This window comes from Burkholderia sp. 28_3 (genome assembly GCF_003253915.1).
GTDB lineage: Bacteria > Pseudomonadota > Gammaproteobacteria > Burkholderiales > Burkholderiaceae > Burkholderia > Burkholderia cenocepacia.
Genome location: NZ_QKZF01000007.1, coordinates 112,896 through 168,888, shown reverse-complemented (window position 1 = coordinate 168,888; position 55,993 = coordinate 112,896). Strand labels below are relative to the sequence as shown.

The 55,993-nt window shown below is 67.5% G+C and carries 53 protein-coding genes (2 of these 53 only partly in view); 31 read left to right on the top strand and 22 right to left on the bottom strand.

Translation table 11 applies throughout. The features are described from left to right. The 3 genes from DFS13_RS17585 to DFS13_RS17575 form a co-directional block, all read left to right on the top strand. On the top strand, nt 1-552 hold the 3' portion of the coding sequence (locus tag DFS13_RS17585) for a LysR family transcriptional regulator (RefSeq protein WP_006482291.1). The gene continues 375 nt to the left of window position 1, outside the view; 552 of the gene's 927 nt are visible here — the last part of the coding sequence; its start codon lies off the left edge, out of view; it ends in the stop codon at nt 550-552. A gap of 95 nt (nt 553-647) precedes the next feature. Beyond that, a complete protein-coding gene (gene folE / locus DFS13_RS17580; RefSeq protein WP_006482320.1) occupies nt 648-1,283 on the top strand; it encodes a GTP cyclohydrolase I FolE in 636 nt (211 codons plus the stop codon). Beyond that, entirely contained in the window at nt 1,283-2,086 is an 804-nt protein-coding gene (locus DFS13_RS17575) for an SDR family oxidoreductase (RefSeq protein WP_034203083.1), read from the top strand. The genes folE and DFS13_RS17575 overlap by 1 nt, the downstream gene beginning before the upstream one ends. 161 nt (nt 2,087-2,247) lie before the next feature. Here DFS13_RS17575 and epsC read toward each other — a convergent pair whose 3' ends face one another. After that, entirely contained in the window at nt 2,248-3,168 is a 921-nt protein-coding gene (gene epsC, locus DFS13_RS17565; RefSeq protein WP_006482285.1) for a serine O-acetyltransferase EpsC, read from the bottom strand. A gap of 137 nt (nt 3,169-3,305) precedes the next feature. Next, complete coding sequence (locus tag DFS13_RS17560) at nt 3,306-3,539, bottom strand: hypothetical protein (protein WP_006480138.1); 234 nt, start codon at nt 3,537-3,539, stop codon at nt 3,306-3,308. 278 nt (nt 3,540-3,817) lie between these two features. On the opposite strand from DFS13_RS17560, the gene DFS13_RS17555 reads away from it, so the two are divergent. From DFS13_RS17555 to fnr, 3 genes are all read left to right on the top strand, one after another. Further along, on the top strand, nt 3,818-4,225 hold the full coding sequence (locus DFS13_RS17555; RefSeq protein WP_034203084.1) for a DUF3005 domain-containing protein: 408 nt from the start codon (nt 3,818-3,820) through the stop codon (nt 4,223-4,225). Between the two features lie 508 nt (nt 4,226-4,733). Further along, nucleotides 4,734-5,201 carry a universal stress protein gene (locus DFS13_RS17540; protein ID WP_006482283.1) on the top strand — a complete coding sequence of 156 codons (468 nt, stop codon included), beginning with the start codon at nt 4,734-4,736 and terminating at the stop codon, nt 5,199-5,201. A 103-nt stretch (nt 5,202-5,304) separates the two neighbouring features. Then, nucleotides 5,305-6,051 carry a fumarate/nitrate reduction transcriptional regulator Fnr gene (gene fnr / locus DFS13_RS17535; protein WP_006482294.1) on the top strand — a complete coding sequence of 249 codons (747 nt, stop codon included), beginning with the start codon at nt 5,305-5,307 and terminating at the stop codon, nt 6,049-6,051. 48 nt (nt 6,052-6,099) lie between these two features. On the opposite strand, the gene DFS13_RS17530 is transcribed toward fnr, so the two are convergent. After that, complete coding sequence (locus DFS13_RS17530; RefSeq protein ID WP_006480142.1) at nt 6,100-6,993, bottom strand: LysR family transcriptional regulator ArgP; 894 nt, start codon at nt 6,991-6,993, stop codon at nt 6,100-6,102. A gap of 110 nt (nt 6,994-7,103) precedes the next feature. Here DFS13_RS17530 and DFS13_RS17525 point away from each other — a divergent pair, with 110 nt between their 5' ends. Continuing rightward, nucleotides 7,104-7,724, top strand: a complete 621-nt coding sequence (locus DFS13_RS17525; protein ID WP_006482350.1) for a LysE/ArgO family amino acid transporter — start codon at nt 7,104-7,106, stop codon at nt 7,722-7,724. An 80-nt stretch (nt 7,725-7,804) separates the two neighbouring features. On the opposite strand, the gene DFS13_RS17520 is transcribed toward DFS13_RS17525, so the two are convergent. The 4 genes from DFS13_RS17520 to DFS13_RS17505 all read right to left on the bottom strand — a co-directional run bounded on the left by DFS13_RS17520 (nt 7,805) and on the right by DFS13_RS17505 (nt 13,734). Further along, complete coding sequence (locus DFS13_RS17520) at nt 7,805-9,538, bottom strand: DUF2235 domain-containing protein (protein ID WP_006482310.1); 1,734 nt, start codon at nt 9,536-9,538, stop codon at nt 7,805-7,807. A gap of 36 nt (nt 9,539-9,574) precedes the next feature. Further along, nucleotides 9,575-10,252, bottom strand: coding sequence for a DUF3304 domain-containing protein (locus tag DFS13_RS17515; protein WP_006494589.1), 678 nt, complete (start codon nt 10,250-10,252; stop codon nt 9,575-9,577). Between the two features lie 61 nt (nt 10,253-10,313). After that, nucleotides 10,314-11,216, bottom strand: a complete 903-nt coding sequence (locus tag DFS13_RS17510) for a DUF4123 domain-containing protein (RefSeq protein WP_111441923.1) — start codon at nt 11,214-11,216, stop codon at nt 10,314-10,316. Nucleotides 11,217-11,229: 13 nt separating this feature from the next. After that, nucleotides 11,230-13,734 (bottom strand): type VI secretion system Vgr family protein, encoded by a 2,505-nt coding sequence (locus DFS13_RS17505; protein WP_111441922.1) that lies wholly within the window; start codon nt 13,732-13,734, stop codon nt 11,230-11,232. 355 nt (nt 13,735-14,089) lie between these two features. Here DFS13_RS17505 and DFS13_RS17500 point away from each other — a divergent pair, with 355 nt between their 5' ends. The 4 genes from DFS13_RS17500 to DFS13_RS17485 all read left to right on the top strand — a co-directional run bounded on the left by DFS13_RS17500 (nt 14,090) and on the right by DFS13_RS17485 (nt 18,900). Continuing rightward, complete coding sequence (locus tag DFS13_RS17500; RefSeq protein ID WP_111441921.1) at nt 14,090-15,037, top strand: aldo/keto reductase; 948 nt, start codon at nt 14,090-14,092, stop codon at nt 15,035-15,037. Between the two features lie 100 nt (nt 15,038-15,137). Beyond that, on the top strand, nt 15,138-16,004 hold the full coding sequence (locus DFS13_RS17495; protein ID WP_080330646.1) for a hypothetical protein: 867 nt from the start codon (nt 15,138-15,140) through the stop codon (nt 16,002-16,004). Nucleotides 16,005-16,207: 203 nt separating this feature from the next. Then, nucleotides 16,208-17,176 (top strand): helix-turn-helix domain-containing protein, encoded by a 969-nt coding sequence (locus DFS13_RS17490; RefSeq protein WP_006494595.1) that lies wholly within the window; start codon nt 16,208-16,210, stop codon nt 17,174-17,176. Between the two features lie 158 nt (nt 17,177-17,334). Next, nucleotides 17,335-18,900, top strand: a complete 1,566-nt coding sequence (locus tag DFS13_RS17485; protein WP_111441920.1) for a GMC family oxidoreductase — start codon at nt 17,335-17,337, stop codon at nt 18,898-18,900. A 95-nt stretch (nt 18,901-18,995) separates the two neighbouring features. Here the strand turns inward: DFS13_RS17485 and DFS13_RS17480 are convergent, their stop codons facing one another. Beyond that, nucleotides 18,996-19,976 carry a helix-turn-helix domain-containing protein gene (locus DFS13_RS17480; RefSeq protein ID WP_006488519.1) on the bottom strand — a complete coding sequence of 327 codons (981 nt, stop codon included), beginning with the start codon at nt 19,974-19,976 and terminating at the stop codon, nt 18,996-18,998. Nucleotides 19,977-20,155: 179 nt separating this feature from the next. Between DFS13_RS17480 and DFS13_RS17475 the strand changes: the two genes are divergently transcribed. From DFS13_RS17475 to DFS13_RS17455, 5 genes are all read left to right on the top strand, one after another. Further along, nucleotides 20,156-20,689: a 2,4'-dihydroxyacetophenone dioxygenase family protein gene (locus DFS13_RS17475; protein ID WP_006488523.1), complete on the top strand. Its 534-nt coding sequence runs from the start codon at nt 20,156-20,158 to the stop codon at nt 20,687-20,689. Between the two features lie 18 nt (nt 20,690-20,707). Further along, nucleotides 20,708-22,012 (top strand): MFS transporter, encoded by a 1,305-nt coding sequence (locus DFS13_RS17470; protein WP_006488522.1) that lies wholly within the window; start codon nt 20,708-20,710, stop codon nt 22,010-22,012. Between the two features lies 1 nt (nt 22,013). After that, nucleotides 22,014-23,135, top strand: a complete 1,122-nt coding sequence (locus DFS13_RS17465; protein WP_111441919.1) for a 2,3-butanediol dehydrogenase — start codon at nt 22,014-22,016, stop codon at nt 23,133-23,135. Then, entirely contained in the window at nt 23,113-23,835 is a 723-nt protein-coding gene (locus DFS13_RS17460; RefSeq protein WP_059720968.1) for an SDR family NAD(P)-dependent oxidoreductase, read from the top strand. The genes DFS13_RS17465 and DFS13_RS17460 overlap by 23 nt, the downstream gene beginning before the upstream one ends. A gap of 177 nt (nt 23,836-24,012) precedes the next feature. Further along, entirely contained in the window at nt 24,013-25,104 is a 1,092-nt protein-coding gene (locus DFS13_RS17455) for a porin (protein ID WP_111441918.1), read from the top strand. Between the two features lie 67 nt (nt 25,105-25,171). On the opposite strand, the gene DFS13_RS17450 is transcribed toward DFS13_RS17455, so the two are convergent. From DFS13_RS17450 to DFS13_RS39915, 6 genes are all read right to left on the bottom strand, one after another. Beyond that, entirely contained in the window at nt 25,172-27,412 is a 2,241-nt protein-coding gene (locus DFS13_RS17450; protein ID WP_111441917.1) for a TOMM precursor leader peptide-binding protein, read from the bottom strand. A gap of 93 nt (nt 27,413-27,505) precedes the next feature. Then, nucleotides 27,506-27,868: a BMA_0021/BMA_0022 family TOMM bacteriocin gene (locus DFS13_RS17445; protein ID WP_006488518.1), complete on the bottom strand. Its 363-nt coding sequence runs from the start codon at nt 27,866-27,868 to the stop codon at nt 27,506-27,508. A 16-nt stretch (nt 27,869-27,884) separates the two neighbouring features. Further along, on the bottom strand, nt 27,885-28,229 hold the full coding sequence (locus tag DFS13_RS17440; protein WP_006488524.1) for a BMA_0021/BMA_0022 family TOMM bacteriocin: 345 nt from the start codon (nt 28,227-28,229) through the stop codon (nt 27,885-27,887). Nucleotides 28,230-28,262: 33 nt separating this feature from the next. After that, a complete protein-coding gene (locus DFS13_RS17435; RefSeq protein ID WP_111441957.1) occupies nt 28,263-32,315 on the bottom strand; it encodes a TOMM system kinase/cyclase fusion protein in 4,053 nt (1,350 codons plus the stop codon). Next, nucleotides 32,312-33,313 (bottom strand): FHA domain-containing protein, encoded by a 1,002-nt coding sequence (locus DFS13_RS17430; RefSeq protein ID WP_060212224.1) that lies wholly within the window; start codon nt 33,311-33,313, stop codon nt 32,312-32,314. The genes DFS13_RS17435 and DFS13_RS17430 overlap by 4 nt, the downstream gene beginning before the upstream one ends. A 123-nt stretch (nt 33,314-33,436) precedes the next feature. Beyond that, nucleotides 33,437-33,838 carry a hypothetical protein gene (locus DFS13_RS39915; RefSeq protein WP_134163154.1) on the bottom strand — a complete coding sequence of 134 codons (402 nt, stop codon included), beginning with the start codon at nt 33,836-33,838 and terminating at the stop codon, nt 33,437-33,439. Nucleotides 33,839-34,122: 284 nt separating this feature from the next. Between DFS13_RS39915 and DFS13_RS17425 the strand changes: the two genes are divergently transcribed. The 3 genes from DFS13_RS17425 (at nt 34,123) to DFS13_RS17415 (ending at nt 36,075) form a co-directional block, all read left to right on the top strand. Next, nucleotides 34,123-34,830 (top strand): PadR family transcriptional regulator, encoded by a 708-nt coding sequence (locus DFS13_RS17425; protein WP_012492994.1) that lies wholly within the window; start codon nt 34,123-34,125, stop codon nt 34,828-34,830. A 38-nt stretch (nt 34,831-34,868) separates the two neighbouring features. Then, nucleotides 34,869-35,690 carry a siderophore-interacting protein gene (locus DFS13_RS17420; protein ID WP_006494605.1) on the top strand — a complete coding sequence of 274 codons (822 nt, stop codon included), beginning with the start codon at nt 34,869-34,871 and terminating at the stop codon, nt 35,688-35,690. Nucleotides 35,691-35,841: 151 nt separating this feature from the next. After that, entirely contained in the window at nt 35,842-36,075 is a 234-nt protein-coding gene (locus DFS13_RS17415; protein ID WP_006485180.1) for a hypothetical protein, read from the top strand. A 24-nt stretch (nt 36,076-36,099) separates the two neighbouring features. Here DFS13_RS17415 and DFS13_RS17410 read toward each other — a convergent pair whose 3' ends face one another. Beyond that, complete coding sequence (locus DFS13_RS17410) at nt 36,100-36,681, bottom strand: undecaprenyl-diphosphatase (RefSeq protein ID WP_111441916.1); 582 nt, start codon at nt 36,679-36,681, stop codon at nt 36,100-36,102. 434 nt (nt 36,682-37,115) lie between these two features. Between DFS13_RS17410 and DFS13_RS17400 the strand changes: the two genes are divergently transcribed. Genes DFS13_RS17400 through DFS13_RS17385 form a run of 4 tightly spaced genes read left to right on the top strand, consistent with a single transcriptional unit; the run spans nt 37,116 to nt 40,433 of the window. Continuing rightward, nucleotides 37,116-37,856, top strand: a complete 741-nt coding sequence (locus tag DFS13_RS17400) for an acetoacetate decarboxylase (protein WP_006485181.1) — start codon at nt 37,116-37,118, stop codon at nt 37,854-37,856. Nucleotides 37,857-37,908: 52 nt separating this feature from the next. Beyond that, entirely contained in the window at nt 37,909-38,694 is a 786-nt protein-coding gene (locus DFS13_RS17395; protein WP_006485158.1) for a 3-hydroxybutyrate dehydrogenase, read from the top strand. After that, nucleotides 38,691-39,908: a patatin-like phospholipase family protein gene (locus DFS13_RS17390; RefSeq protein WP_006496219.1), complete on the top strand. Its 1,218-nt coding sequence runs from the start codon at nt 38,691-38,693 to the stop codon at nt 39,906-39,908. The genes DFS13_RS17395 and DFS13_RS17390 overlap by 4 nt, the downstream gene beginning before the upstream one ends. Nucleotides 39,909-39,968: 60 nt before the next feature. Then, nucleotides 39,969-40,433, top strand: coding sequence for a hypothetical protein (locus tag DFS13_RS17385; protein ID WP_034203099.1), 465 nt, complete (start codon nt 39,969-39,971; stop codon nt 40,431-40,433). Between the two features lie 56 nt (nt 40,434-40,489). Here DFS13_RS17385 and DFS13_RS17380 read toward each other — a convergent pair whose 3' ends face one another. Further along, nucleotides 40,490-41,374, bottom strand: a complete 885-nt coding sequence (locus DFS13_RS17380) for a LysR family transcriptional regulator (RefSeq protein ID WP_069352715.1) — start codon at nt 41,372-41,374, stop codon at nt 40,490-40,492. A gap of 121 nt (nt 41,375-41,495) precedes the next feature. Here DFS13_RS17380 and argC point away from each other — a divergent pair, with 121 nt between their 5' ends. Beyond that, nucleotides 41,496-42,437, top strand: coding sequence for an N-acetyl-gamma-glutamyl-phosphate reductase (gene argC, locus DFS13_RS17375; RefSeq protein ID WP_069352716.1), 942 nt, complete (start codon nt 41,496-41,498; stop codon nt 42,435-42,437). A gap of 65 nt (nt 42,438-42,502) precedes the next feature. Here argC and DFS13_RS17370 read toward each other — a convergent pair whose 3' ends face one another. Further along, nucleotides 42,503-43,426, bottom strand: a complete 924-nt coding sequence (locus DFS13_RS17370) for a LysR substrate-binding domain-containing protein (protein WP_006485150.1) — start codon at nt 43,424-43,426, stop codon at nt 42,503-42,505. A 115-nt stretch (nt 43,427-43,541) separates the two neighbouring features. Between DFS13_RS17370 and DFS13_RS17365 the strand changes: the two genes are divergently transcribed. Beyond that, nucleotides 43,542-44,627, top strand: a complete 1,086-nt coding sequence (locus DFS13_RS17365) for a tartrate dehydrogenase (RefSeq protein WP_006496223.1) — start codon at nt 43,542-43,544, stop codon at nt 44,625-44,627. Between the two features lie 463 nt (nt 44,628-45,090). On the opposite strand, the gene DFS13_RS17355 is transcribed toward DFS13_RS17365, so the two are convergent. Both DFS13_RS17355 and DFS13_RS17350 read right to left on the bottom strand, forming a co-directional pair. After that, entirely contained in the window at nt 45,091-45,570 is a 480-nt protein-coding gene (locus tag DFS13_RS17355) for a nuclear transport factor 2 family protein (protein WP_006485164.1), read from the bottom strand. A 64-nt stretch (nt 45,571-45,634) separates the two neighbouring features. Next, nucleotides 45,635-46,240: a TetR/AcrR family transcriptional regulator gene (locus DFS13_RS17350; protein ID WP_043205268.1), complete on the bottom strand. Its 606-nt coding sequence runs from the start codon at nt 46,238-46,240 to the stop codon at nt 45,635-45,637. 182 nt (nt 46,241-46,422) lie between these two features. Here DFS13_RS17350 and DFS13_RS17345 point away from each other — a divergent pair, with 182 nt between their 5' ends. Together DFS13_RS17345 and DFS13_RS17340 are read left to right on the top strand one after the other, a co-directional pair. After that, a complete protein-coding gene (locus DFS13_RS17345; RefSeq protein ID WP_006485174.1) occupies nt 46,423-47,061 on the top strand; it encodes a GNAT family N-acetyltransferase in 639 nt (212 codons plus the stop codon). Then, a complete protein-coding gene (locus DFS13_RS17340; RefSeq protein WP_058902459.1) occupies nt 47,058-47,474 on the top strand; it encodes a hypothetical protein in 417 nt (138 codons plus the stop codon). The genes DFS13_RS17345 and DFS13_RS17340 overlap by 4 nt, the downstream gene beginning before the upstream one ends. 412 nt (nt 47,475-47,886) lie before the next feature. Here DFS13_RS17340 and tdh read toward each other — a convergent pair whose 3' ends face one another. Together tdh and DFS13_RS17330 are read right to left on the bottom strand one after the other, a co-directional pair. Beyond that, nucleotides 47,887-48,915, bottom strand: a complete 1,029-nt coding sequence (tdh, locus tag DFS13_RS17335) for an L-threonine 3-dehydrogenase (RefSeq protein WP_006480187.1) — start codon at nt 48,913-48,915, stop codon at nt 47,887-47,889. A gap of 13 nt (nt 48,916-48,928) precedes the next feature. Beyond that, nucleotides 48,929-50,128 carry a glycine C-acetyltransferase gene (locus tag DFS13_RS17330; RefSeq protein ID WP_006496225.1) on the bottom strand — a complete coding sequence of 400 codons (1,200 nt, stop codon included), beginning with the start codon at nt 50,126-50,128 and terminating at the stop codon, nt 48,929-48,931. Between the two features lie 158 nt (nt 50,129-50,286). On the opposite strand from DFS13_RS17330, the gene DFS13_RS17325 reads away from it, so the two are divergent. From DFS13_RS17325 to DFS13_RS17315, 3 genes are all read left to right on the top strand, one after another. Further along, a complete protein-coding gene (locus tag DFS13_RS17325; RefSeq protein WP_006496226.1) occupies nt 50,287-50,898 on the top strand; it encodes a helix-turn-helix domain-containing protein in 612 nt (203 codons plus the stop codon). Between the two features lie 141 nt (nt 50,899-51,039). Continuing rightward, nucleotides 51,040-51,417, top strand: a complete 378-nt coding sequence (locus tag DFS13_RS17320) for a DUF2471 family protein (RefSeq protein ID WP_111441915.1) — start codon at nt 51,040-51,042, stop codon at nt 51,415-51,417. A 102-nt stretch (nt 51,418-51,519) separates the two neighbouring features. Continuing rightward, complete coding sequence (locus DFS13_RS17315) at nt 51,520-52,539, top strand: tyrosine-type recombinase/integrase (RefSeq protein WP_006485171.1); 1,020 nt, start codon at nt 51,520-51,522, stop codon at nt 52,537-52,539. A gap of 135 nt (nt 52,540-52,674) precedes the next feature. On the opposite strand, the gene DFS13_RS17310 is transcribed toward DFS13_RS17315, so the two are convergent. After that, a complete protein-coding gene (locus tag DFS13_RS17310; protein ID WP_111441914.1) occupies nt 52,675-53,856 on the bottom strand; it encodes a DNA-binding protein in 1,182 nt (393 codons plus the stop codon). A 1,823-nt stretch (nt 53,857-55,679) separates the two neighbouring features. On the opposite strand from DFS13_RS17310, the gene DFS13_RS17305 reads away from it, so the two are divergent. Further along, on the top strand, nt 55,680-55,993 hold the 5' portion of the coding sequence (locus DFS13_RS17305) for a replication initiation protein (protein WP_006480193.1). 1,054 nt of this gene lie beyond the right edge of the window; the window shows 314 of its 1,368 coding nt (coding positions 1-314); the start codon lies at nt 55,680-55,682; its stop codon lies off the right edge, out of view.

Genomic DNA, 55,993 nt, shown 5'->3' with positions numbered 1-55,993 from the left:
CTGCGTTCGGTCTCGCTCGCGCACGACGAAGTCGGACGCGGCCTCGAAGCCGGGTCGATCGATCTCGCGGTCGGCTACTTCCCCGACCTCGACGGCAACAACTTCTTCCAGCAGCGGCTGTTCACGCACCGGTTCGTCTGCCTGATGCGGCGCGGCCATCCGTTCGAGCAGACGCCGCCGTTCACGGTCGAGCAGTTCCTCGCGTGCGGGCACGCGGTGGTGCGCGCCGAAGGCCGCAGCCAGGAGGTGCTCGAGAAATATCTGGCGAAGCAGCGCATGCAGCGCCGCGCGGTGCTCGAAACGCCGCACTTCATGAGCCTGCCGTTCATCCTGAGCCGCACCGACCTGATCGCGACGGTGCCGCACGCGATCGGCTACGCCTATGCGGCAGAGCACGCGTTCATCGTGCCCGTCGAGCCGCCGCTCGCGTTGCCGCGCTTCGACCTGAAGCAGCATTGGCATCGCAAGTATCACAACGACCCGCGCACCGCGTGGCTGCGCGGCGTCGTCGCGTCGCTGTTCAACGACGAGCAGGACGAATGGCCGAAGTGACGAAGGGGCGCGGCGGCCCGCACGCACGACCGGCGAAAGCATGAAACAATGGCCGGATATCGGCCGCCGCAGGCGGCCTTCGATGGAGCCACTACATGGGTAAGGGAAAGAAATCCGCGCGGCCCGAGGCGGTCGCCTCCCGGCCGAGCCGTGAAGAAGCCGAAGACGCCGTCCGCGTGCTGTTGCGCTGGGCCGGCGACGATCCCGCGCGCGAAGGCCTGCTGGACACACCCGCACGCGTCGTGCGCGCGTACGAGCAGTTCTTCGCCGGCTATGCGCTCGACCCGCGCGACATCCTCGCGCGCACGTTCAGCGAAGTCGACGGCTACGACGAGATGATCGTGCTGAAGGACATCCGCTTCGAGAGCTACTGCGAGCACCACATGGTGCCGATCATCGGCCGCGCGCACGTCGCGTATCTGCCGAACCATCGCGTCGTCGGCATCTCGAAGCTCGCGCGCCTCGTCGATGCGTTCGCGAAGCGCCTGCAGATCCAGGAAAAGATGACCGTGCAGATCGCCGACACGCTGTTCGACGTGCTGCAGCCGAAGGGCGTCGGCGTGATCCTCGAAGCCGCGCACCAGTGCATCTCCACGCGCGGCGTGCACAAGCCGGGCGTGGAGATGGTCACGTCGCGCATGCTCGGCACGTTTCGCACCGATCCGTCGACGCGTCGCGAATTCCTGTCGATCGTTGCGAATCCTTCCTCGGTCAACCTGACGAATACCTGATGGAGCAGACGAAGCAAACGGCGCACGCGCCCGTCGTGCTCGTGACCGGCGCCGCGCGCCGGGCCGGGCGCGCGTTCGCCGAGTATTTCGCCGCGCACGGCTATCGCACCGCGGTGCACTACGACCGTTCGGCCGATGCCGCACAGGCCGCCGCCCGCGCGATCGCCGAACGCGGGCACGATTCGGCGGCGCTGCAGGCCGACCTGTCCGATGCCGCGCAGATCACCGCGCTGATCGACCAGGTGTATGCGCGCTTCGGGCGCCTCGACGTGCTGGTCAACAACGCGTCGGTGTTCTGGCAGGACCATTTCCCGAGCTTCGATCTCGCGGCGTTCGATCAGGCGTGGGCCGTCAACTGCCGCGCGCCGATCCTGCTCACGCGCGCGTTCTACGAACGGGCTCGCGCGGCCGGCACGCAGGGCGTGGTCGTGAACGTGGTCGACCAGAAGATCAAGGAAAACTTCCACCGCGACCATTTCAGCTACACGGTCGCGAAGGCCGCGCTCGGCAACCTGACGCAGATGCTCGCGCTGTCGTCCGCGCCGGTGCTGCGCGTGAATGCGGTGTTCCCGGGGCTGATGCTGCCGAGCGACGACCAGACGCAGGCCGACTTCGAACACGCGAGCCGCGCCTCGACGCCGCTCGCGCGCATCGCCGGCCCCGACGACGTCGCCAGCGCGATCCTGCTGCTGACGGGCAATGCGTACAACGGCGTGGATTTCGTCGTCGATGCGGGCCAGAACCTGATCCGCGTGGACCAGGACGTGCTGTACAAGCACCGCTCGCCGGACGGCAAGCACTGACGCTTCGATGAACGAAGGCGGCTGCACGCCGCCTTCGTGCGCCGGGCCGAGCGGGCTTCGCGCCGCTCACGCCCGCGAACGCCGGACGGCGGTCCGGCCGCCGATCCATTCCGCGTCATCCGCCGCGTTGCGCGGAACGGCGCCCGCGCATTCGCTGCGCGTTACGGCTTCTCGGCGCTGCCGCCTTCGCGAACCTTGCCCTGCGCGACGCTCGTGCCGGGCGGCACGCTGTGCGTGAGCCACACGTTGCCGCCGATCACCGAGCCGCGCCCGATCGTCACGCGGCCGAGAATCGTCGCGCCCGCGTAGATCACCACGTCGTCCTCGACGATCGGGTGCCGTGCATTGCCCTTCACCAGCGCGCCGTCGCCATCGGCCGGGAAACTCTTCGCGCCGAGCGTGACGGCCTGGTACACGCGCACGCGCTCGCCGATGATCGCGGTCTCGCCGATCACGACACCAGTGCCGTGGTCGATGAAGAAGCTCGGGCCGATCTGCGCGCCGGGGTGGATGTCGATGCCGGTTGCCGAGTGGGCGATTTCATTGATGAACCGCGCGAGCAGCGGCACGCCGAGCTGGTGCAGCGCATGCGCGAGCCGATGGTGCATCATCGCCAGCACGCCGGGATAGCACAGCAGGATCTCGGTGATGTGCTGCGCGGCAGGGTCGCCCGCGTACGCGGCCTGGATGTCGCTGACGAGCAGCGCGCGGATCGCCGGCAACTGCCGGCCGAATTCGCGTGCGATCTCGAACGCGCGTTCGTCGAGTTCGGCGAACGGCGTATCGACGTGCTCGGGCAGGAACGGCAACGCGCGGCGGATCTGCTCGGACAGGATGCGCAGCGTGCTTTCGAGCGTGTGGCCGACGTAGTAGTCGACGCTTTCGTCGGTCAGGTCGGGCGCGCCGTAGTGCGTCGGAAACATCGACGCGCGCAGGCCGGTCACAATCTTGCAGATTGCATCGCGCGACGGCAGTTCGCGGATGCCGCGCGGATGGCGCGTGCGATGGAGTTCCTCGCGCGACTCGCGCAAGCCGGCGACGATTTCTTCGAGGCCCCACTGACGGGCGGGTGATGTCGACATATGCCAATGCGGGCAGCCGCGCGCGGATGCGCGGCCGCTAATAAAGTGACGGGTTCCGCAAGATTACCGCGTTTTTTGTCCGGGAGCGGCACCCCGGGGATCGGCCGGACGGCCGGCGCTGCTCGACCGCGACGGCGTCACATCGAGATGCTGCTCGCGTCGATCCAGCGCACGGCCCAGTCGCGCGCGTGCGCGATCGCGTCGCCTTCGTCGTTGAACTGGAGCTCGATCGGAAAAAAACGGTTCGCAACCAGCTCCCCGTCGCTCGATCGGGAGATCACGACGTAGGGCTTGAATGAACCGTCACTGGCGCGTGCGGGCGCGCAATTCAACAGATAACCGCGGTGCGTGAAGGCAGTAGTCGCTTGCATGAATCCGCCACCTCTAGTCCCTTGCTTTGTTGTTCACTACCCGTCTTTAAGGGTGCTGCGGCGCCCCGGCGCGGGCAGAGGCGGCGAGACTTCATCCCCTGTCGCCGCTTCGCAGGAAAAGAATCATACTCTGTAGAAAACGCGTCTTCTAGCTGAAATAAATCATGACAAATCAGTGCGCGTCGCGCGACCGCGGCGATCGCCCGCGCGCCTTTTCCCGTCGTGCCCGGAACGGGATTTGCTTCGATCCGGAGCGTGTCGCCGCCAGGAGAGCCGCGATGGAATCATCCGCTCAAACAGGTCGTGCGCATCCGCGCAGCGTCGAACTCGACAACGACGACACGCACGACAGCACGGTCGATACCGACGGCAAGCACCGCGAAGCGTCGCGCCTCGCCGGGGTCGGGCCGATCTCGCCCGACCAGATCACGCGCAGCAACGCGTCGCTCGTCAATGCGATGCCGGAAGCCGGCGACGGCTTCGCCGGTTTCGACAGCCGCCCCGACGGCAATCATCCGGCGTTCGCGCTGCGTGCCGGCTACCGGGTGATCGAGAAAGGCTTCGACACGCCGCCCGCGGGCGACGCGCCGTTCGGTCCCGTTCACCGGATGTACGGCAGCGCGTACTGGCCCGGCCACGGCCGCCGCCCCGAGCGCGTCATCGAGTTGACCGCCGTGCCGGGATAGCCCGCGGCGTTTGAATCGATCGTTCGATTCGGAATCGCCGTCGAACGATGGCGGTGGATCGGCGCGTACGATTCGCGCTACGCGCCGATACTCGTTCGCGCGATGCCGAAGCGAACGGTTCCGCGCACGGGCCTCGGCGTTCACGGTCATGCCTGCCGCGCATCGCATCGACGCACATGCATTGACCGAAGTCATGGCGGCGCGGCGCGATTGCGATTGAATGGCGATGCGTGCCGCGCATCGGCGTGACTGCCGTGTCGGGTCGATGCGCGCGCATGCGGTTTCGCCGACGATGCGGCCACACCACGCGACACGCATCGCGCGGTGCAGCATGCGTCGCATGCATGGCCCTGCCCGGCCGCGACCGGAACCGCGCGACCGTGCGGCAGCGCGGGCATCTCGCTGCACGATCCTGCCCGTTGGTTTACTCTGCCTCGCAGCATCGCGCATTGCCCAGCCCGCTCGGCCATCCGGCCGACTTCGTTTCAACCCGCCACTCGGAGACACTATGTACAAGCGTATTCTGGTTGCCGTCGACGGCAGCGACACGTCCCGCCATGCGTTCGACGCCGCGCTGGCGCTCGCGAAAGCGCACGGCGCCGAGCTGCAGCCGTTCTACGTCGTCGAAAACGCCGCGATCTACTACAACGTGCCCGGCTACGATCCGTCCGTGCTGCGCGATCAGCTCGTCGCGCAGGGCAACACGCTCGCGCAGGATTTCGCGAAGCGGATGCAGGCCGCCGGCGTGAAAGGCGAAACGCGGCTGAACGAAGCGACGTCGCTCAACGACGTATCGTCGCTGATCCTCGACGGCGCGAAAGCGTTCGGCGCCGATCTGCTCGTGCTCGGCACGCACGGCCGTCGCGGCTTCCGCCGCCTCGTGCTCGGCAGCATCGCCGAACAGTGCGTGCGCCACGCGACGCTGCCCGTGCTGCTGATCCCGGCGGCCGCCAACGCGGACGAGCCGGCCGCCTGAGCGGCGCTCGGCAGGCGCGGCCGGTCGCGACGTTTTGTCACCCGACAGCGGCAACTTGCGGTGGGACAATGATTTCGTCGATTCAACGCCGGAGTAAACGATCATGCTGACGCCCGTCGCCACCCGCCCCGCCGCCACGCCCCATGCCGGTAGCTGGGCCCCTCGCCAGGCCGCGCACTGCTCGTCGTGCGCGATGCGGCACCTGTGCATGCCGCAGGGCCTGGCGCCCGAAGCGCTCAGTCGCCTCGAGTCGGTCATCTGCGCGGCACGCCCGGTCAAGCGCGGCGAAGCGCTGTTCCGCGAAGGCGACGCATTCGACAACCTGTACGCTGTGCGCTCGGGTTCGCTGAAAACCGTCGCGACGCGTCACGACGGCCGCGAACAGGTCACGGGCCTGCACCTTGCCGGCGAAGCGCTCGGCCTCGACGGCATCTGCGACGATACGCACCCGCGCACCGCGGTCGCGCTGGAAGACAGCTCGGTCTGCGTGATTCCGTACAGCGCGCTCAAGACGCTGTGCTCGGAAGCCGGCTCGATGCAGTTGCGCATGCACAAGCTGATGAGCGAACAGATCGTGCGCGAAACGTCGCAAACGATGCTGCTCGGTTCGCTGAATGCCGAAGAGCGCGTCGCCGCGTTCCTGCTCGACGTGTCGTCGCGCTACCTGAAGCGCGGCTACTCGCCGTCGGAATTCAACCTGCGGATGACGCGCGAGGACATCGGCAGCTATCTCGGCATGACGCTCGAAACGGTCAGCCGCACGCTGTCGAAATTCCAGAAGCGCGGCCTGATCGAAATGCAGGGCCGCCACGTGCAGATCATCGACTTCGACGGCCTGCAACACCTCTGATACCGCACGGCGCGCGCCCGTCGCGCGCCGCCTGCCCAACCTCGCCGGTCAATCGAGAAACAGCGCGGCACGCGCTTTCAGCGCCGCGCTGAAATCGTCGAGCCAGCCGATCGACAGACGCCAGCTCTGCCAGTACAGATCGATGTCGATGGTTCGCCCGCGCGACATGTCGATCAACTCGCCCGCCGCCAGCTGGCGGTCGACCATCCGGTCCGGGCACATCCCCCATCCCAATCCCGTTTCGCACGCGCGCAGGTAGCCGGCGACGTGCGGTATCCAGTGCTGCGGCGGATCGAGATCCGCGCGCGTCACGCGCCGGATGAAGCGCGCCTGCAACCCGTCCTTCGGATTAAACATCACGCACGGCGCGCGGCGCAGCGCATCGCGCGTGATCCCCGCGTCGAAATAACGTGCGTAAAACGCCGGCGAACACACCGCGCGATAGCGGATCCGCCCGAGCCGCTCCGACCGGCAGCCCTGGATGGGCTCGGCCTGCGCGGTCACGGCGCCCTGCACGCTGCCGTCGCGGATGCGCGAGGCCGTGTAATCCTGATCGTCGATCACGAGGTCGAGCAGCGTCTCGCGCTCGGTGCAGAACGGCCCGACCGCGTCGATGAACCACGTCGCGACGCTGTCGTCGTTGACGGCCACGCGCAGCGTCGGCCACGCGCTCGCGATCTGGCCCGGCAACGCGGGCATCCGGCCGCCCAGTTCGGCTTCCAGCAACTGCACGCGTTCGGTATGCCGGCACAGCAGCGCGCCCGACGTGGTCGCGACGCACGGCTGCCCGCGCTTGACGAGCACGCTGCCGACCCGCTCCTCCAGCAGCTTCACGCGCTGCGACACCGCCGACGGCGTGACATTCAGCTCCTTGGCCGCCCGCTCGAACGAACCGTGCCGGATCACGGCGGCGAGGGCATCGAGCAACGCGTAGTCGAGCATTAGATTTCCTTAATCTGCATTAGGTGATTTAGCTTCTCTTATTCCCGCGCTGCTCGCAGACTAGCGCTACCCGATTCGTTCGTCTACTGCTTCCACGGCTGTCCCCCATCATGAACTGGCTCGCTTTTTCTCACGGCGCCGCCCTGTGCGCGTCGCTCATCGTCACCATCGGCGCGCAGAACGCATTCGTCCTGCGCCAGGGCATCATGCGCTCGCATGTCGGCAAGATCGTGCTGCTGTGCGCGGTTTCCGACATGATCCTGATCGGCGCGGGCGTCGGCGGCGCGTCGGTGCTCGTCGAGCGCTATCCGACCTTCGTCCACGCGGTGCTGTACGTCGGCCTCGCATATCTCGCGTGGTTCGGCATCAATGCGCTGCGCCGTGCGTTCAAGCCCGGCCACGACACGCTCGACGTGCGCGGCGACGCGGTCGCGCCGCCGCCGCAGAGCGCGCTCGCGATCGTGCTGATGACGCTCGCGTTCACGTGGCTCAACCCGCACGTGTATCTCGATACGTTCCTGCTGATCGGCACGGCCGGCGCGCGCGAGCCGGAAGGCGGGCGGCTCGCGTTCGCGATCGGCGCGATGACGGCCAGCGTCGTGTGGTTCCTCGGGCTCGGCTATGGCGCGCGCTTGCTGGCGCCGTGGTTCCGCAAGGCGGTCGCGTGGCGCGTGCTGGATGGCGCGATCGGCAGCATGGTGCTGTTTCTCGCGGCCGTGCAGTTGCGGTAGGGAGGGAGCGTCGCGGCAGACGCAGTCTGCCGCGACGTGAGGTCAGCCGGTCGCGGTCGCGACCGGTATCGCGTTCGGCGTCAGGCCGTCGAAGTCGCGTCGGGCAGCGTGCCGCCAACCGCCGCGGGCTGGTTGCTGGCGAGCTGCGGCTCGTTGGCTGCCATCGGGTCCTGCTGCTTCGCCGGATCGGCCTTGGCGAGTTGCGTGGCGGCCTGCTCGGCCTTGTCGCCCTCGTAACGCCAGTACAGGAACTTCTTGCCGCGCTTGCCCATGAAGTACTGGCGGTTGACCGACCAGCGGCTCGCTTCGGCGAAGCCGGCGTAACCGTCTTCCATCTGCTTCTTGAAGCCCGCAATCGAGTCGTGCACGTAGTGATCGAAGAACCGGTCGAACGTCGCGCGCGCCGCCGGATCGATGCCGCCCAGCCAGTTGCCGGTGACCCGCGTCGCCGCGTCGATCGCCTTGTACTGCTCCGAGATGGTCCGCGTCAGGATGCCCCCGTTGGCCCGACGCACTGCATCCGCATCTTCGTTCCATTCGCCGTCGGTGATGGCCATGTGGGGGTCCACGCCGCCCGGCGGCTTCAGCCGGCCGTCGTGCAGGCGCCGGCTGCGGCTGGCGCGCCACTGGTAGTAGCGGTTCATGTGCCAGATGATCTGCGACTCGAGCCGGTCGCTGTTCGACGCCACGCCCGCGCGACGCTCGTTGCCCTGCCCCATGTACACGTTCCAGGCCGCCTCCAGCTCGCGGGAAATCGCGAACAGCCCGCCGGCCGTTTCCATGACATCCTTCGGCTCGCGGAACGGCACGCCGGCCTTCCAGGCCTCGATGAAGAGATTGTTCAGCGCGACGTTGGCCAGTTCGTTGGTTCGCCCTTCCTGGTAATTGCGCTCGTAGCCGCCGCCCACGTCCGAGTGCATGCCGGGGTAATACACCTCGCGGCAGTTCGCGGGAAGCTTCTGATCCTCGCGCACCGAGTCGCCGGGGAATTTCTCCCGGACCTCATGCGACGCGACATAGTGCACGCATTGCCGGACGTAGTCCGGAATGCGGATGTCGTTCGCCCATTCCGCATGGCCGCCCTTGTCGATGCCGTGCAGCACGCCGCCATAGACCGGCCCGAGGATCGCGCCCACGATGTAGGGCGCCGCCTTCTCCAGGCGGCTGCCGCCGAAGCCCGTCGACGCCACCGTATCGAGGATGCCCATGAAGTAGACGACCACTTCGGGACGCATCCCCTTCATGTTCTTCTTGTTCCACCAGAGCCGGCCGCCGATGTTCTCGGCCAGCTGCTCGGTCAGCATGCGGACGAACGCGCGCGCCTCGGTGGCGCCGCGCGAGAAACCGAACGCGGCCACGTTGATCTGGCTCACGGCCGGCATGTGGTTCGTCACGTGTTTTTCGAGCTCGCGGAGCATCCAGCGGATGCGCGCCTCGCCCTTGCTCGCGGCCGCCATGCCCAACACGCCGTCGAGACCCTTGCCCGAATCGCCGACCTTGCTGCAGGGGGTGCCGACGCCCTCGACGTACCGGCCCATCGTGCGCGGATTGGCCTTGTTGAACGGGACATGGGCGAACATCGCGAGCTTGGCGATGTTGCTGTACTTGGTTCTCGCGACGTCCGTCGAGCCGTTGCCGTCCTCGCCGTAGTTGTTGCCCGTGCCATCGAAGAAGGCCGTGAACCACACGGGCTTCGGACACTCCTTGCATTGCTCGACCCGCAGCGGATCGAGCGCCTCGCGGTGCGCGTGGCGGATCGAATCCTCGACCGGCGTGATATCGGTGATGCGTCGAATGAGGGGAGGATTGCTCATGGCGGTTACGCTCCTGTTCCGATCAGGTGTCCGGCGTCAATTCCACTGGGCCGGCTTCTTGCGCCCATAGAACGGATTGGGAATTTCCTTCAGGCACGCGCGGTCGGCCAGCTTGCGCTGCGCGTCACGCTTGGACAGGGCCACCTTCGGGTCCGGGCCGTCGACTTCGAAATCCATGTCGCCTTCCACCCGGCCATCGGGGAAGAAGTGCAGCACGATGCCGCCGCTCTTGTCCTTGACGGGCGGCCGCGTGACCGTGATCTCGCCTTCGCACCACGCCATCCCCGGCTGGGTTTCCCGGTGCGTGTACGGGTCGTAGTTCGCGGACGACGCTTCCATCGCGCGCTTGTCGACCACGCGCTCCCACCACACCTTGAACGTCTTCGGGGTCTTCCAGCGGAAATCCCACGCGAGACTCGGGCGCGAGCCGCCCCCGCCGGACCAGTACTTCGCATTCCGGGGCGTGGCGTGCGCGCCGTCGGCGCTCGCCGCGTCGTCGAGGCTGTTCTTGTCGGGCGGCAGCAGATAGACGCCGTAGATGTCGTAATCCGTATAGTTGAAGGACCCGGCGGTAATGATGTCGTAGTTCGGGTCGTTCCATTTATTCACTTCGCCCGGCGCCAAGCTGTCCTTTTCGGCATCGTTCACGCTCTTGCTGCAGGCAGCCGTGGAGAAAACCATCACGGACAGCAAGGTGATCCAGCAGCGGTTCATATTGAACTTCCTTCTCTTTCAGTCGATTTCATTCGCGTCGCGTCGCGTCGCGCACGCGCCATCACGCGGCCGCTTCCTGCATCCGCCGCCAGTCTTCCGCCGGCACCCGCGCCAGCGCCTCCGGAAACGCCTGCCCCTGCGCCACCGCGTCGAACACGGCGGCCATCGCCGGATCCTCGTCGAAGCGCGCGCCGTACCGCAACGCCAGTTCGCAATAGATCAGCAGCGACGCCGCGCTGTCGGCGCCGTGCGCACGGCAGCGCGCCAGTTGGTCGCGTACGAAGTCGTAGTGCCGCGCGGCCGGCAACGACGCCAGCAGCGCGGGCTTTTCGACGCGCAGCCGCTCGAGCATCGTGTACGGATAGCACGCGGCGAGCAGTTCGTCCTCCTGCGCCTGGGTCAACTGCAGCGGAAACTCGGCGGCCTGCCTGACGTCGGCGGGCGCGGCGATGTCCGCCGTGCGAAGCTGCAGCGCGGTATCGCGGTGAATCCAGTGCCGCACACCCTGCGCCAGATACGCGCGATGCGCGGCGGGCAGCATGTCGAGCCAGAACGGCAGCACGCGCGGATCGAAGAAGCGCATCAGCATCACGCTCTCCATCTGCTCGAGCTGGACGTCCACCATCGGCGCCAGGTGCGCGGCCAGTCGCGCGAGCGACAGCGGCGACACGAGCACGCTCGCCGCCGGCCATGGAATGCTGCGCGCCTCGATCGCGTTCGCGGCATCGGCGCCGTCGGCGCCCGGCTGCCATTCGAACAGCAGCGGCCCGACGATTCTCGCCTCGTCGTCGGCGTCGTCGAGCAGCGAAGCCGCGACGAACGCGGGCCACGACGCCTTCTCATCGTCCGGCAAGGTATCGAGCAAGGCACCGTCGATCAGGACGTAAGCGCGCAGCCCGTCCTGCGACGACAGCGCCGCCTGCAGCGCGTCGGCCGCCTGCGCGGCGATCGGGTCATTCGTCATGCGCTGCCCTGCCTCACGCCTTGGCCGCGAACGGTGACGCCATCGACGCCGCGTTGACCATGCACGGCGCGCACGCCGTGCCCGGGAACGCGCGCGCGGGCACCGGCAGGCTGTCCGGCCCGATGAACGTATGCGACGCGGCATGCGCGGTGAATTCGCCCTTGGTCCCGTGCACGATGCCGCTGCCGTTCCAGCGCGTATAGCTGGTGCCGCCGTTGATCAGGACTTCTTCCTTCGCGGTGATGGTGATGCGGTTCGCATCGACCTTCACGTCCAGCTTGGCCAGCACGTTGATGCTGTCCTTCAGCGCCTGGATGTCGATGTCGGCGGCGGCGGCCACGAGCCGGATGCCCTTCTCGAACGCGGCGACGCGCACCGCCTGCTGCGCGCTGACCAGCATGCTCTTGCCCGCACCGATGCTCGTATGGGCGCCGCTCGTCAACGCGACGTGCTGATCGCTCGCGACATGGGTCGACCCCGTCGTCGTGGCCAGGATCCCGGCCGGGCTGGCGAGCGCGAGAAACGGCTGCGCGAACTCCGGAAACTCGCCTTGCTGCGGATTGCCGCCGCTGCCTCTCAGGCCGTCGTTCTGCGTGCGAAGCGCCTGGTGGACGGCATCCTGGTCGCCGGACTCCTGCGCCTTCACGTCGTGCGCGGAACCCGACAGCGACTCGTGCAGGTCGTGCGCCTTGTCGAGACGCGCGACGGTCTCGCCGATGTCGGTCGCGTGGGCACGCGCGTCGTAGCGCGCCTCGCTGGTGACGAGCAGGCCCTTGGCCGCCCGTACCGCGCCATGCGCGTCGGTCCGCAATTCGAAGCCGCGGGCGCGCTGATCGGTGCGCCCCTGGGTTGCATCGATGCGGACGTTGTGCCCGAGCGTCAGCTCGCTCGCGTCGGTATCGCTGCGCAGCTTCAGCTGGAGCTGCTGCGGCGTGTCGTCGAGCAGCACGTGGTTCGAACGCCCGCCCGCCGCGTTGCCGCTGTCGCCCGACAGCTCGCGGCTGCGCAGGCCCGTCAGCACGTGCTGGTCGGGCAGCGCCCACGGCGGCATCCGTTCCGCGTTGTACGTGGTGCCCGACACGACGGGGCGATCGAGATTGCCGTCGAGGCACATCACGAGCACCTCGCTGCCCACGCGCGGATGCGCGATCATGCCCTTCTCGCCGCCCGCCCAGCCGGCGGCCACGCGGATCCGCGCGCTGATCTGCGCCGCACGATCCCAGTGATAGACGATGCAGACGCGGCCATATTCGTCGACGTCGACGCTGCCGGCCCCTTTCGCGCCGGCGACGGTCGCGGTTTGCGGCGCCAGCACGCGCACCGGTTCGCTGTTGAACCCGCGGCCCGGGCGCCACGGCGTACGTCGATGGCCCGCGACGAAGCGGTTGCGATACTCGGGCTTGCCGTCGGCCTGCAGGTAATTGTTCGCCGCTTCGTGACGGGCTTCGAGAATCAGGTACTCGTGATCCTGCGGGCTACCCGACGCCGCGCTGAAGTGATCGGACAGCTGGAACCAGCGGCCGGGCAGGATGCCGTGATGGTTGCCGGCCGCGTCGAAACGCGTCGCGGCCGCCTCGATCTCTTCCATCCGCACGCGCGCCAGCGCATCGCCGGCGCGCGTCTGCTTCGCGAACCCGTAGTGCCCCACGTACTCGTGATGCTCGACCTGCGGCGCGACGCCCGGCGGATGCAGCGTCGGAATCTGCGCATGGGCCGCATGCGGCGCCTTGAAATCGAACGCGGTCGCGCTGTAGCTGCCGGCGGACAACGACCGCACCGCGGACCATTGGGAAATGGCGTCGGCGGCCATCGGGCCGTCGTGGGTCTGGAAACGGATCACCGGCGAGCGGCCGTCGACGGCCGGGCACTGCACCGTGCTGTCGTCGCCGACGATCAGCTTCAGGCCTTTCTCGTCGTGCTCCCACCAGTACAGGAACCCGACGGCTTCCAGATGGCGGACGATGTAGTTCCAGTCGCTTTCGCCGAGCCCGCCGCCCTGGACGTTCATCGTGCGCGCCGGATCGTCGCCGCGCACGCGCCACTCCCACGACGGCGCGAGCCCCTGGTAATCGGCGAGCAGCGTGCCGATCTGCTGCTGAAGCGATTGGCCGAGGAACAGGCGGTTGTTCACGCGAGTCCGCAGGAAATGGCTCCACGGGCGCAGCACCGCGCGGTATTCCGCAATCGAATCGTCGTTGCGGACCAGCGAAAACGCGGTGCAATAGCCGGTGAAATAACGCAGGCCGCCGTCGGGGCGCACCATCGACACCGCGAGCAGCTTGCCCAGCATGTCGGCCAGCGTGATGCCCGCCTCGCTGGACAGCAGCGTCACGTCGAACGTGAAATCGATCCCCAGCCCTTCGTGCGCGACGAGACGCTCGGCCACCAGCCGCGCCGGACGTTGCCGCCCGTACGCGTCGGTCACCGACGGTGCGTCGTCGTGCGGAAAAGACAGCGCGAGCAGGCGTTTGTCTTGCAGGAAAAACGGGGTTCGAATGAATGCCGCCAGGTCAGCCATGACCGCCTCAGAATGATTTTTCGTTCGTATGGAAACGGCCCGCTGCCATCCCTAATTTTGGGATGAAAGGATATCGTAGACAACGCAGCGCGACAACGTTGACGCCCTACGTCACTTCCCTGTCCCGGCACGGAAAATCGGTAATAAATACAGCACGTTGCGCGCGTGGGAGCCGGTGCTCGAACGGACGTCGCCGCCATGATGACGTCGCCTCGTCCGGCATCCCGACGCACGCGCGCGAAACCCGCCGGTTGCTGCGCCGGCGGCGGAACCTCGCCATGCGCTTCGCCGTCTCAACGCGACCGGCTTCACGTCCCGCAGTCCCTCCCGTCACCCGCAGCTTACGGAGCAGAACATGGCACATCGCACCCTCGGTACATCCGGCATCCAGGTTTCGCCGCTCGCGTTCGGCGGCAACGTCTTCGGCTGGACCGTCGACGAAAACGCATCGTTCGCGTTGCTCGACGCGCTCGCCGACACCGGCATCAACTTCATCGACACGGCCGACGTCTATTCGGCCTGGGTTCCCGGCAATCACGGCGGCGAATCGGAAACGATCATCGGCAAGTGGCTGAAGCGCTCCGGCAAGCGCGAGCAGGTCGTGATCGCGACCAAGGTCGGCCTGCTCGGCGCGCGCGCGGGGCTGTCGAAAGACAACATCCTGAAGGCCGTCGACGATTCGCTGCGCCGCCTGCAGACCGACTACATCGACCTGTATTTCTCGCACCGCGATCTCGCCGACACGGCCCCGCTCGAAGAAACGCTCGGCGCGTATCAGACGCTGATCGACGCGGGCAAGGTGCGCATCATCGGCGCGTCGAACTACAGCGGCGCACGCCTGCGCGAGGCCGCCGCGATCAGCGCGCGCGACGGGCTGCCCACCTACCAGGTCATCCAGCCCGAATACAACCTGCTCGACCGCGCCGACTACGAACGCGATCTCGAGCCGGTCGTGCGCGACCTGAAGCTCGGCGTCGTTAACTACTACGCGCTCGCGAGCGGGTTCCTGTCGGGCAAGTACCGCAGCGAAGCCGACCTGAAGAAGAGCGTGCGCGGCGATCGCGTCGCCGGCTATCTGAACGCGCGCGGCCTGCGCATCCTCGCCGCGCTCGACGCGGTGTCGGCGAAGCACAATACGCAGCCGGCCGCGATCGCGCTCGCGTGGCAGATCGCGCGGCCGACGATCACCGCGCCGATCGCGAGCGCGACGTCGCTCGCGCAGCTCGCGCTGCTCGGCGAGGCGATCCGCGTCACGCTCGATCAGGACGACATCCGCCGGATCGACGAAGCCAGCGCGCCCTGAAGTCCGCGACGGCGGCAAGCCGATGGAATCGCACGGGCAGGCGGCTCCACGGCTTGCCCGCGATTCACGCAGGGCGGATGGATACAATGGCGAGCATCCGATGGCCGCGGGGCTCGACCGGGCTTCTTCGCGCCGAATCAAAACCACGCATAAGAAACCGCCGATGATCCACCTTGCCCGCCGCTCCCGTGCTGCCCGTCATGTCCGTCCGCTCGCCACGACGATCGCCGCGCTGCTCGCCTGCGCACCGGCCGTATCGTTCGCGGGCTGGTACGAAATCGCGAACTACACCGGCACGATCGGCAACGCGCCGGTGCACGTGTCGCTGCAGACCTACGACGCGATCAACCACAACGACGCGGGCCGCTGGCGCGTCGACGGCAGCTACTACTACGACGCGCATCGCAAGCCGATCCCGTTGCGCGGCCAGCGCGAGCCTGACGGCCGCCTGACGCTGTGCGAAGCGTCGTCGCCCGCATCGAACGCCGACGCGCCGGTCGTGCCGGCCGCCTCGCCGTCACGACCGAAGCCCTGCCCGATCGCGCTGACCGTCAGCGGCAAAGCGGCGACCGGCACGTGGGACGACGGCCGCAAGACGCTGCCGATCACGCTGAACGAAGTCGGGCGGCTGAACGACACCGACGACCCGCATCCGCAACTCGACGGCAGCGTCGATATCCCGATGTGGTATCGCACCAAGACGCACATGCTGGTCGGCGTCTACGCGCGGTCCGACAAGTGCGGCGTGGCGATGCAGTCGCTGCGGGCCGTGAACATCGCGACGGGGCGCGTCGATCGCACCATCGCGCTCGACTGCGACGCGGGGATGGTGATGACGTCGATCTACGCGAACGTCACCGGCGCGCACTGGGCGGACCACGTGAGCGTCGAATTCCGCGACGGCAAGATGGGCTACGCGGAGGACGTGTCGCTCGGGCTGCCGTCGTCCTCGTCGAAGCCGAAGTAAGCCGGCCACGCCTACCCCAAAGCCGCATACGTGTCTTGACTCGCACGGCCGCTTTCGTTGACCCGGACGGCCATCGATCGCGCAATCGCGCGCCGCGCCCCGCTGCAAGCGCGTCACGCGCACGTCCCGGGTCTTTCACGGATTGACCGCGACGTTCGGCGTGCCCGAGACTGCGCCGCTCGGGCCGTCATCGGGAGAACGTCATGCCGGACACCAGCACGGAGATCGCCACGATCTCGACGCGCGCCGTACGCGGCGCCGAGCGCGTCGACTTCTGGGTCGACCACGTCGCACGCACGCTCGTGCGGATCGAATGCAGCGGAAAGTCGTCCGAAGGGATCGATGCGTCGCTGCGCAAACGCGATCTCGGGCTGTTCCGCGCGTGCGACATCGTCGCGAACCGGCACGCGGTCGTGCGCACGTCGCACAACATCCACGCCGACCAGCGCGACGCCGTGTTCATCTGCCTGATGCACGAAGGGCACGGCTATACGTTCCAGGACGTCGACTGCATGCAGCACGGGCCCGGCGACCTCGTGCTGTACGACACGTCGATGCCGTACGGTCACGGCTTTCCCGCCGACATGGCGATGACCGTGCTCGACGTGCCGCGCGACGTGTTCGAAGCCCGCGTCGCCCCGTGGCGCTACCGCAGCCTCGTCAAGATCGATCGCGACGACGGGGTCGCGTCGTGGGCCGTGCGGCAGGTGGTTGCGCTGCTCGCCGCGCCGCAGGAGCCGACGCCCGACGCGCGCGAACGGCGCGCCGCCGCGATCCTCGAGCTCGTGCAGTCGATGCTGCGGCTGCGCGACGGCGACGCGTCGCCGACGAAGTCGACGGTCCACACGCTGTCGCGCGCGAAGGCGTTCATCGACAGCCATCTCGCCGACGACGATCTCGACAGCCGGTCGGTCAGCCGCGCGATCAACCTGTCGCCGCGCCAGCTCGCCCGCGTGTTCGAGATCGAAGGCACGCCGCTCACGCGCTACATCCTCGCGCGGCGGCTCGAACGCTGCCGCGCCGACCTGCGCGACCGGTCGCTGAAGCACCTGACGGTCAGCGAAATTGCGTTCCGCTGGGGCTTCAACAACAGCGCGCACTTCAGCCGCAGCTATCGCGCGCGGTTCGGCGAAACGCCGAGCGACACGCGCGCGCCGGCCGACACGCGCTAACCGCTGCCACCCGCTCCTCGCACCGCCGCTCGCCGCATGTCCCGCCGAGGCAAGCACGGCGTCCGCGTCGGTCAAATCGGGCCGCAACCCGCTCGCTAAGCTGGCTTCCTGCGCGGCGGCATTCGTTCCGCCGCCCGACAGCAAGGAGAAGAAGCGGGATGGAGACGTACGACCACATCGTCGTCGGCGGCGGTTCGGCCGGCTGCACGGTTGCGCACCGGCTGGTGAAGGCCGGCCGGCGCGTGTTGCTGCTCGAGGACGGCCCGAAGGACGACAGCCTGTTCATCCGGATTCCGGCGACGTTCATCCGCGTGCTCGGCACGCAACGGACGGTGACGTTCGAGAGCGAGCCGCAGCCGGGCGCCGCGGGACGCAAGACCTACGTGCCGCAGGGCCGCACGCTCGGCGGCGGCAGCTCGGTCAACGCGATGCTGTACGTGCGCGGCACGCGCGACGACTACGACGACTGGGCCGCGCTCGGCTGCACCGGCTGGGGCTGGGACGACGTGCTGCCGGTGTTCAAGCGCGCCGAATCGCATCTGCGGCTGTCCGAGCCGTTCCACGGCACCGACGGGCCGTTGAAGGTCGGCGACACGCGCTTCCGGCATCCGCTGAGCCTCGCGTTCGTGAAGGCCGCGCAGGAAGCCGGCATCGCGTACAACGACGACTTCAACGGCGCCGCGCAGCATGGCGTCGGCTTCTATCACACGACGATCTTCGACGGCCAGCGCGGCAGCACCGCGGCCACCTATCTGGCCGACGCGATCGCCGATCCGAACCTGCGCGTGCTGACCGGCTGCCGCGTGACGCGCATCCGGTTCGACGGGCGCCGCGCGAGCGGCGTCGAATGGCGCACCGCGAGCGGCGCGACGGGAGCGGCCGCCGCGCGCGCCGACGTCGTGCTCGCGGCCGGCGCGCTGAGCACGCCGAAGCTGCTGATGCTGTCGGGCATCGGCCCCGGCGCGCACCTGCACGCGCACGGCATCGACGTGCTGCACGACAGCCGCGACGTCGGCGCGCACTACCAGGATCACCTCGAGGTATCGATCTACGGCCGCACCCAGGCGCCGGTCAGCCTGCTCGGCGAGGATCGCGGGTGGCGGGCATTGCGGCACGGGCTGCAATGGATGCTATGCCGCTCCGGCCTGCTGACGTCGAACGTCGTCGAATCGGGCGCGTTCGTCGATACGACCGGTGGCGGCCGCCCGGACATCCAGTTCCACGTGCTGCCGACGCTCGTCGGCGACGTCGACCGCGCCCCGCTGCCCGGCCACGGCCTGTCGATCAACCCGTGCCTGCTCCGGCCGCGCTCGCGCGGCGCCGTGCAACTGCGCGGCAACGATCCGGCCGCGCCGATCCTGTTCGACAGCGGCGCGCTGTCGGACCCGGCCGACGTCGAGGGCCTCGTGCGCGGCGTCAGGCTCGCGCGGCAGATTCTCCGCGCGCCGTCGCTTGCCCGCCTCGTGCGCGAAGCCGAGACGCTGACCGACGCCGCGCTCGCCGACTACGTGCGGCGTCGCGCGAAAACCGTCTATCACCCGGCCGGTACGTGCCGCATGGGCAGCGACGCGCACGCGGTCGTCACGCCGCGTCTCGCCGTGCAAGGCGTCGACGGGTTGCGGATCTGCGATGCATCGGTGATGCCGCGCATCGTGTCCGGCAACACGAACGCGCCGACGATCATGATCGCGGAGCGCTGCGCGGCGTTCATGTTGACGGCGTGACGCAATGCACGTGCGTGTGCGCTGCAGCACGCCGTGCCGAAAACGCAGACGGCGCGTGATGCGCGCGCCGCCGTCGACCTGTCGGAAAACCGGCGTCAGCCCGCGGCGTCACGCGCCGCGTCGCGCAGCGCCATCGGCGACGCGCCGTAGCGCTCGCGGATCGCGCGGCTGAAGTGCGCCTGGCTCGAAAACCCCCAGCGAAACGCGATCTCGCCGATGCTCGTCTTGCGCAGCCGCGCGTCGGTCAGTTCGCGATGCGCGTGCGACAACCGCTCCGACCAGATGTGCTGCGTGATCGACTCGCCTTCGGCCGCGAAGAGGCGCCCCAGATGCCGCAGCGACAGCCCGACCGCATCGGCGACGGCCTGCGGCCCGAGTTCCGGTTCGCCGAGATGCGTCGCGATGTATTGCTTCGCGGTCAGCAGGTACGACAGCGACGCGCGCGATGCGCCCACGCCGTTCACCTCCGCATCGACGAGCGCCGCGATCAGCGTGCGCGTGTGCTCGGCGAACCGCGCGGCGTCGCGCTCGACCGGCGCCTTCATGAACCGCTCGACGCTCGCGCGCAAGGTCGCGCCGAGCATCGCGCCCGCACCCGGCTTCGGCGCGATCCGCAGCGGCAGCGCGGCCAGCTCCGCATCGAGGCGGTCGTCGAGCGTCGTGATCGGGATATCGATCAGCAACTGCCGCATCGGCGTCAGGAATCCGAACAGATACGGCACGCGCGTGTCGTAGACGACGACATCGCCGGCTTCCGCGAGCAGGCACCGGTCGCGCTGGATGAAATACGCGCGCCCGCTCAGGATCTGGCACGCGAACAGCGATTCCTTCGGCAACTGGCGCACCAGCGCTGGGCTGCGCTCGATCACGTGATCCTGCCCGCTGATGTCGGCGATGCCGAGGCCCGGCAGCGCGATGTCGGTCTTCTCCACTTCGAGCCCGGCCGGCGACAGCGACGAGCAGCGCAGGCCGACCAGCGTCGCCGCGTTGAACGCATCCCAGTACGCCATCCTGTCGCGCGCCGGCACGTCGGCCGTCGAACCTCGCGTGCGTGAAAAAACGGTCGAATTCGTCACGTCGCCTCCTGCTGGCGCCTGTCGTGCGGAGCGGCACGGATTGGGGGATGGTTCGTCTGGATCCTGGTGCGATGCAATGTCCGGCGCGGTCAAGCAATTCGTCCAGCCCAGTCAAGAGCGGCGCGCACCGGCTGGCTAAAGTCGAGCCCACGACACCCCTACATACAAGGAGACACACCGTGGTCGACAAAGCCGTATCCGAATTCTGGCAAAACATCCCGGCGATTGCCAATCCGTTCAAGCCCGATGCGCTGCCCGAAGCCTACATCCCGAACGCGGCCACCGACGACGAGCGCTATTACGTTCCGTTCACCGAAACGGTTTCATCGCGGCCGCTGTGGATCTCGCCGTCGCAGAACAAATGGTGCGACATCCTGATGGCGAAGGAAGCCGGGCTTGTGAACCGGCACTATCACCCGCACGAGGTGTTCGCGTACACGCTGTCCGGGAAATGGGGCTACCTGGAACACGAATGGACCGCGACGCGCGGCGATTTCGTGTACGAGACGCCGGGCGAAGGCCACACGCTCGTCGCGTTCGATCACCCCGAGCCGATGCGCGCGTTCTTCATCGTCAAGGGCCCGCTGATCTGGCTCGACGACGAAGGCAATCCCGACGGCTACTTCGACGTGCACTCGTACATCGCGATGTGCAAGGCGCATTACGAGAAGGTCGGCCTCGGCGCGCAAGCGATCGAGAAGCTGTTCCGCTGACGCGCGGCGAGGCTCACGATGACTTCCCCGTCCTCCTCCCGGCCCGCCTGGACGTACGAGAACAGGCTGCTGCTGATCCTGTTCATGACGTTCGGCTTCGTGTTCTTCGACCGCCTCGCGCTGTCGTTCCTGTTTCCGTTCATGTCGGCCGAGCTGCACCTGACGAACACGCAGCTCGGCATGGTGTCGTCCGCGCTCGCACTCACATGGGCGCTGTCGGGCGCCGCCACGGGTGCATGGTCCGACGCGCGCGGCACCCGCAAGCCGCTGCTGATCGCGGCCGTGCTCGGCTTTTCCGTGTGCTCGGCGCTGTCGGGCCTCGTCGGCGGCTTCGCGAGCCTGATCGCGTTTCGCGCGCTGATGGGCATCGCCGAAGGGCCGGTGCTGCCGCTGTCGCAATCGCTGATGGTCGAAAGTTCGACGCCGAGCCGCCGCGGGCTGAACATGGGCCTGCTGCAGGGCTCGGCCGCCGGCCTGCTCGGCGCGATGATCGGCCCGCCGGTCGTGATCGGCATCGCCACCGCGTACGGCTGGCGCGAGGCGTTCTACGTGTCGTGCATTCCGGGCTTCCTGATCGCGTTCTGCATCTGGCGCTGGGTGCGCGAAGTGCCGCCCGGCGGCGTGCGCCACGCGCAGGCCGACACCACCGCGGCACCGGCCGCCGGCGGTGCGACGGTCAGCCGCTGGGCGCTGCTGAAGGAGCGCAACATCCTGCTCTGCGTGCTGATCAGCTGCTTCTTCCTCACGTGGTTCGTCGTGATCATCTCGTTCGCGCCGGTATTCCTCGTGGAAAGCCGCCACCTGTCGCCGGCCGACATGGGCGTCGTGATGACCTGCCTCGGCGCCGCGTGGGTGTTCTGGGGCTTCGCGGTGCCGGCGATCTCCGACCGGATCGGCCGCAAGCCGACGATGATCGCGTTCGCGCTGATCGCGGCCGTGTGCCCGGTCGTGCTGATCCACGTCGGCTCCGTCTGGGCGCTCGGCGCGCTGGTGTTCGTCACGTACACGGGCCTCGGCTGCTTCACGCTGTTCATGGCGACGATCCCGGCCGAGACGGTGCCGCCGCGCGCGATCGCGAGCGCGCTCGGGCTGATCATGGGCGCCGGCGAGCTGATCGGCGGCTTCGTCGCACCGACCGTCGCCGGCTTCGCCGCGGACAAGTATGGCCTGCAGTTCGCGATGTGGACGTCGACCACCGGCGCGATCCTCGCGTGCGTGCTGTCGTTCGGCCTCGTCGAAACCGCGCCGGCCGTGCTGCGCAAGCGCGCGCTCGCCGGCGCCGCGGCCGGCCGCCTCGATACGCAAAACCTCGGAGGACGCTGACATGCGCGCACTTCAATGGCATGGCCCGCGCGACGTCCGTCTCGTGGAAATCGACACGCCGCACGTCGGCCCCGGCGACGTGCGCATCGCGGTCGCGTATTGCGGCATCTGCGGCAGCGACCTGCACGAATATGCGGACGGCCCGCACGCGATTCCGGTCGACGCGCCGCATCCGCTGTCGCGCCGCACCGCGCCGCTGACGCTCGGCCACGAGTTCTGCGGCACCGTCGTCGAAGTCGGCGCAGGCGTGACGACGCTGCGCGCGGGCGACCGCGTCGCGGTCGAGCCCGAGTATCGCTGCAGCCAGTGCGCGTACTGCCGCGCGGGGTCGTACAACCTGTGCGTGTCGATGGGCTTCGCCGGGCTGATGGGCGACGGCGGGATGGCCGACTTCGCGGTCGTGCCCGCCTACATGCTGCATCGCCTGCCCGACGGCGTGAGCCTCGAACAGGCCGCGGTGATGGAGCCGGCCGCCGTTGCGCTGCACGCGCTGCGACGCAGCGAGCTGCGGCTCGGCGAGACCTGCGCGGTGTTCGGGCTCGGCCCGATCGGCCTGCTGCTGATCATGCTCGCGAAGCGGCAGGGTGCGACGACGATCGTCGCCGTCGACGTGTCGCCCGAACGGCTCACGGCCGCCACGCGCTTCGGCGCGACGCATGCGTTCGATGCGCGCGGGCTCGATGCGTCCGCGCTGCAGGACGCGATTCGCGCGGCCACGGGCGGGCTCGGCGTCGATGCGAGCTTCGAGGCGGCCGGATTGCAGGCCACGTTCGAATCAGCGATGCGGGCACTGCGCAAGGGCGGCCGCGTCGTGATGGTGGGCCTGATGCCGCACGCGGGTTTCGACGCGTTCCGCGCGGTCAACGACGAACTGACCTTCACCGCGAGCGTCGGCTATCGGCATGCGTACGAAGACCTGCTGCGCATCGTCGCGTCTGGCGCGCTCGACCTCACGTCGATCGTCACGCGCACCGTGTCGCTCGAAGACGCCGTCGCCGACGGCTTCGACGCGCTGCTCGCCGATCGCACGCAGATCAAGATCCTCGTTTCACCCGCGCAGCGGCCAGCCCGTCGCGCCACCACCATCGGGAGTGCCGAACATGAATCGTCAGTGGGCGTTTGACGGGCAGTCCGTCGTGGTGACGGGCGGCACGTCGGGCATCGGCGCGCGCACCGCGCTGCGGTTCGCGCAGGCCGGCGCGTCGGTCGTCGCGCTCGGGCTCGACGCCGCCGGTCCGCACGCGCCGGTGCATGACCGCATCCGGTGCGTGGAACTCGACGTGGCCGACGGCGCGGCACTGACGCGCACGATCGCCGGGCTGCCGCGGCTCGGCGCGCTCGTCAACGGCGTCGGCATCAGCCGCCACGCGGACGAATACCGGATGGACCAGTTCGAGCACGTGCTGAACGTGAACCTGACGTCGGTGATGCGGGCCTCCGACGCCGCGCTGCCCGCGCTGGCGGCCACCGGCGGCAGCATCGTCAATATCGCGTCGATGTACACGTACTTCGGCAGCAAGGACCGGCCCGCGTACAGCGCGAGCAAGGGCGGCATCGCGCAGCTCACGCGTTCGCTCGCGCAGGCGTGGGCCGATCACGGCATCCGTGTGAACGCGGTCGCGCCGGGCTGGATCGACACGCCGCTCAGCAGCGCGCTGATGGCCGACACGCAGGCGTCGCGCCGCATCGTCGAGCGCACGCCGCTCGGGCGCTGGGGCACGACCGACGAAGTCGCGGAAGTGATCCTGTTCCTGTGCTCGCCCGGCGCGTCGTTCGTCACCGGCGCGGTCGTGCCGGTGGACGGCGGGTATTCGACGGTCTAGCGCTCGACACGTCGCGCATCGACGGATCGACGCGGACCTGCCGAGGCGCGTTGCACGTCACGGCTTCCCGTGACCGTCGCCGAACCGGGTTCGCCCGGTTCCCGTTTCTTCATATCAATCAGTAGTCCCATTAAAAAATATCCGGCTCGACCGGATCATGTGAGGAGCACTTTGGAGATGACGAAAAAGACCTTTCTGGCCCTCGCGGCCTGCACGCTTCCGGCTGCGGCATTCGCCCAGAGCAGCGTGACGATGTTCGGGCTGATGGATGCCGGCATCAGCTACGTCAGCAACCAGGGCGGCCACGGCGCCGCGAAATTCGACGACAACATCTTCTTTCCGAACCTGCTCGGCTTCGAAGGCAAGGAGGATCTCGGCGCGGGCACGCGCGCGATCTTCCGGCTCGTCAACCAGTATTCGCTCGGCAACGGCTCGATCATCGGCGGCGGGCTGTTCGCGCGCACGGCCTATGTCGGGTTGCAGAACGACCGGTACGGCACGCTGACGCTCGGCAACCAGTACGAATTCATGGTCGATGCGCTGGCCGCCAGCGGCAACGAGATCGCGCAGGATCTCGTCGGCCTGTACGGCTTTCGCAACGGGCCGTTCGACCGGCTCGCGCTGCCGAACAACCCGACCGGCGCATTCGACTGGGACCGCGTCGCGGGCAGCAATCGCGTCGCGAATTCGGTCAAGTACACGAGCCCGTCGCTGTCGGGCCTGACTGTCGGCGCGCTGTACGGCTTCGGCAACGTCGCGGGATCGATCGGTGCGAACAACACGGTCAGCATCGGCGCGAGCTACGATCGCGGCCCGTTCGGCGCGGGCGTCGCCTATACGAACCAGAAATACGGCGCGGCCGGCGGGCTGCCGCCCACCAGCGTGCGCAACTGGGGCGCGGGCGTGCACTACACGGTCGGCACGGTCACGGGCAAGGCGCTCGTCACGACCGTGCACAACGCGCGGAACGGCGCGGGGGCGTGGTCGGCGGAAGCCGGTGCCGCGTGGCGGCCGTCCCCGGTATGGGTGATCGGCGCGAGCTACACGTACATGAAAGGCAACGACACGCTCGGCAACGCGCACGCGCACCAGTTGCTCGCCGCCGTCCAGTACTGGCTGTCGAAGCGCACGATGGTGTACGTGGCCGGCGTGCATCAACGCGCGAGCCACGGCAGCAATGCGCAGATCAACGGCGTGATGGATGCGAACGGCGCATCGAGCGGCGCGCTGCAGTCGATCGCGCGGGTGGGGTTCAGTACGCGGTTCTGATCCGGCGCGGGCTGTCGACGTTCCGGCAGCCCGCGCGGTTCGACGACAACACGATTGCGCGCGCAGGTCACAGAAACAGCAGCGCCGGATTCAGCGCCGTTTCGTCGCACGGCCGCGCACGCCAACCCAGCGCCACCGGAACCGAATAAAGCCGCCGCGCGCCGAAACGCGGCCAGAAATGGCACAGCCCGGGCGCGATCACCTGCACCACGGACAAGCCGATGTCGGGCCGCGTCTTGTCGACGACGAGCACGTCCATCCCGGCCGCCGCGATCCGCCCGACACAATGCGCGATCGCCGCCGGCAACGACGCGATATCGAGCGGCTGCCACGTCGAATGCGTCGTGGCGGGCGTGCCTGGCGCCGGATACAGAAATCCCGTCGACGAAAGCATGTCGCGATCCCACGGATCGGGCGCATCCGCCGCGATATCGAGCAACTGGTTGACCTCGGTCAGCGCGCGCTGCACCGCGATCCTGCCATCAGGATGACAGCCGAAACCGATCGAGAAACGTCCGTCCTGCAGATTTTCCGCGAGCGCAGCCACGGTCGGCACCGTGAGATCGGTGGTGATGTCGAGCGCCCACACACGCCATCCGAACGTCGCGTATTCGTGCACGAGCGCGTCGAAGTACGGATCGGCGAAGCTCGCGAGATCGATGCCGGGGCGTTCGATCCGGTTGTACCACCAGATCGCGACCGCATCGCGCTCGATCAGCTCGAGCATGCCTTGCAGCATCGCCTCGTCGAGGCTCGATCCCGCCGCGCAGCCGTTCGGATTGTGCACGCAGGCGGCCGGCGCCCGCGCACTGTCGGGCGTTTCCGCGTAGCAATAGCTCAGCGGCACGAGACGGCGCCGACCGTCGACGAGCGACCACGCAGGCGTCCAGTCGATCACGTCGCGCGACGTGAAGCGCGGCGGCACCTGCTTGCGGACATCGCGCGTCAATGCGTTGATCGCGTCGCGCGCGTCGAATTGCCGTTCGCTGAACTGCTGAAGCGCGTTCACGTGGATCGGCTCGGCGTCGCAAGCCGGATCGGCGCGCAGGCCGTCGATGCTGCCGGTCACCGTTGCCTCGTCGCCTTGATACACGCTGCTGAAGCGTTCGAGCGCCTCGCACAGCGCGCTGGTGCGGGCCTGCTCGTCGGTGCGCCCCTTGCCGGAGCAGAGCCTGTCGAACCGGTTGCGGTCCGGTACGGCGGCCGGGCACACGAGAAAGCCCGACGCATAGACCTTGCGCAGGCCCGCGTGCCGCTTCGGCATCGGATGCAGATACGCGATCGCACCGATGACCGGCGAGATCAGGTGCGCGTGGCGCGCGAACACCTGCTGCGGATCGGCGGTCCGGTAGCCGCCGTCCGCGCGCGCCAGCGGCGCAGGCGCGGCGAGCCGCGGCGCACGCGCCGCCTGCTCGCGCATCCACAAGGGATGGCCGCAGCACGGACATTGCGGCCGCCTGACCACGCGGTGCCGTTCGACGGTCAGCGTGTCGAGGCGCTGCGCGACGATATGCGTCTGCAAACGCTCCGCGACCGCGCGGTTGACCGCGATCTGCTCGACCGTCGCGGCCACGAGCGCGGCCGCCGCCGCGGCCCCGGCTCGCGAGGCTGCCGGCGGCACGTGCGTCGCGTCGCGGCCATGATGGCGCGCCAGCAGCGCCTCGACCGGCCGGTTGACGCGAATCCAGTAGCGCACGCATTCGACGCACGGCGCGTCGGCAAGCGCGTCGACGCCGCCGGCCAGCAACGGCCCGATCAGCGTCTGCACACCGCCGGCCGCGACGACGAGCAGTGCACCGCCGCGCGCCGCCACGCGGGCGGCGCATGCGGCGAGATCGTCGCGGTCGTGCGTATCGACGATCGCGACGGCCAGTTCGGCTTCCTTGGCGATGCCGATACCGGCCATGTCGAGCGCGCGCCGAAGCGGCGCGCCGTCCGCACCGAACGTCTCCACCGCGACCCGCAGTTGCGCGACGCGCGCGCACGCCACGTCGCCGTCGAGCCCGGCGCGCTCGAAATAGCCGCGCGCCGCATCGTCGCCGTGCGGCGGATCGGCGCGCACGTAGCCGCGCCGCACCAGATGGTCGAGCCGCGCGAGCACGTCCCATTCGCCGAACGTGCCGGCCAGCGACGTCACGATCTCGGCAATCGTCATGCGGGCCCGCAGGCACGCGGCGATCCGCACGAAGATCGCGCCGGACAGCATCGCGCGCTTGAATTCGTCGACGACGAACAGCGTATCGGGCCCGGCATCGAGCACGAGCAAGTGCGGTTTGAAGCGCAACACGCGCGAAAGGTCATCGAGCATGCGTCGGGCTCCGTGCGACGGGTCGGACAAACGTCGCGCGGCCCGGGCAACCGCCCCGGGCCGCGCGACGGTGCGCGGGTCGGCCGCGCCCGGTCAACAGCAGGTGAACAGGTAACACGGCCCCGCGTCGCAGTAGGCCGCGAGCGCCACGGCCTCCTCGTCCAGGTGCGCCGGCTGCTCCGGTATGCCGACCGTCATCACGTTGCGCGGCAGGTTCCAGCTCCCGCCGCCTTTCCCGTCGCTCGTCCAGCCATGATCGCCGCCCGTCTTCTCGATATCGATGTCGATGATCCACGGGCACTGATAGCCGAAGTATTTCGCGAGCGTATCCAGCGGCCGGTCCAGCAATTCGGTCTTGAACGCCGGGTCGCGCCACGAAAGCGCGATCGCACGCAGATAGACCTTCTGAAACTCCAGCATCGATTCGAGCGTCGGATTCGCGTTGTCCTTTGCCATGTCGGTTTCCCCGGAGTCATTCCATGATGGTGATGTGGTCCGCGTTGTACGCGGCCAGCGCCTGCGCGAACTGCGTCTCGTCGGCCGGCGCGGGCGGCAGGTACAGCGTGAGCCTGTTTTTCTGGCCGGCCGTCCAGTCGCCGTTGACGGTCGGCGTCCATTCCGACGATTTGAGCTGCACCTTCAGGTCGAGCTTGAACGGGAAGTGATAGTCGAACTGCTCGCGCAATGCGTGGACCGGATCGGCCTCGAGCTTGTCGAGAAACGCCGGCGAATGCCACGCGAGGGCGATCGCCCGGATGACGGTCGCGCGGTATTCGAGAAACTGTTCGTACGTCGGTAATCGAAGATCCTTGCTCATCGATCTGCTCTCCTGAATGACGGGTTGAACTGCTTACGGCAACGACTGCAACGTCGCTTCGGCGAGCCTGGCGATGCGGCCCATGCCCGCCGTCGTTGCAATTTCGACTGCGCGCCGGCATGCGTCCAGCGCGGCCACGCCGCCGCAACGCGGATCGGCCCGGCGCAAGTACTCGCCCTGCTTCAGCAATAGTTGTGCTTCGTAATACCGTTCGCCGCTCGATTCGCACCAGGCGAGGCACTGCCCGATCTGCGCGAGCGCCGCGTCATGGTCGCCGCGTTCGGCATCCAGTTCGGCCAGCAGCGACGCGTAGTAGGTCAGCCCGAGCAGGCCGCCCGACTGCCGCTGCGCGTCGAGATGCGCGACGACGCCCGCGCGATCGCGTTGCGTCCACGCGTGAATGATCGCGGCGTAGTGCCCGACCGCGCGCAGCCGGTGCGCGTCCGCGAGGCGGAGAATCGCCTCGGACACCGCTCGCGCCGCGTCGCGATCGCCCGCGAGCTGATGCGTGCGCGCGAGGTACATCATCGTGACGCCGAGCGTCGGCAGATGATCGAGGCAGGTCGCGCGATACACGGCTTCGTGCGCCATCGCGAGCGCCGGCTGAGGATCGTCATCCATGCACCAGCGCACGCTGGCGAGCGACGCCATCGTCCATGCGCGCGTATCGAGCCCCAGGATGCGCCGGTGCCCCGCGTCGCGTCGCACGTCGTAACCGGCCAGCACCGCGTCGAACGCGGCACGCGCGCGCGCATAGTCGCCGTCGACCCACAGGCTCATGCCGCGCATCGCGTCCGCCGCGACCTGCACGCCCGCCTCGCCGCGCTCGGTCGCGAGCGTGTCGAGCCGCTTGCCGATCCGGCGCACGGTCGCGCGGTCGCCGGCGACGTGGTAGTAGGTCGACAGCGTCCACAACGCGCTGATCTCGAGCTCCGGGTCGTCGAGCGTCTGCGTCTGCCGCAGCAACTGTTCCGCATGCTCGCGTACCTGCGCATCGGCCCAGCCGAAGCGCGCCATCGTCGCGTGCGTCAACGTGGCGCGGATGCGCGCGCGGTCGTGCTCGCGCTGCGCGTGATCGGCGGTGGCGAGCCAATCGAGCACGGCCTGCCCGTAACGGATCGCATCGTCGTATCGCGAACGTTCGAGCGCGCGGCGCGCCGCGTCGATGCCGTGCGCGATCGCGTCCGCGCACGCGCCGGCGCGCGCGAAGTGTCCGGCGACGCCGAACGCATGCGCCCCGGCGCCGCGATCGGCCTGCGCGAGCAGCGCACGGCCGACGCGCGCGTGGTTGCCGCGCCGCACCGCGGGCGGCATCGATTCGTATGCGGCGTCGCGAATCAGCGCATGGCGGAACGCATAGAACACGCGGTCGCGCCGATGTTGCGCATACACGATCCGCTCCTCGAGCAGCAGCCGCAGATGCGCGTCGAGCGTGACCCGATCGTGCGGCGACGCGTCGGCGAGCAATTGCGCATCCACTTCGAGCCCGATGGTCGCGGCGAGCTGCGCAGTGTCGCGCGCGTCGTCGATCCGGTCGAAGGCCAGGCCGAGCATGCCACCGAGGCTGAGCGGCAGCGGATACGGGTCCGTTGCCGCAGGCCCCGCGAGCGGACCGTCCGCGCCGCTCACCGTCAGCTCGCGCGCGACGGCCTCGATGAACAGCGGAATGCCGGCGGTGCGATCGGCGAGCCGGTCGAGCCACACCGGATCGAACGCGCCCGGGCCCAGATGCGCCGACATCAGACGTTGTGCGTCGTCGCGCGGCAGGCGGCGCAGCACCACGCGATCGCTCGCGCCGCGCCAGCGCGCGAGCTTGTCGGGGCGCGACGTGAGCACGATGCACAGTGCCGCTGCGCGCGGCGAGTGCTGCAGATACGCGAGAAACTCCTCGGTCGAGCGATCGAGCCACTGAACGTCCTCGATCACGAGCAACACCGGCGCGCCGTTGCCGAGCGACACGATCAGTTGCTCCAGGACGTCGAACAGCGCGTGCTGCTCGCGCGCGCTCGACCACAGCAGCCCGTTCGCATCGCAGGGCAGCCCGAGCCAGGTCGCGAGCGCGACACGCGCCGCCGCATGGTCGCAATCGAGCGGCGCGATCATCGCGTCGATCGCCGCGAGCGCCGCGCCGGGCGCACGATCGGCGTCGACCTGCCAGTGCGCGGCGATGAACCGCAGGATCGGAAACAACGCGTGGTTCTCGCGTTCGGGCAGGCAGCCGCACTGCGCGAAGGCATGGCCGCGGGTCCGCACGGCCTCGCACAGCTCGTGCACGAGCCGCGACTTGCCGAAGCCCGCATCGCCGATCACCAGCCTCGGCACGCCGGGCGGCGCCGGCTCGCCGCGCCTCGCGCGACGATGCCGCTCGTGCGCGTCCTGCCACGCGCGCAGCAACGCGTCGAGCTCGCGCGCGCGGCCGACCATGGGCGTGCGCCTGCCGGCATCGAGCGAATCGAACGGCGTATCGGCGTGCCGCTCGCCGAGCAGTTCATGAACCGGCTGCGACACGACACCCGCGCGCGCGAGCCGCAACGCGGTCGGCCGCGAATCGGCATGCCGTTCGAGCACGAGCCGCGCATCGTCGCTGATCAGAATCTGTCCCGGGCCGGCCAGCCGCAACAGCCGCGATGCCGCGGCGGGCGTCGACACGCCCGACATGTGCGACGCCTGCGCGAGCACCTGCCCGACGTGAATCGCGGCGGCCACTTCGACCCGCCAGCCTTCTTCCGCGCCGGTAGCAGCACGGCCGCCGGCGGCCGGCGGCACCGGCAGCCGCGCGCGCTCGGCGACGCGCACCATGTCGAGCGCCGCCCGTACTGCCCGGCGGGCGGGCCGGTCGATGTCGCCTTGCAGGCCGAAATGGAACAGCAGCGTGTCGCCGAGCCGTCCGCCCACATGCGCGCCGTAACCGACGGCGATATCGGCGCACTTCGTCAGCCACTGTTCCTCGTAGCCGTCGAGCACCATCCCGTGCTCGGTTCCGGCATGGCGCCGGCGGCCCTCTCCGGCGATCGTCACGCAGCAGCACAGAGTAGTGATCTGCCGGTACTCGCCCACCTCCGCGATCGTCTCGCCGCGCGGCGCAGGCGGTCGCGAACGCGCGTGCCGGCCGGCGCGCCCGGCGGCGAACTGGCCGACGAGCGCGGCGAAGTTGAGCGCACGAAACTGCGCCGCGAGCGCCTCGGCCGACGCGGCGCGCTGCCGCGGATTCTTGTTCAGCGCATGCCGCAGCACCGCGCCGAGCGGCAGCGCCGCGATCGACGGCGGGAGCGCCACATCCACCGGGCTCAGTTGCTGATAGAGGATCTCGGCCACGCTTACGCCTTGCATGACGACCTCGCCCGTCAGGCATTCGATCACGATCAGGCCCCACGCATACAGGTCGCTGGCGGGCGTCGGCGGCTCGTTGCGCAACTGCTCGGGCGCGCAGTAGGGCGGCGAGCCGAGCACCTCGGTCGCGAGCGTCGCGGTCTGGCGCGCGATGTCTTCGGTGCCGGGCAGCAACGCGCCGATGCCGAAGTCGAGCAGCTTCGCGTGCGGCCCGTCGTCGGCCATCGCGATCACGATGTTCTGCGGCTTCAGATCGCGATGCACGATGCCGCGCCGATGGGCGGCCGCGAGGGCGTCGAGCACCTCCGTCATCAGCCGCCCGGTGTCGATGGCCGACAGCGGCCCGTCCGCCGCGAGCCGGTCGCGCACCGTCCGGCCCTCGACCAGTTCGAATACGGCGAACAGCCGCCCGTCGGGCGCCTCGCCCTGGTCCAGCAGCGCCACGATGTTCGGATGCCGCAGCGCCTCGCACAGGCTCGTTTCGCGCCGAAAGCGTGCCCGCCGTCGCATCCGCTCCGGCGCGACCAGCGCGGCGTCGTCGCGCATCAGCTTGAGCGCGACGGCGTACCCCGTCTCGTCGCAGGTCGCCCGAAACACCACGCCGTTGCCGCCTTCGCCGAGCAGCGCGCCGAGCCGGTAATGCCATTTGCCGGCGAGCGTCGCGAAAGGCGCCGCGCGCTTCGACGGTTCTGGTGCGTCCGGGCGGACGGCGGGGTGAGACGCGGTCGGTAGCACGGCCGGTTCTCCCGCGTTCACGGGCAATGGACGACCGGGCCCGGCACCGCGCGCGGCACGCCGATACGCGGCCCGACGGCCGGCACCGACTCGCATTCGAGATGCTCGCCGCGCATGATCCGGAACGGCACATCGCCGAAGCGGACGCTGCCGCGCCGACGCTCGACGAGCTGGCTCGCGCCCAACCCCGGCAGCGCCGCGAATTGGCTCCGGGCGCGATGGATCTGCACGTTGACATGGGACGCATCGATGCCGAGCATGCGCGCGAGCCGGTCGAGTTCGATCCACCCTTGCGTGGCGGCGTCGTAGCCGGCCTGCATGTCGGCCGAGCGCGCGCGGGCAAGCGTGACGAGGCTGTAGTGATGGGCGCGTTCGCCGAGGTCGACCACGCCGCCACGGACATGCAGCAGCATGCGCACGTGCTCCTCGTCGCGGCTGACGAAGAACTCGAGCAATTGCGCCGGCGCGGCCGGATCGGCGGGGGCGGCGAGCATCACCGTCGAGCCGTGGCGCGCGAGCGCGAGGCGCCACGCGAAGTCGCCGGTCGACACTTCGTCGCCGTCATGCAGCGCGCGCGGCGGCAACGTGTCGTCGCACAGCCATTCGCCGGCCGGCGAACGAACGATCGTGACCGGCTGCGCGGCAGGCGCCGGCAGGATCTGGCATGGCGCGAGCACGATCGGCGCGGCGGCGCCGCGGATCGGCCACAGCGTATCGGCCGGATCGTCGAGCGACTCGACGCGCCACGGCGCGATGCCGGCCCTGCCGAAGCGGATCACGTCGCCTTGCTGCAGCACCGCATGCTCGCCGTCGCGCAGCGAGACGCCCGATACCGACGTGCCGTTGCTGCTGTGATCGTGGAGCTCCCAGAGCCCGCCGACCCAGCGGATATGGGCGTGGACGCGGGACACCGAGCCGTCCCGGATGACCGTGTCGCAGCGCGCGTCGTCGCGGCCGAACACGTGATACGCGCGGAGCAGGCATGCGTCTCCGGAAGCGTCGTTCTTGAGTATCGCCATGGCCGCCCCGTGTCGGATTCGCCCGGATCGTTCGAGTGACGCATCGACGCTGCCGGGCAAGCGATTGCTTCAATGATCGCGAACAGTGCCGCCCGTTCGCCGCCTCGTTACCTGTTTTTCTGGTCAGCTTCCTGCAAGGGTCGCCCAAGCGTCGCGCGTTATTTCGGCAAACTGAATGGTCGATCGCTTTGTTGTTTTAAAGTCTGGCATCCCGATGAAAATCCTGCCAAATAAAATCGTGCTCCGCAACCGGCATACCTGGATAACGATTTTATATTGCAATGCTTTACCTTTTCGATGAATTTTCGGATGACGGATAAAGGGTCGAAATTCTTCATCTCGGCTCGCTCTGCCGTGATCCATGCGCCATGGCCGACACGATGACATTGAATGACGGAGTCGGATTAATGACCTTTGCCAACGCGGAATTCTTGTTTGCACGGTGGAAAATAAAATAAAACCGTTTCGATTTTTAAAATAGTTTTCTTCGGCGTTTTTATAATCTTCCCTGTTTAACTTATTCATGAATCCCGCCGCATCGCGGCGAATGTCTCGCGGGGTAGTCGGCAAACGCAGGTGTATCCGCACGACCATGCATCGGGAGGCGTCGATCGAACGGCCGCGACACCGGATGCGGCATCGCGCCCGCCCGGTCGCCGGGATCGATTCACCCACGACATCGCAGGAACGCCCCCAACGGCCGCCTCGTCGCACGCCCCGCCCCACCATCCCGCCCTCAATAATCCCCTTGACGCTGTATCTTTCGATATATATCTTTAGATATGTTTTACGACATACAGGACACGATCATGCGACACAACCACTTCCGCGGCCATGCCCGATGCGACGGTCATGGTGCGCATGACCACCCCGAGGGATTCGCCGGTCTCTGGTACGCGATCGGTCGCCACCGTCGCGGCCACGATGCATTCGGCGGCGGCCCGTTCGGCGGCCGTGGCGGGCGCGGCTTCGGCGATTTCGGCGACGACGGCATGCCGCGCGGCCGCCAGTTCAGCTCCGACGATCTCCAGCTGCTGCTGCTCGCGCTGGTGGCCGAACAGCCCAGCCACGGCTACGAACTGATCAAGGCGCTCGACACACGCTCGAACGGCTTCTACAGCCCGAGCCCCGGCATGGTGTATCCGGCGCTCACCTATCTCGAGGAAGTCGGCTTCGTCGCGTCGCAAGCGGAAGGCAACCGCAAGCGCTATGCGCTGACCGACGCAGGCCGCGCGCATCTCGACGCCCAGCGCGAACGCGTCGACACGCTGTTCGCGCGCCTCACGCACCTCGCCCGCAAGATGGAGTTCATGCGGCGCGCGTTCGCCGGGGAATCGGCGGGCAACGAAGCGCAGGACGAATCGCAAGCCGGCTGGCTGCCGGAATTCGTCGAGGCGCGTCTCGCGCTCAAGCGCGCGCTGCTGCACAAGAGCGCCGCCGACGCCGACGAACAACGCCGCATCGCGGCCATCATGCGCCGCGCGACGGCCGAAATCGAAGGCGGCGCCGGCGCGTGATCCGCGCCGTCCCGTCACCACCCAAGGAGAACGGATCGATGCAGAACACATCCGAGCGCACCGTCACCCGCGTGCGCCACACCCTCAAGTTCCGCCTGCTGCAAGTGCTGCGCGTGCATCCCGTGACGCCGCATCTGCTGCGCGTCACGCTCGGCGGCCCCGATCTCGCGGATTTCGAATCCGCGTCGTTCGACGATCACGTGAAGGTATTTTTCCCGCCGCCGGGCGCGGAACGCCCCGCGCTGCCGACGCTCGGCGCGAACGGCCCCGAGTTTCCGGCCGGCGAACCGAAGCCGGTCGCGCGCGACTTCACGCCGCGCCGCTTCGACCGCGCCGCCCGCGAACTCGATCTGGAATTCGTGCTGAACCATCCGGGCCCGGCATCGCAGTGGGCCGCGCAGGCACGCGTCGGCCAATGGCTCGGCATCGGCGGCCCGCGCGGTTCGTTCGTCGTCCCGACCGGTTTCGACTGGCATCTGCTGATCGGCGACGATACGGCGCTGCCGGCCGTCGCGCGGCGTCTCTCGGAATTGCCGGCCGGCGCGCGCGCGGCGGTCGTGCTGGAAGTCGCGGATCGCACCGCGCAGATCTCGTTCGATACGCGCGCCGACGTGCATGAAATCTGGCGCTTTCGCGCCGAAGCCGACGCGGCGGACGGCGACGCGCTGCTGAATGCCGTGCGCGACCTGCCGCTGCCGTCGTCCGGCGACGGCTACGTGTGGGCGGCCGGCGAAGCGCTGTCGATGCGCGCGGTGCGCCAGCACCTGACCGGCGAGCGCGGCGTCGACAAGTCGCGCATCCGCGCGGCGGCCTACTGGAAGCGCGGCGCGGCGGCCGTGCACGAAACGCTGGAAGACTGAGCGGGGCGGATACCGCTCGACCGGCGGCTGAAACAATCGTGGCGCCGGCGCAGCAGCGGGCTTGGCACCGGCATCGCGGCGGGTATATATGTATGTCTGCGACGCCGCTGTCGGGCGACAGCCGCCGCAGCCCGCCCAGGAGCGCCCGGTCATGACAAAAGAAAGCCACGCTTCGCCTTTCCTTCGCCACCTGAAGATCGCCGGTTATTGCGGCCTCGCCGCGGTCGTCCTCGCGCTGTTCGTCGCGATGTGCGCGATCCTGAAGGAAAGCGCCCTCGACCGCGATGCCGCGCGGCATCCGGCCGATACGCCTGAACTGCACGATGCGGGCGGCAGCCCGTCCGCCTCGGCCGAATCGGCCCGCACATCCGGCTCGTCCGGCTGACGGCGTTCCGCCGCTTCCTTCTGCTTACGGCGCCTGCCGGCGCCCCATCACGACCGCATGCACCGAATCGCCGAGCCGTTCGAGCAGCGCGGTCACGCGTTGCCCGTACAGGTGCGCGGCCAGCGCGCCCACCGTGCCGACCAGCACCCCGCCCGCCATGTCGAACGGCCAGTGCACGCCCGCATAGACGCGCCCCCACGCGATCGCCACGGCCATCGCCGCCATCACGAAACCGGTGACCCGCGTCGTGCCGCCGAGCAGCAGGCCGACCGCCATGCTCCACGCGAACGTCATGTGATCGCTCGGAAACGAACTGTCCGGCGCGTGCGGAATCAGCTGCGTGCCGACGCCGGCCATGAACGGGCGCGGCGAGAACCAGACATGCCCGAGCATTTGCGCGAGCACGAGCGCCACGCAGACGCCGACGCCGGCTTCGATCGCCTGGTGCCGCGCGGGGCGTGCGCCGAAGATCCAGGTCAGCAGCAGCATCGCGGGCAGCGCATAGACGAGCCAGTCGGCGGCGAAGATCGCGAGGCGGGCAACGCCCGGGTGCGGTGCACCGCCGGCGTTGATGGCGGAAAAGATGACGAGATTGAGGTTCTGCATGAATCCGGTTGCGTGGGGCGTCAAGGATCGGCCGGTTGCCCGGCCGGAGTCGAACGATGCTAGAGCGTCGTCGCTTAAGCGGTGCTTAATGCGGCAGCCGCCCGGACAAGGCCCGCGCGGCGAACGCACTTAGAGCCTGCACTGCAACACAAGTTCACACAATTGTCATATTACCGCGCGACCGTTTCCCGTAAAGGCTCACCCTCGCTCCCGTAAAGACTCACCCTTTTCACACGATGACGTCATCGATGCGTGCGACCATGGCCCGGCCGGCACGCCGTCCAGGCCGTTTGTCTCATTCATCTCAATATTTACGCCGCAAATTATTCGAAATCGGCAACAATTAATTCCAGATGCGGCATCGCACAACGGCAACGCACAGGCATACGATTACGTCCACTCATCCACGAAACGATCAACAACAAGGAGTCCGCATGAAACCCAGCGATGTCCGATCGAAAGCGTTTGCGATGCCGTTGACCAGCCCTGCGTTCCCGATGGGCCCGTACCGTTTCGTCGATCGTGAGTTTCTGATCATCACGTACCGCACCGATCCGGACCGCCTCCGTGAAATCGTCCCCGAGCCGCTGCAGGTCACCGAGCCGCTCGTCCACTACGAATTCATTCGCATGGCCGATTCGACCGGCTTCGGCGATTACACCGAAAGCGGCCAGGTGATCCCGGTCGAATACAACGGTCAGGCGGGCGGCTATACGCTCGCGATGTATCTCGACGATCATCCGCCGATCGCCGGCGGCCGCGAGCTGTGGGGCTTCCCGAAGAAGCTCGCGTCGCCCACGCTGCACGTGAACACCGATCACATCCTGGGCACGCTCGACTACGGCAAGGTGCGCGTCGCGACCGGCACGATGGGCTACAAGCACAAGGAACTCGACATCGACGAGCAGACGAAGCGGCTCGCCGGCCCCAATTTCCTGCTGAAGATCATCCCGCACGTCGACGGCACCGCGCGCGTCTGCGAACTGGTGCGCTATTACATGCAGGACATCAAGATGAAGGGCGCATGGACGGGCCCCGCATCGCTGGAGCTGGCGCCGCACGCGCTCGCGCCGGTGGCCGATCTGCCGGTGCTCGAGATCGTCGAGGCGCGCCACCTCGTCGCGGATTTGACGCTGGGCCTCGGCGAAGTCGTCTACGATTACCTGGCTCAGTAACACGTCCGCAGTCCTTTCTCCCTGTCAATCCTTTCACCACGGGAATTCGAACATGAGCAACCTGAATGGCAAGACCGCAGTCGTCACGGGCGCCGCGAGCGGCATCGGCAAGGAAATCGCACTGGAGCTCGCCAAGGCAGGCGCGGCCGTCGCGATCGCCGACCTGAACCAGGACGGCGCGAACGCGGTCGCCGACGAGATCAACAAGGCGGGCGGCAAGGCGATCGGCGTCGCGATGGACGTGACCAACGAGGAAGCCGTGAACACCGGCATCGACAAGGTGGCCGAAGCGTTCGGCTCGGTCGACATCCTCGTGTCGAACGCGGGCATCCAGATCGTCAACCCGATCGAGAACTACTCGTTCGCCGACTGGAAGAAGATGCAGGCGATCCACGTGGACGGCGCGTTCCTGACGACGAAGGCCGCGCTCAAGCACATGTACAAGGACGATCGCGGCGGCGTCGTGATCTACATGGGTTCGGTGCACTCGCACGAAGCGTCGCCGCTGAAGTCGGCGTACGTGACGGCCAAGCACGGTCTGCTCGGCCTGGCGCGCGTGCTGGCGAAGGAAGGCGCGAAGCACAACGTGCGCTCGCACGTCGTGTGTCCGGGCTTCGTGCGCACGCCGCTGGTCGACAAGCAGATTCCGGAGCAGGCGAAGGAGCTCGGCATCAGCGAAGAGGAAGTGATCAAGAAGGTGATGCTCGGCAACACGGTCGACGGCGTGTTCACGACGGTGCAGGACGTCGCGCAGACGGTGCTGTTCCTGTCGGCGTTCCCGAGCGCCGCGCTCACGGGCCAGTCGTTCATCGTCAGCCACGGCTGGTTCATGCAATGAAGCCGCACGCCCGCACCGAAAAGCAGGCCGTGGATGCGGCGGACCTGCACCACGAAGCCGGCGCGCCGGCGGCCGCACGGTCGCTGCCGTACGAAACGATCGCGCTCGTCCTGCAGGGCGGCGGCGCGCTCGGCGCGTACCAGGCCGGCGTGTTCGAAGGGCTGCACGAGGCGGGCATTCCGCTCGACTGGATCGCGGGCATCTCGATCGGCGCGCTCAACACCGCGCTGATCGCCGGCAATGCGCCCGAGCATCGCGTCGAGCGCTTGCGCGAATTCTGGGAAACGATCTGCCAGCCGGCGTTCTTTCCGACGATTCCGGCCGCGTTCGAATTCGCGCTGTTCAACAGCATCGACCAGGTCCGCACGTTCTTCACCGCGTCGCAGGCCGCCAGCGCGATGATGCAGGGCCAGCAGGGCTTCTTCGTGCCGCGCTTTCCGCCGCCGCTGCCGGGCGTGTCCGACCATCCTGAAAAAATCAGCTGGTACGACACGTCGGCGCTGCGCGCGACGCTGCTGAAACTGTGCGATTTCGACCGGATCAATTCGGGCGAGACGCGCGTGTCGGTCGGCGCGGTCAACGTCGGCACCGGCAACTTCGTGTACTTCGACAACTCGCGCATCCGTCTCGCGCCCGAGCATTTCATGGCGTCCGGTGCGCTGCCGCCCGCGTTCCCGCCCGTCGAGATCGACGGCGAGTATTACTGGGACGGCGGTGTCGTGTCGAACACGCCGCTGATGGAAGTGCTCCGCGCCCGGCCGCGCCGCGACACGCTCGCGTTCCAGGTCGATCTGTGGAGCGCGCGCGGGCCGCTGCCGCGCACGATGGCCGACGTCGCCGAGCGCACGAAGGACGTGCAGTACTCGAGCCGCACGCGTTTCGTCACCGACACGCTGCAGCGCGAGCAGCGCTACCGCAACGTGCTGCGCCACGTGCTCGAACAGGTGCCGGAAGAGCAGCGCAAGAACGACCCGTGGTGCGTCGAGGCCGAAGCGATGTCGAGCGGGAAGAAGTACAACATCCAGCATCTGATCTATCAGCAGAAGGCGTACGAGCATCACTACAAGGACTATCAGTTCGGTCTGTCGACGATGCGCGACCACTGGTCCGCGGGTCTCGACGACATCCGCAAGACGCTCGCGGTGAAGGACGGCCTCGCGCTGCCCGTCAACGACGCGGGCTTCGTCACGCACGACATTCACCGCCGCCGGTAATGCCGTGTGCAACGGGCCGGCATGCTGCATGCGCCGGCCCGTCCTCCTTTCCGATTCGACATGCCGATTTTCATTGCGCTATTCGCGCTCATCGCCCTCGGATGGGGCGCCGTTCACCTGTTTCACGTCATCGCCGCGCAGTTCGGCCAGCCGGTCGCGATCGCGGCCGCCGTGCTGGCCGCCGCGCTCCTGGTCGCGCTGATCGCGTGGTGGCTCAAGCGTCGCCGCGACATCGCACCGAACACGAAGGAAGAAGGCTGGACGCACGTCGTGCATCGCGCGTGGGGCGAGTTGCGCGTGTCCGCGACGCAAGGGCTGCTGTGGCTGTCGCATGACGGCGCGGACGGCCGCTATACGCTGTCGCAGCTCGACGGCTGCGAGGCCGCGCCGATCGACGGCCGCTGGCATCTCGTCGTGCGCGTGCGCGACGCCGTGCGCGGCGAATGGAAGCTGCCGATGATGGACAAGCGCGATGCGCAGCGCTGGGCGCGCGTGCTCACGCTGGCGAAGGACAACCGGCTCTGAATCTGAACGCGCATGCGGGCCGCATGGCTCGCACGGGCCGATCGCACAATGATCGGCTATCGCGCACCGAGCGCCCACAGCGCGTCGAGCACGTGCTGCGTCGCCCGTTCGACCGGGCCGGCACGATGGGCAATCCCCAGCTCGCGCCACAACGCCGGCCGTAGCGGCCGCATGACGATGCGCGCATCCGGCAGCGGGGCGCCCGCCTCGTGCGGCAGCAGCGTCGCGCCGTACCCCGCGGCGACCAGGCTCTTGATCGCATCGTTGTAGTTGAGTTCGATCCGCGGCTCGGGCCGATGGCCGCCCAGTGCGAACCATTCGGTCGTAAGCCGCGACAGGCGCGTCGTCGCATCGTTGAGGATCAGCGGCCGCGCGGCCAGATACGCTGGCGTCACACGGGCCGGAAGCGGCCAGTCCGCAGGCAGGAAAGCCATCACCGGATCGCGGCGCCACGGCCGGATCGACAGCCCCGCGACCGGCGCCTGCGGCAGCGCAACCAGCCCGACATCGAGCGTGCCTTGTGCAATGCGCGCCAGCGTGTCCTGCGACGTGAGCACCGCGATCTGCACGTCGATATCCGGATGCTGCGCGCGCAATCCGGCCACCGCCTGCGGCAACAGATGCGCGACCGCGCCGGTCGATGCGCCGAGCCGGACGCGCCCGCTCAACCCCTGCACCTGTCGCTGCACGTCGTCCAGCGTGGCTTCGACCTCGGCCAGCAGGCGCCGCGCCCGCTCCACCAGCACTTCGCCGATCACCGACGGGCGCACGTTGCCGCGTGTGCGCGACAGCAGCGGCGCGCCGACGCGGCTTTCCAGCTCGGCGACATGCAGACTGACGGTCGGCGGGGCGAGATGAAGCCATTGCGCCGCCGCCACGAAGGACCCCTGGTCCGCGATCGCGACCAGCGTACGCAGGCGGTCCAGACTGATCTCGCGCATCGCATCCCTCTCGTTCAGGAAAGCTGAATCATACGATCAGCAAATTCAACTTTTCCTATTCTAGGCGTTCGGTGGACGATACGGTTTCCCCCGACGACCGAACGCGACGCACACGACCATCATGAGCTTCCCCACTGTCTTCATCGACGGCGACCAGGGCACGACCGGGTTGCAGATTCACGCGCGTCTGCGCGACCGCACCGACGTACGGCTGCTCACGCTTCCCGCCGCCGAACGCAAGGACCCCGCGCGCCGCGCCGATGCACTCAACGCGTGCGATATCGCCATCCTGTGCCTGCCCGACGCGGCCGCGCGCGAAGCGGTCGGCTTCATCCGGAACCCGGCGGTACGCGTGATCGACGCGAGTTCGGCCCATCGCACGCAGCCCGACTGGGTCTACGGCTTTCCCGAGATGGCCGACGGACACGCGCAGGACATCGCACATGCGAAGCGCGTGACCAATCCCGGCTGCTACCCGACCGGCGCGATCGGCCTGCTTCGCCCGCTGCTGCAGGCCGGGCTGCTGCCGCGCGACTACCCGGTGAGCATCCACGCGGTGTCCGGTTACTCGGGCGGCGGCCGGGCGGCCGTCGACGCATTCGAATCGGCCGACGCCGCCACGCGCGCGTTGCCGCTGCAGGTGTACGGCCTCGCGCTCGAACACAAGCACGTGCCCGAGATCCGGCAGCATGCGGGGCTCGCGCACCGCCCGTTCTTCGTGCCGGCCTACGGTGCCTATCGGCAAGGCATCGTGCTCACCATTCCGATCGAGCTGCGGCTGCTTCCGGCCGGCGCGACCGGTGAGCGGCTGCACGCGTGTCTCGCGCACCACTACGCGGACGCGCGCCACGTCGACGTGACACCGCTCGCGGACGCCGCCGCGGCAACGCATCTCGATCCGCAAGCGCTGAACGGCACCAATGATCTGCGGCTCGGCGTGTTCGTCAACGAAGCGCGCGGCCAGGTGCTGCTGTCCGCGGTGTTCGACAATCTCGGCAAAGGCGCATCCGGCGCGGCCGTGCAGAATCTCGACTTGATGCTCGGTGCGTCGAGCGCCGTGTAACGCGCCCGCAGGCGCCGTCGACGGCGCCTGCGCACGCCCCCGTAAAAGCTCACCTTTAGCCGGTTTCAGGCCGTATCGTCGCTCGCGACGGCGTTCAGGCCGGCCAGCGTCTCCACCAGAAAATCCACGCACACGCGCACCTTCGCCGACGCCGCGACGCGTTCCGGATACACGGCCCAGATGTTCGCGGGCTGAAGCGCGTCCGGCAGCACGCGGCACAACGCGCCACGTTCGATCAGCGGCCCGGCCTCCCAGATCGAGCGCAGCACGATGCCGCGCCCGGCCAGCGCCCATTGCACGGCCACCTCGCCATGGTTTGTCGACAGCGCGCCGCCGACCTTCACCGTGGCCGTTTCGCCGCGCACGGTCAGCCGCCATACGCCGAACGGATGATCGCGCTCCTTGATCGCGAGACAGTCGTGCGAGGCCAGATCGGCCAGCGAGCGCGGCGTTCCGCGGCGGGCCAGATAGTCGGGCGACGCGCACAGCACGCGATGGTTCGTGGCGAGGCGGCGCGCGATCAGGTGATCGGCGATCTCGTCGCCGATGCGCACGTCGAGGTCGTAGCCTTCGCCGGCCACGTCGACGAGCCGGTCGAACAGATCGAGCCGCACGTTCAACTGCGGATAGCGCGCACTGAAGTCGAGCAGCGCCGGCGCGACGACGTGCCGGCCGAAGCCGAAGCTGCTCGACAGGCGCAGCGTGCCGCGCGGCACCGTGCGCGTGGTCGACACGTCCTCGACGAGATGATCGACGTCGTCGAGAATCTTCTCCGCGCGCGCGAACACGCGTTCGCCGGCTTCGGTGACCGTCATGCGGCGTGTCGAGCGATGCAGCAGGCGCGTGCCGAGCTGCGCCTCGAGCATCGCGATGCGCTTGCTGACGTACGCGGGCGATACCGCGAGCTGCTCGGCGGCCGCGCTGAAGCTCGCGAGGCGGACGACCAGGCTGAACACGCGCAGGTCGTCGAGGTTCGGCGATTTATTCACGATTCGTGGAAAGTCGATTAACTTTTGCGTGATTTTAATCCGGATGGAAATAAATAGAATGACGTGACGGGCCGTTGCCTTCCCGGCAGCTGGCCGACCAGCCAAGGAGATTTGCATGACCGACAGGACTTACAGGATTGCCGTGATCCCCGGCGACGGCATCGGCCGCGAAGTGATGCCGGAGGGGCTGCGCGTGCTCGCCGCCGTGACCGCGCGCTTCGGCGTGCGCTTCGACTTCGTCGAGATCGACTGGGCGAGCTGCGACTACTACGCGCGGCACGGCAAGATGATGCCGGACGACTGGAAAGCGCAGCTGTCGGACATGGATGCGATCCTGTTCGGCGCGGTCGGCTGGCCGGCGACCGTGCCCGATCACATTTCGCTGTGGGGCTCGCTGCTGAAATTCCGCCGCGAATTCGACCAGTACATCAACCTGCGGCCCGCGCGCCTGTTCGACGGCGTGCCGTCGCCGCTCGCCGGCCGCCGCGCCGGCGACATCGACTTCATGATCGTGCGCGAGAACACCGAGGGCGAATATTCGTCGGTGGGCGGCACGATGTTCGAAGGCACCGAACGCGAAGTCGTGATGCAGCAGTCGATCTTCACGCGGCACGGCACCGAGCGCGTGCTGAAATTCGCGTTCGAGCTCGCGCAGCGGCGCGCGAAGCGCGTGACCGTCGCGACGAAAAGCAACGGCATCGCGATCAGCATGCCGTGGTGGGACGCGCGCGCGGCCGAGATGGCCGAACGCTATCCGGAAATCGCGGTCGACAAGCAGCACATCGACATCCTGTGCGCGCGCTTCGTGCTGCAACCGGACCGCTTCGACGTCGTCGTCGCGTCGAACCTGTTCGGCGACATCCTGTCGGATCTCGGGCCGGCGTGTACGGGCACGATCGGCATCGCGCCGTCGGCGAACCTGAACCCCGACCGCACGTTCCCGTCGCTGTTCGAACCCGTGCACGGTTCCGCACCCGACATCGCGGGGCAATACATCGCGAATCCGGTCGCGATGATCTGGTCGGCGGCGATGATGCTCGACTTCCTCGGCAACGGCACGGGCCGCGAACGCGACGCGCACGATGCGATCGTCGCCGCCATCGAGGACGTGCTGCGCACGGGGCCGCATACCCGCGATCTCGGCGGCCATGCAGGCACGCAGGAAGTGGGCGAGGCGATCGCCGCGCGGGTTGCCGGTTGAGGGGCGCGTCCGGCGTTCGCGCCGGGCGGCACTGCGTGAATAGTCTGCGGTGAGCGGCACGCGATGCGGTTGCGCACTTGTGCAGACTCCGCCGATACGTCGCGGTGAAGTCGAGCGGTGAGCGACGGCACATCGCAACGCGCACTGTTTGCGCGAATCTTCGTTGACGTCGAAATCAATTCGATCGGTGAGTTGCACGTCGCGCTCGCACCCACCGATCGTCAACACACGTTCGCTTCGACGCGATCGGTGAGATGCATCACGCGACGACGCACACCGCAGCACGTCGAGACATCCGCCGCTGCATCGGGCGCAAGGCCGCGTCGACCGGGTCGAAGCACACAGTCCGACGCAGCATTTCACCTCGTCCCGAAAAATCTCACCTTCAACGGACGGCTCCCGAATTTCCTCACCATTGAACCGCGGGGACGCGTTCGCCGCTCCGTTGAGCGCGTGCGCGGCATCACAGCCCGAGGTCGGACAGCCCCGGATGATCGTCCGGACGACGACCAAGCGGCCAGTGATAAAGGCGGTCCGCCTCGCGAATCGGCAGATCATTGATGCTCGCGTGGCGATGCGCCATCAGGCCGTTCTCGTCGAACGCCCAGTTCTCGTTGCCGTACGAACGGAACCAGTTACCCGCATCGTCATGCCACTCGTACGCAAAACGCACCGCGATGCGATTGCCGTCGAACGCCCACAGCTCCTTGATCAGCCGGTAGTCGAGTTCGCGCGCCCACTTCCGCTGCAGCAGCCCGACGATCTCGTCGCGGCCCGTCACGAATTCCGCGCGATTGCGCCAGCGGCTTTGCGGCGTATAGGCGAGCGACACGCGTTGCGGGTCGCGCGTGTTCCACGCGTCCTCGGCGGCGCGCACTTTCTGGCGCGCCGTGTCGAGCGTGAAGGGCGGAACGGGCGGACGAACTTCGGGGGAAGCGGACATGGGTTGCTCCTGTTCAGGGTTGTGGCCGCGAACGCACGCAGCCGGTTCGGGTTCGCTGCGTCGGCTACCGCGACACGGCATCGAGCAGCAGTTCGGCCGTCGCGCGCGCATCGCGCGCGGCGTTTGCATCGCCACTGACGAGCGCCACGCCGATCGCGCCGTCGATCAACACGAGCCACTGACGCGCGATGCGCGCGAGCCCGCGGCGCTCGATGCCGGTTTCGTCGGCACAGGCGTCGAAGCGCTCGCGCACGAACGCCAGCAGACGCGCCTTGTGCATGCGGGCGACGACGCGCACGGGATCGTCGGCGTCGGGTATCTCGCCCGCCGTATTCAGGAACGCGCAGCCATGAAAGTCCGGCTGCCCGAACCAGTCGCGCAGCACGTCGAACATGCCGAGCAGTTGCGCGCGCGGCGTCTTGCCGCGCGCCAGCGTGGCGTCGACGAACCAGCGCATCCAGCGCTCGTCGCGACGTTCGAGCGCGGCGACCACCAGCGCCTCTTTCGATTCGAAATGCGAATAAAAGCTCTTTCGTGCCGCGCCGGATCGCTTGACGATCGCATCGACGCCGGTCGCATGGATGCCGCCCGAATAGATCAGCGCTTCGGCCGCGTCGAGCAGCCGGTCGCGCACGCCCGGTTCGCCGGAGGAGTCGAGAAGTGTGTTCATGGGTTTACGGTAGAACGATCGTTCTCCGGCGTCAACCTTCATGTGAAAAGCCCTGCCGGCGAGAGGGCCTCGTCGTGTCCTGGCCGAGACGTCGAGGCCGGCCGCGTTTACGACATTTTTTCTTGAAGCGGCGACACGACGCTCACTACACTTCGGTCACCCTGTCTGGGCGAAAGGACATCATGCAGCGACCGGAATCCGCGCGCCCCGCGCGCGCCTATGCGGCTTATGCGAAACGGCTCGACGGCCGCGTCATCGTGCGGCGCTTCGACCCGTGCAGCGATTCGTACGACACGCTGACCGCGCTGCTGCATCGCGCGTTCGCGCCGCTCGGCGCCTTGGGCTTCAATTGCCCGTGCGTCGATCAGCCGGCCGCGGCGACGCGCGAACGCGTGCTGACCGGCGAGTGCTTCGTCGCGCTCGGCAACGCGCATCTGGTCGCGACGATGACGATGCGCTCGCACGATCCCGATTCGCGCTGCGATCCGTATCGCAGCCGGCGCGTCGCGACGCTCGAGCAGCTGGCCGTCGATCCGGTCTGGCAGGATCGCGGCATCGGCCGCGCGCTGCTCGCATTCGCGCAACGTCGGGCCGCCGCGCGCGGCGCGACGCATCTCGCGCTCGACGCGCCGTACGCGGCGGCTCGGCTCATCGCGTTCTATCGTCGCGACGGATTTCAGCCGGTCGACGTGGTGCGCTTTCCGGGGCACAACTACGACAGCACGATCCTGTGCAAGGCCGTCGGCGGCGCCGACGGCAGCACGCGCGCGCACGGCACGATGCAGATCGACGTCGCGCGGCAAGCCGGTGCGGCATCGTGAAACCCGATGTGCGCAAGCGCGATGACGACGACGATCGCGCACGGCTCGCCATCCGGCAGGCACGCGTGCGGGCGGCGCTAAGGCTGCGTGGCGTGATGAAGCTGACGATCGTCACGATCGCGGTGGCGCACGTGTTGACGTTCGCGTTCGAAGGCGTGCTGGCCGCAGCCGGTTTCGCACCGGACGCGGCGGCCGTGCTGCTGTTCCGCTTCGCGACGTGCGTGCTCGTGAGCTTCTGGCTGCAGGCGGATGCGTTGCGCGCGTACCGGTACGCGGCGCAACACGGGTTCGTCACGGCTCCCGGCGCGCATGGCGATCCGCTCGACGTTGCGCCGCAGTGTCCGAAGCGCTGGCTCGTCGTGTTGAGCCTTCAGCTCGACCCGCGCGGATCGAATGGTGAACGGATCAAGTAGCGATCGGTGCACCGATCGAAGCCGATCGCCCCGCGCATCAGTGAGTCGCAATCAGTGAGTCGCAACGCGGGGTGCGGCTCACGGTCGAGGTTTCGGTTCGGCACGATGTCGCATAGGGTGGCGGGCGAACGCGTGCACGCCAAGCGAAGCGGGGAACTGCGGGGACGTGGAGAAACAGGCGCCGGATGGCGTGACGGGAGAGAAGCGAAGCAGCTGCCGACCGGTGAAGCGAACGTGCAATTGCCGGTCACCTATGCGGGATCGTGCGGCGATTCGGCACGCAAACACAGCTCCCGAATAATCTCACCTCAAGCGCTGCATCACGCGTTTCGACGTGTGACGGTGCGCGTGCAAACGAAAACGGGGCAGGCGGCGATCGCGCCGCGCTGCCCCGTCTCGACACTCAGTCGACTCAGACGGTCCAGTCGAGAATCACCTTGCCGCTTTCGCCGGACAGCATCGCGGCGAAGCCTTGCTCGTAATCGTCGGCCGCGAAGCGGTGCGTGATGATCGGCGACAGGTCGAGGCCGCTCTGCAGCATCGCGACCATCTTGTACCAGGTCTCGAACATCTCGCGGCCGTAGATGCCCTTGATCTCGAGCCCCTTGAAGATCACCTGGTTCCAGTCGATCGCCGTCTGCGCGGGCGGGATGCCGAGCAACGCAACCTTGCCGCCGTGGTTCATCGCCTCGAGCAGGCTCGTGAACGCGCTCGGCACGCCCGACATCTCGAGACCGACGTCGAAGCCTTCGGTCATGTGCAGGTCGGCCATCACGTCGCGCAGCGACTCGCGCGCGACGTTGACCGCCCGCGTCGCGCCCATCTTGCGCGCGAGCTCGAGCCGATAGTCGTTGATATCGGTGATGACGACGTTGCGCGCGCCGACGTGCTTCGCGATCGCGACGGCCATGATGCCGATCGGGCCCGCGCCGGTGATCAGCACGTCCTCGCCGACGAGGTTGAACGACAACGCCGTGTGCGTCGCGTTGCCGAACGGATCGAAGATCGACGCGAGATCGTCGGAAATCTCCGGCGGAATCTTGAACGCGTTGAATGCCGGAATCGCCAGGTATTCGGCGAACGCGCCTTCGCGGTTCACGCCGACGCCCACCGTGTTGCGGCACAGATGCCGGCGCCCGGCGCGACAGTTGCGGCAGAAACCGCACGTGATGTGACCTTCGCCGGACACGCGATCGCCGATCGCGAAGCCGCGCACTTCCTGCCCCATCTCGACGATCTCGCCGACGTATTCGTGGCCGACGTGCATCGGCACCGGAATCGTCTTCTGCGCCCAGTCGTCCCACTTCCAGATATGGATGTCGGTGCCGCAGATCGCCGTGCGGCGGATCTTGATCAGCACGTCGTTGTGGCCGACTTCGGGGCGCTTCACCCGCGTGAGCGTGAGGCCGGGGCCGCGTTCGAGCTTTGCCAGTGCTTTCATGGTCGCGCCTCCGTCAGATGATGCCGAGCGACTTGCCGACGCGCACGAACGCGGCGACCGTCTGGTCGATCTGCTCGGGCGTATGCGCGGCGCTCATCTGCGTACGGATGCGCGCACGGCCGCGCGGCACGACGGGGAACGAGAAGCCGATCACGTAGACGCCTTCGCCGAGCAGCCTGTCGGCCATGTTCGTCGCGAGCTGCGCGTCGCCGAGCATCACCGGGATGATCGGATGCGCGCCGGGCACGAGCGTGAAGCCGGCTTCGGTCATCTGCTTGCGGAACCGCGCGCCGTTCTCGCGCACGCGCTCGCGCAGCTTCGCGCCTTCGTCGCTGCCGAGCAGTTCCAGCACCTTCAGCGACGCCGCGGCGATGCTCGGCGTGAGCGTGTTCGAGAACAGATATGGACGCGAGCGCTGGCGCAGCAGCTCGATCACCTCGCGACGCGCGGCGACATAACCGCCCGAGGCGCCACCGAGCGCCTTGCCGAGCGTGCCCGTGATGATGTCGACGCGGCCTTCGACGCCGCAGTGTTCGGGCGTGCCGCGGCCGTGCGTGCCGATGAAGCCGACCGCATGCGAATCGTCGACCATCACCAGTGCGCCGTAGCGATCGGCGAGATCGCAGATGCCTTTGAGATCGGCGATGATGCCGTCCATCGAGAACACGCCGTCGGTGGCGATCAGCTTGTGCCGCGCGCCCGCGGCATCGGCTTCCTTGAGCTTCGCCTCGAGGTCGGCGAGATCGTTGTTCTTGTAGCGGAAACGCTTCGCCTTGCACAGGCGAATGCCGTCGATGATGCTCGCGTGGTTCAGCTCGTCGCTGATCACTGCGTCGTTCTCGTCGAGCAATGTTTCGAACAGGCCGCCGTTCGCGTCGAAGCAGCTCGAATAGAGGATGCTGTCCTCGGTGCCGAGAAACGCGGCCAGCGCGCTTTCCAGTTGCTTGTGGACGGTTTGCGTGCCGCAGATGAAGCGCACCGATGCCATGCCGAAGCCGTCCTGGTCGAGGCCGGCCTTCGCCGCGTCGAGCAGGCGCGGATCGTTCGCCAGACCCAGATAGTTGTTCGCGCAGAAATTGAGCACGCCGGCACCGCCGGCGAGCCGCACGGCTGCCGCCTGGGGACTCGCGATCTCGCGCTCGGTCTTGTAAAAACCGTCCGCGCGGATCTGGTCGAGCGTCCCGCGCACCTGGGCGAGAAAGGCATCACGCATCGCAAAGCTCCTGACAGGGATTCGCATTCCGCAGCGCACTGCTCGTGGCGGCGCAACGGCCTGCTACTGTTATAGTCGGTCGTTCGGTTGACCGCATTTATCCGATATTCCGAACTGGAATTCGAAATATCGAACAACTCTAAGCGAACGGAATCCAAATGGCAAGTTCCTCCGGATCGCGGCGCCCGCCCGCCGCAGCCGCCCCGCAACCGCCGGCCGCGACCCCGCCGCGCGTGGGCGAGCAGATCCAGCGACTGCGCAACGAGCGCAAGCTGACGCTCGACGACCTGTCGCGCGCGGCCGGCGTATCGAAATCGATGCTCTCCGAGATCGAACGCGACAAGGCCAACCCGACGATCGCCGTCGCGTGGCGGCTGACGAACGCGCTCGGCATCACGCTCGACGAACTGTTCTCGCAGCCGAAGGCGCCCGAGACGATTCGCGTGGACGGCCCGCACGACATTCCGACGCTCGCCGGCCACGACGGCCGGTACCAGCTGCGCGTATGGGGCCCGATCGACCTCGCCGGCAAGTTCGAGTGGTACGAGCTGACGCTGCCCGGCGGCGGCGCACTGGTATCGAACGCGCACGAACCGGGCACGCGCGAACATCTCACTGTGCTGCAGGGCGCGATGGAAATCGAGGCCGCCGCCGCCAGCCGACGCCTGAAGACGGGCGACACCGCACGCTACCCGGCCGACGAGCCGCATGCGATCCGCAATCCCGGCAAGGCCGAAGCGCGGGCACTGCTCATCGTGATCCATCGCTGACGGCGCGGATAGTCGGCCAAAAGGCCAATCGCAGGCCTGTTGCGGAAAACACTGTATGTTTGTACAGTATACGGACATTCCGCCATGCACGGGCCGGAGCCGGCGCACCGAGGCGCCCGCCCTGGTCGACAGGAGCCTGCAATGACAGAAGAACAAGATTTGGCCGCGCTCAGCTTCAAGGCTGCCGCGCACGACCTCGAGTTTATCGTCCGCCATATCGCCGGGCGCTACATCCGTCAGCGCGTGCCGCTGACGTGGCGCCTGCTGCACGCGATCGAAGCCGAAGCGCTCGCCGATCTCGGCTTTGCGAGCCGGCACGACGCGGGCATGCGCCAGTTGTTCGAACGGCCGTCGGACATGACGTTTCCCGAAACCGACGATCCGATCGACTTCGGGCGCTCGAATGCGCTGCCCGCGGTCTTTTCGTTCGCCGTTCTCGCCTATGAAGCCGCGGCAACGGCGCACGACACCGCGCGTCCCGCGCGCGCGCTGCGCCCGTCCAAGGCGTGGGGCGACTGATGGCCCAGCCCCGGCCGAGCCGCACGGCGGCCGGTTCACCCGTTCGCTGCCCGAGACGTTGCGGAAAGGGCTACCATATACGCAACTAACGGAATTAATACCATGTCCCTTCCCGCCGCTCCCGACACTGCCGCACACCCGGAAGAAAAGGATCTGTTCGACCGCGATGCGTCCGACTGGGTCGCGTCGCCCGAAGCTGCGTTCGACGCATGGCTGGCCATGCAGGACTATCGCCGCTCGTCAGCCGATGTCTATCGCGCACAGTGGGGCGCGTTTCTCGCGTGGATGCGCGCGCATCAAAAGAACCTGGCGACGGTCGATACACCGACCATCGCGAACTTCGTCGGCGAGTTGCCGATCAAGAAAACGCAGCGGATGCGCTATCTCCGGCTGATCGAGCGCGTGCTCGACCATATCCGCCGCACCGAGTACGCGTCGACCAATCCGGCCCGCTTCATTGCTCAGGATGGCGAAGCGAACTGGCGCAAGGCGCGCGACAACGAGCCGACCGGTTTCCTCACGCCGGCAGAGCGCGCGACGTTGCTCGCCTATCTGTTTTCGCCGATCGGCGTATCGGGTTCCGCATACTGGAAGGAGCGTCGCGACCGCGCGCTCGTCGCTGCATTTCTCGGCGCCGGCATCAAAACCGGCGAAGCGCGCTCACTTACGATTAGTTGCATCAATACGAGCGGCACGTCGCTGCGGATCGAGTCGACGCATCCGGATTATTCGCGGGAGACCCATCTGGCCTCGTTTGCGATCGCTTTGCTCGAAGCCTGGCTCACCGAGCGCAAGCGCCAGGAGATTCCGGGAGAACTCGTCTTCCCCGCATCGCATGCCGGGCGACCGATGCACAAGGCGACGATGCTGCGCGCGATCGATGCGATCGTCGAATCGGCCGGGCTCACGTCGTCACGCACCGCGCGCGCTAGCCCGCAAACATTGCGCAACACCTATGCGGCGGAATTGTTCGAGCACGACGTGCCGCCCGAGCGGGTCGGCAAATGGCTGGGCTTCATGCGGCCGATCTCGTCGAATCGCCTGCATCGCGCGTGGAAAAACTGGCGCGACGGGCTGGCCGACCACAACGGTGACGCGTCCGACCGCGACGAAACTCACTGATCGGGAACCGGCTGCTCACGCGAAGCGATCCGTGAGCAGCCTTGTGTGGCGCAGCCTCACCGTTTCACAGCTCCCGAAAAATCTCACCTCAAGCTTCCCGGATCATCTCACCTGTGCGGCGCCGCTGGCCTCCGGTCAGGTGTGCGCAAAACGCGCGACGGCTTCGAAGCGGGACGGCCAGATGCCGGAAGCGTGCTCGCACTCGGGGCACGCGACTTCAAAACCTTCGTCGCCGTGCGACAGTTCCGGTTCGCCATCGCAATGCGGGCACTGGGTCGGCGCCGGAATCTCGTGATCCAGCGCGGTGCCGATCGCGGCATACGCATCCGCGTCGAGTCGTCCCGCCTCGGCCAGGCGCCGGATCAGCGCGGCGATTTCCGGATTCATTCCGCGGTTCGCGCGCAACGAACTCACGTCACGCGTTGCGCGCTCCAGTTCGTCGCTCTGCGTACGCAGCTGTTCTTCGAGCCGGTCGGCGCGCGCCTTGGCCGAACTCAATTGCTGCAGGAAATCGAACTCCTTGCGCTGGACGTCGCGCAACCCGCTCTGGTAGGTCGACGCCATGCTGCGCAACGAGTCCAGCTCGACCAGCATCGGTTTGACGCGACGCTCGGCTTCGGCCACCGCATCCTTGATTTGCTGCGCATAGTGCTCGGTACGCTGCTGTAATTCGGCTTGCAGCGCATCGATGCGGTCGCGCAGGGCGGCGTTCTGTGCCTGTTCGGCTTCGATCCGGCCGGCAGCCGCGGCCAGTTCCTTTTCCAGTCGTGCGACTGTGGTGAGCAAGGTTGCTTCGCTTGCCGAACCGTGAGTCGTTTGCGACGCGAGCTGAACCTCGAGTTCGGTCACCCGGGCCTGCAATTGTTCGTTTCTCGCTTCTCCGCGCGCGAGCGCCCCTTCGAGCGTTTCCTGGCGGACGGTTGCGTCACGCAACCGCTGTTCGGCTTCGGCCATGTCGGCGCGAACCTGCTCGCGGTCGCCATCGAGGCTGTCGCGCGCCGCTTTCAATGCTTCTTCATAGAGTGCGCCCAGCAACGCGCCGGCCTTTTCCTCGACGGCTTTCGGGATCGCCGCGCCGTCCAGCCTGATCTTGGACGCGGAACGAATGCGCTCCCAGAAATGGTCGATGTCTTTCGGGATGTCGCTGGCGCTGCCGGTCTGGGTGAGATCGCGGACGTTGGCGGCCGAGGGCCGGATGCCGAGATCGAAGAACAAGCGTTTGCACGCATGCAGTGACAGTTCCTGGCGCCGTGCACCGCTTGCGCGCAGCGATTCCAGTTCTTCCCGAATGACTTGACGCATTTCGTCCAGGGTCATGACCACACTCGCAGACTATGAAATGTTGCAATCATAACGAAATACGTATTTCTTGATACTTGTTTCGAGGGTCCGTTGTGAATTTACGTCGTTTTGCACAGAAATCGGATCCATGAGTCCATCTGGTCGAAGGAGGCCCGGAATTCCGTGAAACAAAGCGAAGAAAGTCAGCCAAGTCCTTGTCTTGCAAGCATTTTCCAGCGAACCGCGAATTTCGGCCTTTGTTTCACATGACACCGGATCCGGTTGCCGGTCGGTGTTCAGGGGTTGGGGTGTCTGTGGAAAACTCGTCAGCCGATGTCTTGAGAGTATTAGAAGTAAACACCCTTGAACCCTTAGTTAAAAACGTTAACGCCACGGCACAGCCTTATGGAGCAAGGCTTTCCGGCCGACAAGGTGAAGTTTTACGGGAGCCAAGGTGACCTTCTGCGGGAGCTGACGTGATGGGGTTCGGGGAGCTGCGTGAGCCGTTGCAGGAAGGGTCGTGAGCGGATTCGGGATCACAGTAAAACACGCGTTTTCCCAAAGGTGAGGGTTTTCGGGGCCTCACAGCCATGGAACCCGCGCTGTGCCTGACTGCACAGTTTTCTGCCTGTGCAGACATAGGTGAGAATTTGCAGGACCCGCTTCACGCCCCGATTTTGCCCATCTTTTGGGCAGATTTGGCGAAAGGTGAGGTTTCACGGGACTCCACGGGAATTTGCTGTGAGGATTTCCGGGAAGCGAACGCCATTTTGCACAGCAAAAGTGCTCTCGGGGGCCTGTGATGCCCCAAAGGTGAGGTTTTTCGGGAGGGAAATCCGGGTTTTCCTGCCCCGATCCCGTTAAGGTGAGCTTTTTCGGGGCATGGATCACAGACCGTGATCCGGCTTACAGGTGAGATTTTCCGGGAGCCGGAGGTGCTGAAAAAATGGGCAAAGGTGAGGCTTTTCGGGACCTGTTGCCGGCCAAATTCGCTGAAAAGCCCGCCAGGACTGGAAGAAATCTCGTTTTTGCTGTGCCACTTTTTGGCACAGGTGAGATTTTTCGGGGGCTGACATACGGTTGTCGTATGAAGGATTCCGGTCCAAAGGTGAGGTTTTTCGGGGGATCCTGGCGCGGCACAGCCAAATGCCTACTGTGCATAAGTATCGGAAGAGATTGGAGTTTTTGATACCGCGCCGGTTACGGTGAGGTTTTTCGGGAGCGTTTTCCGTGCCCGCTGCTGTGCCGCATTTCGTCGGTAAGGTGAGCGTTTTCAGGAGTCGTTGGCAGCCGATCCCGCGCGGGTCGGGCGTTCGTCGGTAGCCGGATGAATCAGCAGGCTGTGCTTGAGGTGAGTATTTTCGGGACCGGATACGATTTGCGCGCTGTACAATGCGCGCCCGGGCTGGCCAAACACGCGCTGATCGGGCTGCGCGTGCCGGTTTCGACGGCGCTTTTGCATGTGTCGAAGCCGAATCGATCTCCCGGCGCGCCACGCCTGTACATGCATACAGGCCCGCTGGGCGGCGGTCGACGAGATCCGGTGAGGTGCAATCGCGAGCCGGTGTCGAACTCACGGCTGCGCAGTCGCAAAATTACGACAAATCGAAAGGTGAGCCGATACGGGAGCCAATTCCGCACGTGTCGAGCACAGGTGAAATTCTGTGAATCGGCGCATGCCGCGGCACGTCTGGAAGAGTCCGGAACGCCGCAACGGCGGACCGGTGAGCGTTTTCGGGAGCCGTTCGGGTGAGTGCCGTTTTGCCGGCGCGCTTCACCGGCTATGGTGAGCATGTCGTTCTGGACGCACATCACCGCAGGCGCTATCCTTCCGGGAAACTTCTCCTCCGACCCGACGTATGGCCACGACGAAGCGCGCCAAGAAAACCGATGTGGATGTGGTGAGTGCCAGTTCAGCCGAATTGCGAAAGGCCGTCGAGGCGATCGCCATTCAGCCGAAGAGCGGCAAGATCACGCTCCTCACTCGCAAGCTGTTCAATGTCCTGCTGGCCGTCGCGCAGCAGGCCGACGACTCGGGCGATACGTATCGCGCACTGCTGTCGGATATCGTCGCCAACTCCGCTTTCGATTCGAACGACACCGCCTTGGTGAAGGAACACCTGCGCCGCATGGTGTCGGTGCAGGTCGAATGGAGCACGGGGACGTCGAGCCA

Excerpts from the sequence above, each read along its gene's own strand:
- folE (WP_006482320.1), top strand. The coding sequence starts at position 648 with ATGGGTAAGGGAAAGAAATCCGCGCGGCCCGAGGCGGTCGCCTCCCGG.
- DFS13_RS17575 (WP_034203083.1), top strand. The coding sequence starts at position 1,283 with ATGGAGCAGACGAAGCAAACGGCGCACGCGCCCGTCGTGCTCGTGACC.
- epsC (WP_006482285.1), bottom strand. The coding sequence starts at position 3,168 with ATGTCGACATCACCCGCCCGTCAGTGGGGCCTCGAAGAAATCGTCGCC.
- DFS13_RS17560 (WP_006480138.1), bottom strand. The coding sequence starts at position 3,539 with ATGCAAGCGACTACTGCCTTCACGCACCGCGGTTATCTGTTGAATTGC.
- DFS13_RS17555 (WP_034203084.1), top strand. The coding sequence starts at position 3,818 with ATGGAATCATCCGCTCAAACAGGTCGTGCGCATCCGCGCAGCGTCGAA.
- DFS13_RS17540 (WP_006482283.1), top strand. The coding sequence starts at position 4,734 with ATGTACAAGCGTATTCTGGTTGCCGTCGACGGCAGCGACACGTCCCGC.
- fnr (WP_006482294.1), top strand. The coding sequence starts at position 5,305 with ATGCTGACGCCCGTCGCCACCCGCCCCGCCGCCACGCCCCATGCCGGT.
- DFS13_RS17530 (WP_006480142.1), bottom strand. The coding sequence starts at position 6,993 with ATGCTCGACTACGCGTTGCTCGATGCCCTCGCCGCCGTGATCCGGCAC.
- DFS13_RS17525 (WP_006482350.1), top strand. The coding sequence starts at position 7,104 with ATGAACTGGCTCGCTTTTTCTCACGGCGCCGCCCTGTGCGCGTCGCTC.
- DFS13_RS17520 (WP_006482310.1), bottom strand. The coding sequence starts at position 9,538 with ATGAGCAATCCTCCCCTCATTCGACGCATCACCGATATCACGCCGGTC.
- DFS13_RS17515 (WP_006494589.1), bottom strand. The coding sequence starts at position 10,252 with ATGAACCGCTGCTGGATCACCTTGCTGTCCGTGATGGTTTTCTCCACG.
- DFS13_RS17510 (WP_111441923.1), bottom strand. The coding sequence starts at position 11,216 with ATGACGAATGACCCGATCGCCGCGCAGGCGGCCGACGCGCTGCAGGCG.
- DFS13_RS17505 (WP_111441922.1), bottom strand. The coding sequence starts at position 13,734 with ATGGCTGACCTGGCGGCATTCATTCGAACCCCGTTTTTCCTGCAAGAC.
- DFS13_RS17500 (WP_111441921.1), top strand. The coding sequence starts at position 14,090 with ATGGCACATCGCACCCTCGGTACATCCGGCATCCAGGTTTCGCCGCTC.
- DFS13_RS17495 (WP_080330646.1), top strand. The coding sequence starts at position 15,138 with ATGGCCGCGGGGCTCGACCGGGCTTCTTCGCGCCGAATCAAAACCACG.
- DFS13_RS17490 (WP_006494595.1), top strand. The coding sequence starts at position 16,208 with ATGCCGGACACCAGCACGGAGATCGCCACGATCTCGACGCGCGCCGTA.
- DFS13_RS17485 (WP_111441920.1), top strand. The coding sequence starts at position 17,335 with ATGGAGACGTACGACCACATCGTCGTCGGCGGCGGTTCGGCCGGCTGC.
- DFS13_RS17470 (WP_006488522.1), top strand. The coding sequence starts at position 20,708 with ATGACTTCCCCGTCCTCCTCCCGGCCCGCCTGGACGTACGAGAACAGG.
- DFS13_RS17465 (WP_111441919.1), top strand. The coding sequence starts at position 22,014 with ATGCGCGCACTTCAATGGCATGGCCCGCGCGACGTCCGTCTCGTGGAA.
- DFS13_RS17460 (WP_059720968.1), top strand. The coding sequence starts at position 23,113 with ATGAATCGTCAGTGGGCGTTTGACGGGCAGTCCGTCGTGGTGACGGGC.
- DFS13_RS17455 (WP_111441918.1), top strand. The coding sequence starts at position 24,013 with ATGACGAAAAAGACCTTTCTGGCCCTCGCGGCCTGCACGCTTCCGGCT.
- DFS13_RS17450 (WP_111441917.1), bottom strand. The coding sequence starts at position 27,412 with ATGCTCGATGACCTTTCGCGCGTGTTGCGCTTCAAACCGCACTTGCTC.
- DFS13_RS17445 (WP_006488518.1), bottom strand. The coding sequence starts at position 27,868 with ATGGCAAAGGACAACGCGAATCCGACGCTCGAATCGATGCTGGAGTTT.
- DFS13_RS17440 (WP_006488524.1), bottom strand. The coding sequence starts at position 28,229 with ATGAGCAAGGATCTTCGATTACCGACGTACGAACAGTTTCTCGAATAC.
- DFS13_RS17430 (WP_060212224.1), bottom strand. The coding sequence starts at position 33,313 with ATGGCGATACTCAAGAACGACGCTTCCGGAGACGCATGCCTGCTCCGC.
- DFS13_RS39915 (WP_134163154.1), bottom strand. The coding sequence starts at position 33,838 with ATGAATAAGTTAAACAGGGAAGATTATAAAAACGCCGAAGAAAACTAT.
- DFS13_RS17425 (WP_012492994.1), top strand. The coding sequence starts at position 34,123 with ATGCGACACAACCACTTCCGCGGCCATGCCCGATGCGACGGTCATGGT.
- DFS13_RS17420 (WP_006494605.1), top strand. The coding sequence starts at position 34,869 with ATGCAGAACACATCCGAGCGCACCGTCACCCGCGTGCGCCACACCCTC.
- DFS13_RS17415 (WP_006485180.1), top strand. The coding sequence starts at position 35,842 with ATGACAAAAGAAAGCCACGCTTCGCCTTTCCTTCGCCACCTGAAGATC.
- DFS13_RS17410 (WP_111441916.1), bottom strand. The coding sequence starts at position 36,681 with ATGCAGAACCTCAATCTCGTCATCTTTTCCGCCATCAACGCCGGCGGT.
- DFS13_RS17400 (WP_006485181.1), top strand. The coding sequence starts at position 37,116 with ATGAAACCCAGCGATGTCCGATCGAAAGCGTTTGCGATGCCGTTGACC.
- DFS13_RS17395 (WP_006485158.1), top strand. The coding sequence starts at position 37,909 with ATGAGCAACCTGAATGGCAAGACCGCAGTCGTCACGGGCGCCGCGAGC.
- DFS13_RS17390 (WP_006496219.1), top strand. The coding sequence starts at position 38,691 with ATGAAGCCGCACGCCCGCACCGAAAAGCAGGCCGTGGATGCGGCGGAC.
- DFS13_RS17385 (WP_034203099.1), top strand. The coding sequence starts at position 39,969 with ATGCCGATTTTCATTGCGCTATTCGCGCTCATCGCCCTCGGATGGGGC.
- DFS13_RS17380 (WP_069352715.1), bottom strand. The coding sequence starts at position 41,374 with ATGCGCGAGATCAGTCTGGACCGCCTGCGTACGCTGGTCGCGATCGCG.
- argC (WP_069352716.1), top strand. The coding sequence starts at position 41,496 with ATGAGCTTCCCCACTGTCTTCATCGACGGCGACCAGGGCACGACCGGG.
- DFS13_RS17365 (WP_006496223.1), top strand. The coding sequence starts at position 43,542 with ATGACCGACAGGACTTACAGGATTGCCGTGATCCCCGGCGACGGCATC.
- DFS13_RS17355 (WP_006485164.1), bottom strand. The coding sequence starts at position 45,570 with ATGTCCGCTTCCCCCGAAGTTCGTCCGCCCGTTCCGCCCTTCACGCTC.
- DFS13_RS17350 (WP_043205268.1), bottom strand. The coding sequence starts at position 46,240 with ATGAACACACTTCTCGACTCCTCCGGCGAACCGGGCGTGCGCGACCGG.
- DFS13_RS17345 (WP_006485174.1), top strand. The coding sequence starts at position 46,423 with ATGCAGCGACCGGAATCCGCGCGCCCCGCGCGCGCCTATGCGGCTTAT.
- tdh (WP_006480187.1), bottom strand. The coding sequence starts at position 48,915 with ATGAAAGCACTGGCAAAGCTCGAACGCGGCCCCGGCCTCACGCTCACG.
- DFS13_RS17330 (WP_006496225.1), bottom strand. The coding sequence starts at position 50,128 with ATGCGTGATGCCTTTCTCGCCCAGGTGCGCGGGACGCTCGACCAGATC.
- DFS13_RS17325 (WP_006496226.1), top strand. The coding sequence starts at position 50,287 with ATGGCAAGTTCCTCCGGATCGCGGCGCCCGCCCGCCGCAGCCGCCCCG.
- DFS13_RS17320 (WP_111441915.1), top strand. The coding sequence starts at position 51,040 with ATGACAGAAGAACAAGATTTGGCCGCGCTCAGCTTCAAGGCTGCCGCG.
- DFS13_RS17315 (WP_006485171.1), top strand. The coding sequence starts at position 51,520 with ATGTCCCTTCCCGCCGCTCCCGACACTGCCGCACACCCGGAAGAAAAG.
- DFS13_RS17310 (WP_111441914.1), bottom strand. The coding sequence starts at position 53,856 with ATGACCCTGGACGAAATGCGTCAAGTCATTCGGGAAGAACTGGAATCG.